General features: G+C 35.9%; 52 protein-coding genes, 1 pseudogene and 2 other annotated features (2 of these 55 only partly in view). Of the genes and pseudogenes, 16 read left to right on the top strand and 37 right to left on the bottom strand.

Annotation, left to right across the window (positions count from 1 at the left end; genetic code table 11):
• From MHI34_RS15730 to MHI34_RS15705, 6 genes are all read right to left on the bottom strand, one after another.
• Positions 1-308, bottom strand: partial view of a TniQ family protein gene (locus tag MHI34_RS15730; protein ID WP_342503632.1) — the beginning only. 1,528 nt of this gene lie to the left of the window's left edge; 308 of the gene's 1,836 nt are visible here — the first part of the coding sequence; the start codon lies at positions 306-308; the stop codon falls past the left edge of the window.
• A 219-nt stretch (positions 309-527) separates the two neighbouring features.
• The gene (locus MHI34_RS15725) at positions 528-3,140 is read right to left on the bottom strand and encodes a glycine-rich protein (protein WP_342503631.1); all 2,613 of its coding nucleotides are present in this window, start codon (positions 3,138-3,140) and stop codon (positions 528-530) included.
• 182 nt (positions 3,141-3,322) lie between these two features.
• Positions 3,323-4,234, bottom strand: coding sequence for a TniB family NTP-binding protein (locus MHI34_RS15720; protein ID WP_342503630.1), 912 nt, complete (start codon positions 4,232-4,234; stop codon positions 3,323-3,325).
• Positions 4,224-6,227: a Mu transposase C-terminal domain-containing protein gene (locus tag MHI34_RS15715; RefSeq protein ID WP_342503629.1), complete on the bottom strand. Its 2,004-nt coding sequence runs from the start codon at positions 6,225-6,227 to the stop codon at positions 4,224-4,226. Before MHI34_RS15715 ends, MHI34_RS15720 begins: the two co-directional genes overlap by 11 nt.
• Before the next feature lie 412 nt (positions 6,228-6,639).
• Positions 6,640-7,119 carry a hypothetical protein gene (locus MHI34_RS15710; protein WP_342503628.1) on the bottom strand — a complete coding sequence of 160 codons (480 nt, stop codon included), beginning with the start codon at positions 7,117-7,119 and terminating at the stop codon, positions 6,640-6,642.
• A 592-nt stretch (positions 7,120-7,711) separates the two neighbouring features.
• Positions 7,712-9,562: a TniQ family protein gene (locus MHI34_RS15705; RefSeq protein WP_342503627.1), complete on the bottom strand. Its 1,851-nt coding sequence runs from the start codon at positions 9,560-9,562 to the stop codon at positions 7,712-7,714.
• Between the two features lie 137 nt (positions 9,563-9,699).
• Between MHI34_RS15705 and recJ the strand changes: the two genes are divergently transcribed.
• Together recJ and MHI34_RS15695 are read left to right on the top strand one after the other, a co-directional pair.
• Entirely contained in the window at positions 9,700-11,370 is a 1,671-nt protein-coding gene (gene recJ / locus MHI34_RS15700) for a single-stranded-DNA-specific exonuclease RecJ (protein WP_342503626.1), read from the top strand.
• Positions 11,371-11,745: 375 nt separating this feature from the next.
• A complete protein-coding gene (locus MHI34_RS15695) occupies positions 11,746-12,099 on the top strand; it encodes a hypothetical protein (protein ID WP_342503625.1) in 354 nt (117 codons plus the stop codon).
• 32 nt (positions 12,100-12,131) lie between these two features.
• On the opposite strand, the gene MHI34_RS15690 is transcribed toward MHI34_RS15695, so the two are convergent.
• Genes MHI34_RS15690 through MHI34_RS15680 form a run of 3 tightly spaced genes read right to left on the bottom strand, consistent with a single transcriptional unit; the run spans position 12,132 to position 16,870 of the window.
• Entirely contained in the window at positions 12,132-14,735 is a 2,604-nt protein-coding gene (locus tag MHI34_RS15690; RefSeq protein ID WP_342503624.1) for a hypothetical protein, read from the bottom strand.
• Complete coding sequence (locus MHI34_RS15685; RefSeq protein ID WP_342503623.1) at positions 14,728-15,339, bottom strand: hypothetical protein; 612 nt, start codon at positions 15,337-15,339, stop codon at positions 14,728-14,730. The genes MHI34_RS15690 and MHI34_RS15685 overlap by 8 nt, the downstream gene beginning before the upstream one ends.
• A 7-nt stretch (positions 15,340-15,346) precedes the next feature.
• Positions 15,347-16,870 carry a hypothetical protein gene (locus tag MHI34_RS15680; RefSeq protein ID WP_342503622.1) on the bottom strand — a complete coding sequence of 508 codons (1,524 nt, stop codon included), beginning with the start codon at positions 16,868-16,870 and terminating at the stop codon, positions 15,347-15,349.
• A gap of 766 nt (positions 16,871-17,636) precedes the next feature.
• Between MHI34_RS15680 and MHI34_RS15675 the strand changes: the two genes are divergently transcribed.
• On the top strand, positions 17,637-18,527 hold the full coding sequence (locus MHI34_RS15675) for an ATP-binding protein (protein ID WP_342503621.1): 891 nt from the start codon (positions 17,637-17,639) through the stop codon (positions 18,525-18,527).
• 392 nt (positions 18,528-18,919) lie between these two features.
• On the opposite strand, the gene MHI34_RS15670 is transcribed toward MHI34_RS15675, so the two are convergent.
• The 6 genes and pseudogenes from MHI34_RS15670 to comGA all read right to left on the bottom strand — a co-directional run.
• Positions 18,920-19,909, bottom strand: a complete 990-nt coding sequence (locus MHI34_RS15670; protein ID WP_342503620.1) for a hypothetical protein — start codon at positions 19,907-19,909, stop codon at positions 18,920-18,922.
• A 563-nt stretch (positions 19,910-20,472) separates the two neighbouring features.
• The gene (locus MHI34_RS15665; RefSeq protein WP_342504474.1) at positions 20,473-21,912 is read right to left on the bottom strand and encodes an alpha/beta fold hydrolase; all 1,440 of its coding nucleotides are present in this window, start codon (positions 21,910-21,912) and stop codon (positions 20,473-20,475) included.
• A 20-nt stretch (positions 21,913-21,932) separates the two neighbouring features.
• The gene (locus MHI34_RS15660; RefSeq protein WP_342503619.1) at positions 21,933-23,138 is read right to left on the bottom strand and encodes an AAA family ATPase; all 1,206 of its coding nucleotides are present in this window, start codon (positions 23,136-23,138) and stop codon (positions 21,933-21,935) included.
• 3 nt (positions 23,139-23,141) lie between these two features.
• Complete coding sequence (locus MHI34_RS15655) at positions 23,142-23,654, bottom strand: hypothetical protein (protein ID WP_342503618.1); 513 nt, start codon at positions 23,652-23,654, stop codon at positions 23,142-23,144.
• Positions 23,655-23,666: 12 nt separating this feature from the next.
• Entirely contained in the window at positions 23,667-24,614 is a 948-nt protein-coding gene (locus tag MHI34_RS15650; RefSeq protein ID WP_342503617.1) for a CBASS oligonucleotide cyclase, read from the bottom strand.
• A 1,059-nt stretch (positions 24,615-25,673) separates the two neighbouring features.
• Positions 25,674-26,444, bottom strand: a pseudogene (gene comGA / locus MHI34_RS15645) (competence type IV pilus ATPase ComGA); the annotation flags it as partial.
• A gap of 328 nt (positions 26,445-26,772) precedes the next feature.
• On the opposite strand from comGA, the gene MHI34_RS15640 reads away from it, so the two are divergent.
• Entirely contained in the window at positions 26,773-27,483 is a 711-nt protein-coding gene (locus tag MHI34_RS15640; RefSeq protein WP_036120229.1) for a helix-turn-helix domain-containing protein, read from the top strand.
• A gap of 118 nt (positions 27,484-27,601) precedes the next feature.
• Complete coding sequence (locus MHI34_RS15635; RefSeq protein ID WP_004231035.1) at positions 27,602-27,844, top strand: DUF2626 family protein; 243 nt, start codon at positions 27,602-27,604, stop codon at positions 27,842-27,844.
• Between the two features lie 67 nt (positions 27,845-27,911).
• Here the strand turns inward: MHI34_RS15635 and MHI34_RS15630 are convergent, their stop codons facing one another.
• Positions 27,912-28,556: an MBL fold metallo-hydrolase gene (locus MHI34_RS15630; RefSeq protein WP_342503616.1), complete on the bottom strand. Its 645-nt coding sequence runs from the start codon at positions 28,554-28,556 to the stop codon at positions 27,912-27,914.
• Between the two features lie 169 nt (positions 28,557-28,725).
• On the opposite strand from MHI34_RS15630, the gene MHI34_RS15625 reads away from it, so the two are divergent.
• The gene (locus tag MHI34_RS15625) at positions 28,726-28,905 is read left to right on the top strand and encodes a DUF2759 domain-containing protein (protein WP_036120238.1); all 180 of its coding nucleotides are present in this window, start codon (positions 28,726-28,728) and stop codon (positions 28,903-28,905) included.
• 53 nt (positions 28,906-28,958) lie between these two features.
• Here MHI34_RS15625 and tyrS read toward each other — a convergent pair whose 3' ends face one another.
• The 5 genes from tyrS to rpmG form a co-directional block, all read right to left on the bottom strand.
• A complete protein-coding gene (gene tyrS, locus MHI34_RS15620; protein ID WP_342503615.1) occupies positions 28,959-30,173 on the bottom strand; it encodes a tyrosine--tRNA ligase in 1,215 nt (404 codons plus the stop codon).
• 145 nt (positions 30,174-30,318) lie between these two features.
• Positions 30,319-30,559, bottom strand: a binding site (T-box leader).
• Positions 30,560-30,684: 125 nt separating this feature from the next.
• Positions 30,685-32,580 (bottom strand): LTA synthase family protein, encoded by a 1,896-nt coding sequence (locus tag MHI34_RS15615; protein ID WP_271910317.1) that lies wholly within the window; start codon positions 32,578-32,580, stop codon positions 30,685-30,687.
• Between the two features lie 280 nt (positions 32,581-32,860).
• Positions 32,861-33,070, bottom strand: a complete 210-nt coding sequence (locus tag MHI34_RS15610) for a YqgQ family protein (RefSeq protein ID WP_036120247.1) — start codon at positions 33,068-33,070, stop codon at positions 32,861-32,863.
• Complete coding sequence (locus MHI34_RS15605; protein ID WP_036120249.1) at positions 33,063-33,656, bottom strand: 5-formyltetrahydrofolate cyclo-ligase; 594 nt, start codon at positions 33,654-33,656, stop codon at positions 33,063-33,065. Before MHI34_RS15605 ends, MHI34_RS15610 begins: the two co-directional genes overlap by 8 nt.
• Positions 33,657-33,759: 103 nt before the next feature.
• The gene (gene rpmG, locus MHI34_RS15600; RefSeq protein WP_008408521.1) at positions 33,760-33,909 is read right to left on the bottom strand and encodes a 50S ribosomal protein L33; all 150 of its coding nucleotides are present in this window, start codon (positions 33,907-33,909) and stop codon (positions 33,760-33,762) included.
• A 150-nt stretch (positions 33,910-34,059) separates the two neighbouring features.
• Between rpmG and MHI34_RS15595 the strand changes: the two genes are divergently transcribed.
• On the top strand, positions 34,060-34,512 hold the full coding sequence (locus MHI34_RS15595) for a hypothetical protein (RefSeq protein WP_342504473.1): 453 nt from the start codon (positions 34,060-34,062) through the stop codon (positions 34,510-34,512).
• Positions 34,513-34,515: 3 nt separating this feature from the next.
• On the top strand, positions 34,516-34,998 hold the full coding sequence (locus MHI34_RS15590) for a hypothetical protein (RefSeq protein ID WP_342504472.1): 483 nt from the start codon (positions 34,516-34,518) through the stop codon (positions 34,996-34,998).
• A gap of 45 nt (positions 34,999-35,043) precedes the next feature.
• Here MHI34_RS15590 and MHI34_RS15585 read toward each other — a convergent pair whose 3' ends face one another.
• The 9 genes from MHI34_RS15585 to MHI34_RS15545 form a co-directional block, all read right to left on the bottom strand.
• Entirely contained in the window at positions 35,044-35,616 is a 573-nt protein-coding gene (locus tag MHI34_RS15585) for an aminodeoxychorismate/anthranilate synthase component II (protein WP_036120254.1), read from the bottom strand.
• Positions 35,613-36,998 carry an anthranilate synthase component I gene (trpE, locus tag MHI34_RS15580; RefSeq protein WP_342503614.1) on the bottom strand — a complete coding sequence of 462 codons (1,386 nt, stop codon included), beginning with the start codon at positions 36,996-36,998 and terminating at the stop codon, positions 35,613-35,615. Before trpE ends, MHI34_RS15585 begins: the two co-directional genes overlap by 4 nt.
• A gap of 286 nt (positions 36,999-37,284) precedes the next feature.
• Positions 37,285-37,496, bottom strand: a binding site (T-box leader).
• Positions 37,497-37,535: 39 nt separating this feature from the next.
• The gene (locus MHI34_RS15575) at positions 37,536-38,606 is read right to left on the bottom strand and encodes a mechanosensitive ion channel family protein (RefSeq protein ID WP_036120260.1); all 1,071 of its coding nucleotides are present in this window, start codon (positions 38,604-38,606) and stop codon (positions 37,536-37,538) included.
• A 76-nt stretch (positions 38,607-38,682) separates the two neighbouring features.
• The gene (locus MHI34_RS15570) at positions 38,683-39,555 is read right to left on the bottom strand and encodes a hypothetical protein (protein WP_058844129.1); all 873 of its coding nucleotides are present in this window, start codon (positions 39,553-39,555) and stop codon (positions 38,683-38,685) included.
• A 176-nt stretch (positions 39,556-39,731) separates the two neighbouring features.
• Positions 39,732-40,391: a phosphate signaling complex protein PhoU gene (gene phoU / locus MHI34_RS15565; protein ID WP_036120292.1), complete on the bottom strand. Its 660-nt coding sequence runs from the start codon at positions 40,389-40,391 to the stop codon at positions 39,732-39,734.
• Between the two features lie 13 nt (positions 40,392-40,404).
• Positions 40,405-41,190: a phosphate ABC transporter ATP-binding protein PstB gene (gene pstB / locus MHI34_RS15560; RefSeq protein ID WP_230593777.1), complete on the bottom strand. Its 786-nt coding sequence runs from the start codon at positions 41,188-41,190 to the stop codon at positions 40,405-40,407.
• A gap of 60 nt (positions 41,191-41,250) precedes the next feature.
• Positions 41,251-42,129: a phosphate ABC transporter permease PstA gene (gene pstA / locus MHI34_RS15555; protein WP_036120300.1), complete on the bottom strand. Its 879-nt coding sequence runs from the start codon at positions 42,127-42,129 to the stop codon at positions 41,251-41,253.
• A gap of 1 nt (position 42,130) precedes the next feature.
• Complete coding sequence (gene pstC, locus MHI34_RS15550) at positions 42,131-43,078, bottom strand: phosphate ABC transporter permease subunit PstC (protein WP_036120302.1); 948 nt, start codon at positions 43,076-43,078, stop codon at positions 42,131-42,133.
• A gap of 64 nt (positions 43,079-43,142) precedes the next feature.
• Positions 43,143-44,117 (bottom strand): PstS family phosphate ABC transporter substrate-binding protein, encoded by a 975-nt coding sequence (locus MHI34_RS15545; protein ID WP_036120305.1) that lies wholly within the window; start codon positions 44,115-44,117, stop codon positions 43,143-43,145.
• A 531-nt stretch (positions 44,118-44,648) separates the two neighbouring features.
• Between MHI34_RS15545 and MHI34_RS15540 the strand changes: the two genes are divergently transcribed.
• A complete protein-coding gene (locus tag MHI34_RS15540) occupies positions 44,649-44,840 on the top strand; it encodes a hypothetical protein (RefSeq protein ID WP_058844127.1) in 192 nt (63 codons plus the stop codon).
• A gap of 210 nt (positions 44,841-45,050) precedes the next feature.
• Here MHI34_RS15540 and MHI34_RS15535 read toward each other — a convergent pair whose 3' ends face one another.
• The 6 genes from MHI34_RS15535 to MHI34_RS15510 form a co-directional block, all read right to left on the bottom strand.
• A complete protein-coding gene (locus tag MHI34_RS15535; protein ID WP_342504471.1) occupies positions 45,051-45,905 on the bottom strand; it encodes an IS3 family transposase in 855 nt (284 codons plus the stop codon).
• Entirely contained in the window at positions 45,890-46,396 is a 507-nt protein-coding gene (locus MHI34_RS15530; protein WP_342503613.1) for a helix-turn-helix domain-containing protein, read from the bottom strand. Before MHI34_RS15530 ends, MHI34_RS15535 begins: the two co-directional genes overlap by 16 nt.
• Before the next feature lie 483 nt (positions 46,397-46,879).
• Positions 46,880-49,084 carry a penicillin-binding protein 2 gene (locus MHI34_RS15525; RefSeq protein WP_342503612.1) on the bottom strand — a complete coding sequence of 735 codons (2,205 nt, stop codon included), beginning with the start codon at positions 49,082-49,084 and terminating at the stop codon, positions 46,880-46,882.
• Positions 49,085-49,321: 237 nt separating this feature from the next.
• On the bottom strand, positions 49,322-49,927 hold the full coding sequence (locus MHI34_RS15520; protein WP_036120319.1) for a superoxide dismutase: 606 nt from the start codon (positions 49,925-49,927) through the stop codon (positions 49,322-49,324).
• 175 nt (positions 49,928-50,102) lie between these two features.
• Complete coding sequence (locus tag MHI34_RS15515; RefSeq protein WP_058844800.1) at positions 50,103-50,582, bottom strand: DUF456 domain-containing protein; 480 nt, start codon at positions 50,580-50,582, stop codon at positions 50,103-50,105.
• A 67-nt stretch (positions 50,583-50,649) separates the two neighbouring features.
• Positions 50,650-52,281, bottom strand: a complete 1,632-nt coding sequence (locus MHI34_RS15510; protein WP_036120325.1) for a Na/Pi cotransporter family protein — start codon at positions 52,279-52,281, stop codon at positions 50,650-50,652.
• Between the two features lie 194 nt (positions 52,282-52,475).
• Here MHI34_RS15510 and MHI34_RS15505 point away from each other — a divergent pair, with 194 nt between their 5' ends.
• The 4 genes from MHI34_RS15505 (at position 52,476) to MHI34_RS15490 (ending at position 55,188) form a co-directional block, all read left to right on the top strand.
• On the top strand, positions 52,476-52,994 hold the full coding sequence (locus MHI34_RS15505; RefSeq protein ID WP_036120327.1) for a DUF1189 family protein: 519 nt from the start codon (positions 52,476-52,478) through the stop codon (positions 52,992-52,994).
• 52 nt (positions 52,995-53,046) lie between these two features.
• Entirely contained in the window at positions 53,047-53,391 is a 345-nt protein-coding gene (locus MHI34_RS15500; protein WP_340811678.1) for a hypothetical protein, read from the top strand.
• 105 nt (positions 53,392-53,496) lie between these two features.
• Entirely contained in the window at positions 53,497-54,603 is a 1,107-nt protein-coding gene (gene ispG / locus MHI34_RS15495) for a flavodoxin-dependent (E)-4-hydroxy-3-methylbut-2-enyl-diphosphate synthase (protein ID WP_170829863.1), read from the top strand.
• 12 nt (positions 54,604-54,615) lie between these two features.
• Positions 54,616-55,188 carry a nucleotidase gene (locus MHI34_RS15490; RefSeq protein WP_036120338.1) on the top strand — a complete coding sequence of 191 codons (573 nt, stop codon included), beginning with the start codon at positions 54,616-54,618 and terminating at the stop codon, positions 55,186-55,188.
• Between the two features lie 135 nt (positions 55,189-55,323).
• Here MHI34_RS15490 and MHI34_RS15485 read toward each other — a convergent pair whose 3' ends face one another.
• Positions 55,324-55,452: a hypothetical protein gene (locus tag MHI34_RS15485; RefSeq protein ID WP_255358828.1), complete on the bottom strand. Its 129-nt coding sequence runs from the start codon at positions 55,450-55,452 to the stop codon at positions 55,324-55,326.
• Between the two features lie 197 nt (positions 55,453-55,649).
• Here MHI34_RS15485 and MHI34_RS15480 point away from each other — a divergent pair, with 197 nt between their 5' ends.
• The 3 genes from MHI34_RS15480 to MHI34_RS15470 form a co-directional block, all read left to right on the top strand.
• A complete protein-coding gene (locus MHI34_RS15480) occupies positions 55,650-56,135 on the top strand; it encodes a hypothetical protein (RefSeq protein ID WP_230593778.1) in 486 nt (161 codons plus the stop codon).
• A gap of 154 nt (positions 56,136-56,289) precedes the next feature.
• Positions 56,290-56,694, top strand: a complete 405-nt coding sequence (locus MHI34_RS15475) for a MerR family transcriptional regulator (protein WP_312019083.1) — start codon at positions 56,290-56,292, stop codon at positions 56,692-56,694.
• Between the two features lie 32 nt (positions 56,695-56,726).
• Positions 56,727-57,671, top strand: partial view of a hemolysin family protein gene (locus MHI34_RS15470; RefSeq protein ID WP_036120348.1) — the 5' portion only. Its footprint extends 393 nt past the window's final position; the window shows 945 of its 1,338 coding nt (coding positions 1-945); the start codon lies at positions 56,727-56,729; its stop codon lies beyond the right edge, outside the window.

Raw genomic sequence — 57,671 nt, 5'->3', positions numbered from 1 at the left:
TAAATCATTCGAAAATAAAAGTTTCGTTTGATGTGTTTTTTATCATCCATTGGATAAAAGCGACTATCATATTGATTACAGACCATTTTGTTAATATCCTGATTTGAATCGTTGACAATACTTTCGGCAAAAGGGAGCCATTTAGAATCGCTATTTATTTCATTTCCATTATAGTTTTCAAATGGAACATATAGAGGAAATACATCCTTCCACCGTTCATAATAATTTTCTTCAATGGTTCTAAAAATAAATGAGTGCAAACTTTCGTGCTCTTTCGGTAAGACCTTATTTAAAAATGGCGGTAACATACATTCACCCCTAAACAAGAATTAATTCCTGTTTAGGGTTCCAAAGAATATGCTAACTATCCAGTTATTTTATTCCCAATTTTACCTATATCCTTGTTTGCATTTTGCACCATTTAGATAAAAGGTATATAAATGGCTGGTAATTAGTTATATTTCTTTTTTAGCACAAAAAAGGAAACCATTAAGAAGTAACTAAATGGTTTCCTTTAACTATTTTCATCAAGGAATGTTTGGAAGATTTGCATCATTGATTGGATTAAATGTGGAGTTATCATCTGCAATTAAGATACGCACATCTTTTTGTGTGACAATGCCTGTTGCAGAAGTCGCTTTAAATTTGAAGACAATCACGTCACCGAGTTTAAAGTCCGTTTGCTCCCCATTCATTAAGGTAATGGGGTCTTTTCCAAAGTCGACACCAATGAACGTTGCTTTCACGTCATTGGTGAATGCTCCGCGAATCCGCATATCTTTTACGGTCCCGCTACGAATTAAATACCCTGCATATTCAAATGTCGCATAGTTGTTCGGGGTAAAATAGATTTTGGCCTTATTATCAGAAGCTACTAGTTGTTTTTGAGCGGATGACATGGTGATGGTTTGTCCGCCTGCCGTTGTGTATTCCGCCATAAAGTCAATCGTTGGGCCCCCACGGTCGACCGTAAATGGAATTTCGACATAATCGCCAATACCTTCTTGTGAATCATAGCCATAAACTAGCAGGGCATAATTGCCACTATCCAAGTCAGGTGTAACCTGATAAGTAAAAGCGAAATCTTTATCCACCTTCGGATCGAATGTTTGCGTGGCTACACCGAATTTTGGGATCATTTTTCCTCCCGAACTTTTTACTTCAATGCTGTAATTAGCAGCTTTGGGCTGAATTTCATAATACATGGTGACTGTATCCGCTGGATCTGAATCATCCACATGACCTGTGACCGAAATACGGTTAAAGCCTTCTGCTTCTGAGAACACACGGTCTGCCACGTCATGTTTGACATTGGTTAGATTCGGCAAGTAGTTTCGGGTATCAGATGTAAAAGGAATACTAATCGGTGTGACATCAGGCACACTTGCTAAAGCGCCTGAAGCGAGTGTATTCGTGTTTTGTCTATCTTCAGGATAAATCCGAAGCGTAAAAATTTCAGGTACTGAATCCGAAGTCGGTTGCATCGTACGTCCTGTAATTAATTTTTGATTTGATTTAATAACATTCGTAACTCCATCAGCTTTTGTTAATGTTAAGTCGAATTTTCCGCTTGTGAAATCAGGCTGTAAGGATAGCTTTAGATTAAACGGAGTTGTATGATTCAAAGGACCTTGTAAGCTACCATCTTTTTCAGTAGCTGTACCGCTGATTAATTGAGCCGAGGAAACGAGGCTCGAATCCAACACAATTTGTTTTTTACTTCCTGCGACAACAATCCCGTTTTTGTCTAAAACATCCGCAAATAATGTGACATAGTTGAAATCATCAGGATCTTTTAGGCTATTAATCGAGAACTGATGATTTCTCTTTTCCAGACTGACGTCAAGATTTGCAGGGATGTTGGTAGTCGACGTGATAGTCGGCACATTATTGGAGTAAATAACGGTTTGTTGTCTCCATGGCCCTGCGTTTCCACCATGGTCATATGCACGTACACTCCAATAAATAGTCGTATTCCCTGGTGTTCCTGCGGGAACTGTAATACGATGACTATTTGTTGTTCCTTTGTTCGTTACAGGAACATAGTTCGTTCCACCTGAAGTCGTACCTGCTTTTATTTCGTATTTGCTAATGGTTACTCCTGTGGGCAAAGTTTCAGGCATCCAACTAACATCTATATAGTTATTTTGAAATTTTGTCCCATTAGTAGGTGATTGCGTAGAAATTTCTGGGAGAAGTTGTGTGATAACCACTTGTCCATGACCTGTTTTTACGCCTGCGGTATTTGATTGATTTGTTCCTGAATTATAGGATCCACCGCCTCCGCCAGAGCCTGATGGCGACCAACCTCCTGTTCCACCACCTGAATAACCACCGCCACCACCTGCGGCTCCACAATCTGCTGCACCTCCACCGAATGCTCCACCATTTGAATTACCACAACTCGCGGCCCCTCCCGCTCCCCCTTGTTTAAAACCACGTCCATCATAACTATTTGCATTATTGCTGCCACCAGAATAAAAACCCCCACCAGTAGCATTTTGACCAAAAACAGCTCCGCCATTTCCTCCAGTTCCTCCAGATCCACCATTTAGACCAGGTTGGCCATTTTCAGAGGTTGCTCCATTCATTGTACCAACATTGTTAGTATTTCCTGCTCCGCCACCACCACCTGCTATAATTAATGGTATTGATGTAGTGTAAGAAGTACCTTTTGTTACAAAAGTGCCACCACCACCACTACCTCCATAGTTGCTTGTAGTTGGGTTTTTATTCCCCTCCTGACCAACTAATATTATGAGTGTTTCTCCTTTTGCCAAATTAAAATTACCAATCATTCCAGCCCCTTTACCACCATCAACCCCAGTATATGATTGTCCTCCTTGTGCTCCATAGGTTTCAATTTTATATAATCCTGTTTCAGGAACTGTCCAACTATACATTCCACTATTCATTGTTATTGTTCCGCCTAATGTTCCTGAAGAATTATTGATATTTGCACCATTTATTCCTGTACTTGTATTATTAAACGTTCGACTATTGCCGATAGATAACGCTTCAACATTGTTTTCAATATTCCACGTTGCATTTGGCACATAAAACAAGGTTGTGGACATTGTAAACGCCAACAGCCCTGTCAAAAAAATATTCGGCTTTTTTCTTCTCTTTTTTTGAGTCATCTGTTATTTCCCTCCTCTCAAAAATCCCAAGCATCTTAAAATTGTTTATAACCTACCTCAAAAATCAGAAAATGTCAGTAAAAAATTAGACATTTTTCGACAGTTTCCAAAATAGATGTGCTAAACAGCGATGCCATCAAAAAAGACAGTTCGTGTGAACTGTCCGATTTGTACCGATTATCTTACGCTTCGACCGTGGAGTGAAACGGATGTTTGTTTTTCCCATCATGCAAATGCGAATGCAAGTGATAAGCTCTCGCTAAATCTGTTAATTCAATTTTTGATTTTTCATCTTCAATGGCAAACCTTGCAGCGTCTTTGATGAGTTTCATGATAGAATCCATCAAGCCACCTGTTGCATCATAAAATCGATCCACCATGTCCTCCCTAGCAAAACCACTCAACTCTTCAAAGGGAAGTTGTTGGTCGATATTATAAAGGAGTTTTGCAAACTCATTTCGTTGCATTTCATTATCACAGCTAAATGGTGAAAGGTTGTACACCATCGAAAATCGCCTTTTCAGTTGCGGATTACAATTCAGCACATCCTTTGATTCACTTAACCCAAATAAAACAACAGGCACTTTCGTCAAGTTAACAATCGATTTAAAGCAATCCGATACATCATAATTAATTTTTTTATTATGGGGATGAACAAAGTGCTGAAATTCATCCAACATAATCAGTTCCACTCCACAGTCCCTAATTAAATTGACCAATCTTCGATGTTTGTTGCCTTTGTTCCCGCTTGTTGGAAAAGGGTCACCGAGTTTTTCTAGTAACGCCTCTAAAAACGAAATGATGGTCGTAGGACTTGGAATTTCAGCATAAAGAATCACTTTTTTTGTTCGTGTTTCTTCATACACGATTTTATCGTGTTTTTTAATGTAGGCATCAAAAATCGTAGACTTCCCTGACCCCGAAAGACCTGTAATCAACAAGCATTGCGGGTCGTTAGAAGAGAGAATGGATTGATGACACCTTTCGATTAACTCCAATCCTTTTTTAAAGCGTGGATAAATAATCCGCATATTTTTAATTTTTTTATATTTTTCTTCCTTGCTCATCGATTGATATATCTCCCTACTCTGCATCCCAAACCTCCCATTCTTCATCCATATCTTCCCCTTCATAAAGATTGATGATTTTTTTATCCTTTTTTGGTTTTGTCATTTTCACTTCTGTGTCGTCAAATACTTTTGCTGATCCCGTTTCTTCAACTGTTTTTGGTTTTTTTTTATCTGATGTCCATTCCTGATTGGAGCTTACTGCTTTTATTCGTAGAATATTTTTGCGTTCTGTCAGGGTTTGTTTTTCTTCGATTTCTAGCATTTGTACGAGTGCATGTCGTGCAGCGGCTAATGCTGCTTTATCAATGCTTTTCTTTTCCTCGTTTAGTTTTTTCACGATTACATTATGGGTATATTCATTTAATCCATCCGCGTATGCTTGATCCGTACACAAAACTTCGATGTACGAATAATCGAATGGATCATAAACAAATATTTTGGATAAATCCGTTGGGTCATACTTAAATTCCACAGAGTTTTTATTGGCTTTACTGTCTATTTTGTGTCGGAGAAAAGCCAATTTGTCTGACTGATAGAAGAGATGTTTAAACCGAATGCCTGTTCTTTGAATACTTCCTTTTTCTAATTTCATCAAGGCAATTTTCCAATCAATACCAGAAGATGGTAAAGCAGGAGCTGGAATAACTTCGAATGATTTTTCCCATAAATGTAATGGCACTCCCTTGACCCCACTGTTAAAGTCAATGGCGTAATAATCCACAACCCATTTGTAAATATATTCTAGTAATTTTTCGAAGCCAATGATGGCATTCTTCTTTGGATTATACTCACCTTTATCTAACACATTTGAAAACGTCGTTCCTTTTGTCTGGTGCAGTAAACTTTGGTTAATGGTCCTGAAATAACGTTCCACTGCCCCTTTATACCAAGCACTTTTTACTGGACAGTGATACAACTCCATTTCTAATTGTAGACAAGCACTTTCTAAATGTTTGCTCAAAAATTCCTTTCCGTTGTCAACCACTAAAAGTTCAGGAAGACCGTGAGCAACCCAATTATTTTCTAATTTATATTTTCCCTTGAGATCTTTTTTAGAAAAAATGGCATGGTTTAATGCATGCATGACGGATGTATACGATGGTGGTTCAAATCCGATATAAAAACCTAAAGGATAACCTGTAAACACATCTAATACACTCGTAAGCCAAGGTCTCCCAATAGGCAGACGTGTTTTAGTGTCCACCACAAATAAGTCGAGAGGTGTATGATCCACTTCGGCACGCTGTAATGGATAAGTAGGCTTATCAAAAAGTTGTACCTGTCCATACTTTTGCCAGGCTGCTTTTTTTCCTTTTCTTGATTTTGTTATCTCGAATTCGTCTCTTTCTTTTATCCTTCTTAGGACAGTTGATTCAGATGGTAGTTGCAATTGATTCGAGGGCAATCGTGATTTGTTCTCTACATTGATTTGATGGCTAATTAATTCAAAAATAGTTTTAACTGTACGACGCTCTTTGGCAAGATAATATTTATCAATAAAGCGTTCAATAACCATTTCGACTTCTTTATTTAATCTTTTTCCTTTACCACGACGGTGATAACTAGACACTAATGAACGAATGTCATAATTCCCTGTTCGATAATCACTTAACCATCGGTAGATACTTGCTCTTGAAACTTTTTCTCCTTTTGCTTCAAATTCATTTACACGCATATCGATATAAGGACTTAAGAAATCCACTTCTAAATAAACGAGAGGTTTTATCACCTCATAACGAAATAATGCCTTTTTTTGTAATTCCTCAGGGAGCATAGAGAAATCATCAAAATCATATTTTTTAACGAAATCCCCTTTCGTGTTTTTTCCATATTCGCTAAACTCTAATTTGCTTTCCTGAAGAAGCTTCGATAACTGTTCGTATGAATAGTTTTTTTTAACTAAAGGAAATTCGATATCAAAGACTGAATAAACATTCTTTTCAATTTCTGCTTCGATTTCATATGCTCGATTATTTAGTAGAAATTTCGTGCCTGCTCCAATAGGAATTTTTCCCACATGAACACCTTCTGTTCTTCCATATTTTTAAAAAATCGGTAAATCCGATTTATTTTCCAACCTTTGGCCCTCGTGGCTAATCCACTAGACGAGAAATCTTGGATGTTTATCCAAGGCTTATAATTCTCACATGTTCCCCTGACCACTGCCTTTCATCTTGGTTTTCTGTTCCTAGTTTAGTCGGTACTATTCTGCTTTGCATGCTGTAAAATTCTCCAGTTTGAGATAGTTTAAAAAACGCAAAAGTCATAAATAAAAATATTTTTCATAACTCTTTTGTAAAAAAATATTTTATCGGTATTTATTTAGGTAATTTATAATTTACATTACAATTATATCTTTAACTAAATATGTAAATCATAAACAACGAAAACTTATTTTTTAAAAATGATTTAAAAAAGGACTTGGATTATTACTCCAAGTCCTTACGAATAGATAAAAAACTATTAACAATATGTAGATTATTTCGGAACGTTTCTTTGTTTTCGTTTGTACAATATTTTAATGCATTGAAAAACAATGCTTTCATTTCATTTATTAATAGATCATCATCAAGATTAATCTTTATATCTTGTGGCAATGGTTGATCTTTAGTTGAAATAATTAATAAATCTCTCCAAGTATTTGCAGCAGTCACTTTGCCCTCAAAAATGGCTTTTAAACCGCCATCTATTGAGAACTCATCCAAGGTTAATAAATATCCTTCTAAATATCGAATGGATATTTTATCTGTTTGTTTATTTATAAATTTTTCAACTTGTATTTTTAATTCTGATGGTTTTATATTCGTACCAAGTTTGTATTTTAGATTGTTTCTCAATTTATTTAAGAATTCCTCGTACTGTTCATCTTTCATTACTTTAATGGCTTGCCTAATGTTTTCAATATACAAATTTCCTCCCCCTTGTAATTTCTTATTCTTCTTGGATTCTACTTGTTGTTGTAAAATCCCTTTAAAATAAAAATAAACAGTTTTATTATGTGGAAATCGGATTGTCCGTTCGGGTAAGTATTGTAAATTAGATGTCGCCCTAACTTTTCTGTCTTTTATTCTAATAACAATTATTTCAAATTGCTATTATTTTTGCAATATGTTGCTTGTTCAAATGGATTGATTATGTAATATTTCTCAAAATTGGATTACAACCATAACATTTTCGTTCATCAAAATGATGTTTTCTATCTTTAATCACTAGAAGGTTTTTAGTGGCAAATAACCTAGCACTCTATGGTGAAATTCTTATAATTCGGGAGTGAAAACCATGTCAAAGGTGGTAAATTTCATTGGTTACAATCAAGTGCTAATCATCTGCATTTCCACTAATAATTAGCACTTTTTCTTTCCAAGTACATTTCAATCCATTCTTATACTTTCCCACCCGTTGCTAAATTCTCCCGCAAATATTTTTTCTTAAGTGTTGTTAATTTACGTTTTGTACAAGGCGAATGAACGGATTAATACTCGCAATGGTCTTTTCTGTTTTTTAAGTTTTCACCTTGCCTGTCAACCTTGCTCTGTACTCTTCAAACTCTTTTCTGTTGATGATTGTTTTTCTACATATTCCTGTTGAATAATTCTTTACCGCACCTCTGTATACAGCGTTATTAATAAGTGTTCCCGATACGTTGAATTCCTTCATAACTTCCTTGGTTGAAAGGTATCTTTCCTTAAACAAATCGATTTCTTTCGGGTCAAAACGGTAAGCAAAAACTTCGCTACTTTGTTTTTCTATGTTTGGATGACCCAATAACCCTGCTTTTACATATTTCATAACGGTACCTTCTGCACATCCTAGTTTCTGGGCTACCTGTTTCAAATTATAGCCTTTTGTATAAATACGTTTTTCATTTAATCGAAGGATTAAATCATTTACATCAAACCACAAATCACTAAATTTATAGGGAATGATTTGTGTATAGGCAATTAATCCGTTTTCTCTAATAAATGAAATTAATTGTGTCACGGACAATCCTGATGTAGCAAATTTAGCAAAGCACCGACTGAAAGGTATCATGTTTTCGGTATTGGTTGTTCTTTGAGGTTTTAGTGAATTTAGCAGTTGGTTAATTTGCTTTTTCGAAAATGATTTATCATTTTTTAAATAGGGGCTGTAATCTAACAAACCATTGTTTTTCAAGTCTGTTACTCGATCAATAGAAATACCCAAAAGTTCAGCTACTTCCCCTGCCCTTACACGGTCTGCTTTATCCTTAAAAAATGTATCAAGGAATTTTTTCGTTTTATCTTTATAAAAATAAATCGTGTTACCATTGTTAATGAAACAGTCTTTAAATGAATCGGATTGGATTAAAAATAGCAATTCTCTATCAAAAAGACCGAATTCTTCCTTTAATTGTTTACTGGTAAAGTAATGTTCCTGAATATAGTCCAATGCATATGAATCATAACTTTTAATGTTTTTCGGGACTTTCATTGGTTGAACAAAATGATCATGGCGATATTTCTGATAAGCATCATAAATAAACTGTAAATTCGAATGGGATTTGATGATGTTTTCAAAATTGCCTCGTTTTCTCCTTACTTTTCTAGTTGCCTCTTGTTCGAATACTTTTGTTAAAAACAACGGGAAACGCGTATCGAAATCTTTAAATAGCCAATATATATCGGTCAAGAAAAAAATCATCCCCTCTTGCGTAATTGGAATTCTGTTTGTGTGTTCTGATTTATAGATGGGGACATTCGTTTGGGTCAAACTCTTCAATCCATCAAACAATTGGGAAAAAGCAGTCAACACCAAAAAAATATCATTGATATCAAAAACATCTAAAAACTTCTCCCTCCAGCCACAAAATAAGTCGGAAAATTCCTTTTGAGATGACAAAATTAATGCATCAGTAACCGATTCTGCTTTTAATTTGGAAAGTGGCTGACCGCAACCATTGCACTTATTTTTATAAAGTGCATATATTCGGAATGTTTTTTTACAACGGTTGCATTCTTTTAATAAATAAATATGATGCTTCAAACAAACATAGATGTGGTTAAATCCCCACGTGAAATCTTGATAAATTTTTTCCTCCAAGCAAAGTGGGCAGCACTTTGATTGGGTTTTTAAAAATAAAAGATGTGCCTTATCAGCGTCGATATTTATGCTTTTATAAGATAATTGGTAAAGAGCCTCCTGTCCTGTGATAAAACTCAATTGTTTACAAGCATCTTCATTTATTTGATTTTGCACAAATGAATATTTAGTGAAGTCAGTGTTAAATATTCCAAACGGGACTTCATGGTAGTTACACTGAAAAAGTCTAAACAGATAACTGCTGAGTGTTTCTGATTCATCGATTGCAATTTTGTTTAAAAATGGTTTCATCCTCATATTCTCCTCCATTCATTGATTCTCGTATTTCCAGAAAAGAAGAAAAATATACCTATTAATTATTTGTATAATACTGAACAAATCTGGATAGAACAGTTAGAAAAGGCAAGTTTTACGGGAGATGTATATCGATGAATTACAAAAGTATGAATACGTGGCAAGAAATAAATCCTTCATTAGAATGCCATCCGAATAAAAACTTCATCCATTACTTAGCGAAGCAAACATGCTTAAATCCTCTGCTAATGTATAAAATCTTCCAGCAGGGAATTAAAACGGAAGAACAAGTGTGGACATTTTTATTTCCATCCGTTAATGATCTGCATGACCCCTTTCTACTAAACGATATGAAAAAATCGGTAGTTCGTATTATCCAAGCATTGAAACGGCAAGAGTGTATTGTAATTTTCGGTGATTACGATTTCGATGGTATCAGTTCATCCACACTTCTCTATACTTGTTTAAAGTATTTTGGTGCGGATGTGTCTATTCGTTTACCCATTAGGCATGAAGGATACGGTATCTCTGTCAAAGCAGTAGAAGAAATTTCGAGTAAAGGTGCAACACTTATCATTACCGTCGATAATGGCTCAAGCGCCCATGATGCGTTAAAAGTAGCAAAAGAAAAAGGCATTGAGGTGATTGTCACCGATCATCACGAGATTTTGGCCAAATCTCCCGATTGTTATGCTTTTATCAACCCCAAAAGAATAGATAATTTATACCCTTATCCGAATCTTTCTGGTGCAGGGGTTGCGTTTAAATTGGTGCAAGCATTATTTCAAGTCACAACTAAGTTATCTTGGGAAAAATATATGTGGGAGTTTATTGAGATGGCGGCATTGGGGACGATTGCAGATTTAATGCCATTGGATGGAGAAAATCGAGTCATCTGCTCTCTTGGCATTCATAAAATGAATAACAATCCTCATCCAACTTTGAAAAAACTAATCGACTTACTTCATATAATGCATATAGACAGTTCGAAAATTGCCTTTCAACTGGCACCTATTTTTAATGCTGTTGGACGAATTGATGATCCAAATCGAGCCGTTCAAGTATTGATAAATTCACATACGAATGAAAAAGAGTTAAAAGGCTTAATCTCTATTAATGGTAAGAGAAGATCTTTGTCATTCAACCAATATCAAGTAGCCGAAGAAAGAATTTTGCTAAATGGTTGGAATCGTGACCAGATTATTGTTGTAGATGGTGACTTTCATCATGGAATCATTGGAATTATTGCAGCAAAGATTGCAGAAAATTTCCAAAAGCCAGCCATCGTTATTTCTCAATCAGGAACAGGTTCCGCAAGAACGGTGCAAGGCACAAACTTCTCCATTATTAAACCAATTGAAAGTTGTTCGGAATTTCTCATAAGGTATGGCGGCCATGAAGGTGCAGCGGGATTAACCATTGAAGTAGACAAAATTGAATCGTTCAGAAGAGCGATCCAACTCATAGTCATGAGTGGACAGCCTTTAAAGCCAATCATCCAATATACCAATCAAATTGATATAAAGAAATTTCCGAAAGCGTTATTTGATGATTTAGACGCCTTAGAACCGTTTGGTATGGGAAATCCGAAACCTATGTTTTACTGCCCAATGACAAGCGACTTAAAATATGAATTATTTGGCAAACAAAAGGAACACGTCAAGTTTACCATTCATGAAAGAGAATTGCTTGCGTTTTCAAAAGGTCGATATATACAAAATCAATGGTCTTCACTTGAATTTTTATATACACCAAACTGTTGGAAGGAAAAGAACTTTCTCATTCATGATCTTCGTACTAAATAAAAGAAAACAAGACCCGCCATTAATTCTAGATTTAGGGTCTTGTTCATTTACTTCGTAGAATAAATTACCATTTTTATATATTTTTCAAAATATAAAGAAAGCACTTATAAATCAGAAAATTTTTAAATTTTTTTAACGTTTTTCATAATCTTATAAACGAATCCGATATTTGCAACAGCACTTCAGCAAAATCCCTAACATTCATCGAGATTTATTCCACCAACTATTAGAAAAACTTTGAGATAATACACCTATTTATATATCACTTACATATATTTGTAGGAAATACCCTCATTCACTATCCCATTTTAAAATGGATATTTTTACCATATTATAGTATTGGAAGTATAATTAAGAAAAAAGGAGTCGGTTTTTATGATTTATCACTGGGGCGAAATGACTAACGCGGAAAAAAATTTATTAATTGCTAGAGATGTACTAAAATTCAATTGCTTTGATACAAAGGAAGGCGTGAATTGGTACCGAAAACACTATGATTTGGGCCAATGGCGTTATTGCACAAGGCTATCAGATGCCATTGATTTATCTGAAAGGATATTAAAAGACTTTAGTATCAATTTTCAAATCCTGATATCTAAAGACAAATATGAATGTACTCTAGTTAGACTCAATAAAGACAACACTCCATTATTTAAAATAGAAGGTTCTACTTTGCCAGAAGTTATTTGCTTAGCAGTTCTTTATTTAAAAGACATTGAAATCAATTAGAAAGACAGACGTGAATAGCCACGTCTGTTTTTTTAAACTTTCATTTCAAAATCACCGTAACCAGTGAAATGAACATGTGAAAAATTAACACCAAAACTTTTCATCTTATGCGAGATGAGTCTTTCCAACTTTTCATCGCAAGTGGTAAAAAATAATTGATCTACGAATTGATTTCCAGATTGATGTTCTGGTGCCAACTCTGCGCGTAACAAATCTATAAAAGATAGGATATTAAGGTCGTCCATGGTTTGAATAGGATCGTCCATAAAGTAACATTTAAAAGGACTCTCCTTTTGACCTAAAGCAACAGAGATAAAAATTGCAAGAGCAACAACAGATAATTGTCCAGCACTTAGTATATTAGTCGCAAATATTTCTTCATCTTCATTCGTATTCGCCCACAACCCAGCAATTTTATTAGTTCTGCCTTCAATTAATAAATTAATATCTTTGATGTTTGTGTGTCTATTAATTCTTCTATAAATTTTTTGCAAAGGTTCCTTTATTTCATCAACCTTTTCCTTATCCCATTGAACTCTTAGGCGTTTTAATTCTCTTGAGATTCTTTTGAATTCATCAAGTTCCTTCTGCCTTCTTGTGTATATTCTTTTACTTTCGTTAAGCAATTCTTTTTGTTCCTTCATTTCAGAAGAAAAATTTTGGATTTCTTTATCACTCTCCACCAACTGGATAAGTTTATTCAAGTTAATAATTTTATCCACTAATAAATCTAGTTTGATATCTTTAATATCAATAGAATTAGTTGTATTTTCTAGTATTTTTTGATAATAATCAATAAATTGTGTTAACCCATTGATTTTATCTTCAGCATTAAATGCTTTAAATTCTAGTATGTTTACTTGCTGTTCCTGGTTATGATGACTACTGATTGCCAAAAGAACACCTTGTTCAGTTACTAGTTGCTCCAAAATACTTGTTTCTAGTGTTGCAAGAACTATCTCTTCTTCCAATTGATTCTTGAATTCTTCTTGCTTTTTTTCTAGAAAAGATTGATCGAGTTGATTAATATCCATTGAGAAAGAAGCACAGCCTAAGATATATGGTTGAAGACTGGTGAAATTATTGATCGCTTTTGTCAATTCAAGCAAAGTGTTTCCAATTTTGCCGAATAAATAATCATAAAATGTCTTATACATCTCTTTTATATCCAAATCACAATCATCAAATTTTTTCTGAAGCTCTGCTCTTTTTTCATCAACTACACCCAAAACGTCCCGCGCTACCATTGCAAGTTCCAATTCTTTGTTAGAGAAGTTTTCTTCACTACCGCATAACGGACATGCTTTGTGTTCATTTTCTCGATGTATTTGAAATCCTTCAGTATGGTCAATTAACATTCGCAATGCATTAAGTGCCTTATCTGGTGTCTTGAATCCTTCTAATTGATTTGATAATGACTCATGGGACAGAAGCAGCGATTCAACCTTTTCAAAGGATGCTAAATGAACATCGTCTTTATCAATAATTTCTTGACTAAACTCCTTTAACTTTAAGGCTCCTTCTTTAGTTGGCTTCTGAAATTTCATTATATTTATTTTAATTGACTCCAATATTTCTTTTTCACTTTTTATGGCTTCAAGATTTTTTCCCTGGATGCTTTGTATATCTTCTTCTTTAAGTTTATACGGTTGATAAACTCGTTGCATAAAACTGTTGTATTTTTTTTCCTTTTCTAATATTTCTTTATAGGATTTGGACTCGTGATAAACTGAACTATATTCTTTAAGAAAGCTTAAGTTCTTCAGTTTATTATTTTGGTCTTTAAATTGGACTAACTTTTTATCAATATCTTCTCCAATTTCGTGTAATGACATGGATGGTATTATTTCATCATCAAAAACCTTATCCTTTGGATAATCATTGATTATTTCAGCAATATCATCTCTTGTCTCTTTTTCTTTGAGTAATTCACCTAACTTAGTTTCTAACTTTTCATAAGAATCCGTTAATCTAATATAGCTTGGTTTATAGTCTGAATTAATTTTGTTCTCTAATTTAGTTATAATACCTTCATTTGCTTCAACACCATCCAAATTCCCAATAGCAACTTGTATATCTTTCGTTCCTCCTAAAAAAGAAGAAAACATTGCGTATATATCTGTCCTGTTCTTTTCGTAGATTGTAATATTCTTCTCATAAGAACATGTAAATCGCTCATAAAAATCATTTGCAATAGGTTTTCCGATTATAGAATCAATTGTATTTTTTTGTTTAATTAAACGGCCATTAACTTTAAAATTGCTATTTTCGGGATAGAAAGCTTTACTTTCATCTGTCTGGTCAAATAAACGCTCTAATTCTAACTGCTCATTATTAAATGATACGTTTATCTTCACCCATACTTCCATATCACTGGGATTATTTCTTATTAACGACTTTAGCAATTTGTTATTACTATCTCTTCTCGTACCAAAGTCTTCTTTCAATCTATGAACTGTTCCTGTAAAGCACCACTCAATTGCATCCATCAGAGACGTTTTACCGTACCCATTGGGTCCACCTAACAATATTAACCCTCGATAATCCTGTTTATCTTTAAAAAAATCAAACTTCTGATTCGAATAACCTCTAAAGTTTTTTATTTCTACATCTTTAATTAAAAAATTACTATTCACTTTGATTATCATCCTCTATTACTAAATTATTAAGTATTTCTTCTAAATTTATTTCATCTGCTTCTCTCAATAATTCTTGAAATATGGCCTCATCAACAACTTTTTTTATCCTGTCATTTAATAAATCTACTTTTTCTTTAGAAAGGTTGTGGTTTAAATTTATAGGGAAAGATGGAAGAATCGCTAACTCTTGTTCAAAGTCTGCATTAGCAGTATTTAATATTATTTTTCTACATGTGTATTTACTTCTTTCGAAGCTTAATAAATTTGTTATCTCTTTTGTTTTATCTGCTGCATTAAGTGGGCAAAGAAGCAATAAGTTGATGTTATACTTTATTGAATCTTTGTTTGATAAAAATTGAATAAAAGCAAGGATATCATTTTCCATTTTGTTGATATCTTCAACAGTAAAGTAATTGAGCTTCTCTTCGATGATATAAATTTCTTTTTCGTTGTTATCAACAAAAACTCTATCAAAAGGGAGAATATTTCTACTAATTTCTTCTTTCTCTCCTTGTGCATTTCTAATTGACCATGTGCGTAGATACTCTTTTTCTTTAAAATTATGATCTTTTAGAAATTGACTTACTATGTCTATTTTCAAGTCTATCTCATTCCTCTCTGTGGCAACCATGAATAAATATCTCGGTGATCTTAGAATTAGAGTAGTTTCCGAGCGATAAACATCTTAGGCATTGCATGTGAAAGTGATCCTCCGCAGGATCACAAAAGTAAGGAAGAAGTTCTTCCTCTCCTTCTATTGGAACATCTGAATAATCATGATCATATTTCATACTTTGAGAAGCATTAAAAAAGCCATCATCATGTTTAACGTACCAAACGTCAGGCCTTAACTTTTCGTTCTTCAATCGTGGAAGAATATGCCTTAATGAAGAGAACACATCGTATGAAAAATCGCCAGTAATAACACCTATCCCTCTTTGCTCACCTGGATAATCAAATAACCAACCATGCTCATTAATTTTAAACCAGTCATTTAAATCAAATGCCTCTCCTCCAGAATCCAAATAGTGAAATATGATTTTGGAAAGTTTAGATAATAGTTGCGAAATCGCATCACTCGCTTCAGTAAAAGCGATATATTCTTCTAAAGTATTGGCTTCAAACTTCCTCATTTCCTTTGGACTTGTAGAAAGTAAAAAAGATTTTCGGTACTCGTTGATTTTAAATTTTTCTTCAATAAAGCGAGCAATTTCTATATATATATCTTTATATTGCTCGTAAACATCCCTACCAGATCGATTCAATTCAACACTAAGAATATTTGAATCAATTATTCCCTTTACATAGTCTGATATTTTTAGAGCATAGAAGTTTTCTAACTGCTCCACCTCACCGTTAAAATAAACATCTAAATCTCTCAAAGATAATTCGTTTCCTATTTTTCCTTCTTTTATTAACTTACTTACTGATGCTGCATATAAGAATTCTTCACTATTATGTTTATATAGGCTTTGATATCGTTCTTTAAGTTTGCTTTTTAGACTTTCGGTAACATCCTCATGACTCTCAGTTTTAACAAATTTTGCAATAGTTGCAAAGGCTTCTCTATTATCTTTACTGTCTAACCCAGTTTCATAAATTTTATCTAAAACGTCATCGTTACGTTGAACTGGTATCCCTGTCTTTCGTTCACTCTCCTCATCGGCTTCTTTTTGCTTCTTTTTTTTATTCTCAGATGTTATGAATGCAGAGTCTAAGATAGGTTTCATGTTCCCTTTTTCTTTGGAGCGATCATAATGAAAAATTCTCGCCACATATTCTGTGTCAACAATGTTTCGTTCTAGAAAATTCAAGTAATTGTAATAAAGAAACATCACCGCATCATAATATGTTGCTGGGCCTGCATAGTTTGCATGGTGTTTAATTTGTGCAACCCTAATAAAATTATTTCCGTCTTTTTCATAGTATTTAACATAATCCTCGATTTTCTCAATCATGTAACTTGATTGGCAATCAACATCTTCAAACGCATCGTTCCCAGATCCATCATCAAGAATATGGAGTAAAGTTAACTCGAATTGATAAAAATATCCGTTTATTGAAGGAAATGCATCTCTATTTTTATTATCGTTATGAATTTGTTCTACTGTTTGTCTTACAGTGGTGGTCATCCCATTACCCTCACAGTTCTTTTTTCCTAATTTTACCCCATTAAGTAAAATGATACAATTTTTACTTCTCTGAAATCTTGATTATCCAACGAAAATAAAGAACAATCTGCAAATTTTACTTACGTTATTAGTGGTATGTATCAAAAATTATCCAACGAAACAGGAAAAATCGAACTTTTCGGAAAGTAAAAAGAGCATAGAAAACTGACTATTCACTCCGAACTGTTTGAAAGAAAAAATTTCTTAATCCATGACCTTCGTACCGTATAAATGAAAACAAGACCCCGAGTTGCATATTAGAATCGGGGTCTTGTTTATTAATATAAAAAATCTTCCATGTTATTTACTAATTGCTCTGTAAATAGAGAAAGCATATTCCAGTCTGTTGAATAAACTCCTTTTTTTGGGGCTTGGCTGTTTTAATTTCTCAATTTTTCATCCAACCAAAAGCCCCATAGAATGAGAAGATGCCTACATCGGTAGTTCAAAGTCTTTTAAATAACCAAGCACTTTATATAGACCATCAGCTAAATAGCCCTTATTATGTGAACTTTTTACCTCAACGATTGTGTATTTCTTTCGATGGTCTTTATTAATTCATTCAAGCATAATATCAGGTCTACGATGATGAATGCTTAAATGAGAATCTTTCATCAATTCTTTGTATTTACTATGAATCACAAAAAGTTTTTGGAACTTTTGATATATTTGTAACTTTAATAAAAAAATAAATAATGGTAAAATTTGTAGCAGAGGGGGCATGAACATGACAGAAGTATTTTTAGAAACTTTACTCAATCAGACTGAACATGAAGGGTTGGACTTCAAAAAAGGTTTATATGTAAAACAATACTATGAAGAATTACTTAAAGATGTATTAGCAATGGCTAATGCAAAAATTAAAGGTTCAAGATATATTGTATTTGGTGTGAAAGAAAATGCACTGCAAATTAAAGAAATTTTTGAGCTTAGCGATCCAGTTGATGCAGCTACTTACCAGGAGATTGTATTAGAAAATATTGAACCACAATTAATCTGCAATCTAACGTATATAACCTATCAAGAAAAACGACTGGCTATACTTGAAATCACTGAGCCTAAAGAGCAACCTTATTTAATGAAGAAAAAATATGGCTCTCTTCATAAAGGCTTTTGTTATGTAAGAAAAGGTAGTAAAAATGAACATGCGACAAGAACGGATTTCGATTATTATTATAAACAAGGGCAATTTGAAATACATATTCTTGATAAATATTTGGCCGCTGTTGATTCAGAAAGTGGGCATGCTAGTTTGGAATGCTCGTTTAGAAACTGTACAGAATTTCCGATTTCTATTCGTTCTGCCTTTTTAGAAGTTTGGGACAATAAACAAATAAAAACTAATCATCGTTTATATGGTTTCGACAAAAATCATATAGGTGCAGATTTCCGCCTCTCTATTCCTGCAAAGACCGAGATTACGGATTACTTTGCCTTTGGTTTTACTTCAAACGATTGTTTAATTCTTGAGATGAACGAATATGGTTATACTAATATCCCTTTAAATTTTAAACTATATGTTTATGATACTCTTGATAACGAGTATTATGTTGAAGTTGAAAATTGTAAAGTGATGGCAAAAGGAAAATTCCTTTGGAAAATAAATTCGAAAAAATAACTACTGTTAAGAAGAAAGTCCAAAAAATTATTAAAGATGAGACGATTCTAATTTAGAATATCTAGAGCATTTTGTTGAGCTTAACGGGGCGGAGCTGAATCAGCTCCTTTTAAAGCCTATCCCACCATTCCAAGTAAAATCACCTTTAAACATTCCAATCACAATTACTCCACTTCACATACATTTAACCCTATTATAAAACAACAAATAATTTTTAACATAAATCCCTTATATTTTATTGATTTTTATCCTAGCATACGGTCCTTAAAATAGGCTCTTCAACTTATTCAAGGAAAGCGCCCGATTGTTGAAGAAGCAAAGATTCAAAAAAAGATCACTCTTATATTCGTTTATCGCTATTAGCACATTCTGATGTGGCAGTACTCGCTTATTCACTCTGCCTGACCAACACCTAGGTAATACAAAACTAAAGGCAAGATAATTAGTAAAACAACTGTTACAACAAAAGGAAGAATTGCAATTTTTTTAATATATTTAAGTTTAATTTCAGATATTTTTTCTCTTTTCTCTCTCTCTGCTCTTATTTCTTGCATCTGACTTTCGAACTGTTTTTGATTTTCCTTTTGTTTCTGTTCGTTTCTGATGCAAGCATCATTAAACACATGATCTTCCCTTAGTTCATTAAGGGGGATTTCTCTTATCACTTTCACTTCACTAGCGAAATATGTATATTCATCATCACCTTTCCAAGGCTCTGACAATATTTCAATTTCTAAATATTTCATTGCATATGGGTATTCATAGTATTTAAGAGTCTCTGAAGCCTCGACACAATAACTACATCCATGCTCTGATTTGAATACCTCTCCTATTTTCAATATGCTTTCTCTGTTATACTTGAGGCAATAGTCTTCTCCAAGTTTTGATACAGCTTTAACGCCCAAGTCGCCCTTACTTATTTTCCTGTCTAAAGTATTAAAAGCAGCTATCTCTCTTTGAATACCTGTTTCTGCATAACGCTCGCTTGGGGTATTATTTTCGTAGTACTGACTGTTGTTTTCATATATAGAAAAATCTATACGAGTTCTATTCTTAAACTGATCAATAGTAGCATCTATTGGTTCGCCACATACTAAATTATATGTATGAGCGTATCGATATCCATTAGCTGAAAAAGTGCAATCAATAATTTGGTTTTCACTGTCAGATAATCCAAACTTAACATTTATAATGTGATGAATAAGACTGGATACAGTTACACACGCTTCAAAATATATGTTTTCGCCACAGGTGTTCTCATTATAATAGATTTGCCTTGTCCAAATATCACCTTCCTCTAGTTTCTTTTTAAATACAATTTTATATGCCTTTCTTGCTGTATCTATAATGTACTTTTTTTGTTCTAGAGTTAACTTTTCCATGTTATATCCTCCCAGGTTCTTACAACCCTCATTTTGACCACATTTAAACCCTTCCTTTGCTTTTAGCAAGCAATTTTTTTCGAGCGAAATAATACATCAAGTACAATCTATCTCTTAATACCTATTAGCTTTAAATCTGCGTTTCAAGTAATATCTGTGTAGTAAATCATCTAAAAATAACTTACAATTTCGATACTGCCTTTAAAGATTGTCATTGCATTCTCCAATCAAATTAATTTATTTATAGATAATAATGATATTGCTTCAGTTAGAGGATATAGATTTATTACTCCCCTATTTTCCTGTACATCTATTTACCTTCGTTGAGAAGATATAATTGTCATGTTTTTTTTAAATAATATTCCTTTATATCGATAGAAATAACCTAAAGAAAATGGGAAATGCAGGCTAGTATAGCCCTAATAGGTTAGTTGAATTATGGATTTTGAATGATACAATTATTCTTTTATTGTTGAGAATACAAACACCGAGAAAACAAAAAACATATTGAAAGAATTACCGATGAACATTCATCATCTTCCAATATGTCATTTTCAAAAGTTTTATATCAAGCATGACTCTATATATCCTGGCATGGTGTAATCATACGTTTGAATTGCTGGCATGGCAGTAAGATAATGTCCAACAAATAAAGCCAAGCTAAAAGGGGTATTTAGAAATAAATATATCTCTTTTACTCCTTTGCTTTTTAGATCCTCTGCAACCTCTTTGACCTTTGATGCATATGCAACTGCCTGTGCCGCAGTTTCTATGGAGGTCTGACTTGGTCCATTCTCAGGTAAGACGTTAACTAACATGCAGTAATCTTTATTTTCTACATTTAATGATACTTTTACTTCTGCATGAATATCCTTGCAAACACTTAAAATTAATATTGCTCTATTATTTTGTTGTGCATTCCCAGGATGATATTCAGCATATGGTTCATAGGTCTTATCCAATTTTTCAGTAGACCATAGTTCTCCATAATGATCGAATTCTAAAATAATTCCTTTTGTTTTAGAAAAGTGTGAACCAATAGCAATACCTGCTGTAAGAGGCAATCTACCATGCACTCTTATCCTGTTGGTTTTTTTCGACCAATTTTCTTCCCAAGTGTTCATAGCGTATGTTAATTCATGGTTTAACTGTGTTTCCCATATTTCTTTTGTGGGGATGAGACGCGGTTTATACTTAAAGAGTGGCGTCCAATCTAAGGTAACCCCTTCTCCATCACCTTTTTGTTTGTCATAACCCTGTATGCTAAGCATCATCGAATGCTTGCTTTCTTTCACTTGGTTTAATAAAAAGTCTTTAATATGTTTATAGATTGTATCCCCTTCATCTATTTTGCAAACCCCTTTATGATCTACATCAACAGTATATTTAATAGCATCATCCAGATGAAGTGGGGAGGAGGACTGCTCTTTGACAACACCATCCTGGGCACCGTACATCAACAGTTGAGGGATGGAATGCACCATGTTTTTAGGGACAATTTTGGAACCACCTCGAAACGTATACGTTGTCCAATCTTCTTCTAGTTCTTTAAGATGGTCACTGTTTTTTCGTAGTGATCTAATTTGTTTATTAAAACTACTAAAAAAACCAGCCAATGGTGCTCCCTTAAAAGGGACGCATAAAAAAACAGCGCCTTTAATTTGTTTTAGATTTATTTCTTCATTCGCTTTAAAACGATCAATGATGTATTGTTGAATAACCAATCCACCCATGCTATGTCCTACAAACACAATCTCTCTACCAGAAAATTCCGCCTTTATATCTGAATAAAGAATTTTTGCTATTTGTTTAAAATCATATTGTCCAGGTGTGAACCCTGTTTTATATCCAAAGGTATACACATCAAAACCGTCTATATCTTGGTCTGAACCAATTAGTTCAGGAAGGCTTTTTGTAAACCTATCCCGTTTCCACGTATCCATCGGGTCACCATTAAGTCCATGAATGAAAATAATAACGGTATTTTTCTTCGAATCGGATATTTTATAAAGTTTAGCTGACTTTACCCCAAGTCATTACCCCCTTTTTGACTCTGTTCGACAAATGGAGCAGATGGCTTAATAGATTGAATAACTTGTTCAATAATATCGAATGTTACTGGTTTATCAGGGTAGGCATATAATATAGATAGGGGTATGACTCTAGTCAATAAATCCGAATAAGTAAATCCATAGCGATATATCTCATTCTCACCTGTAATCTGAGCAAGTATAGCTAATTCCCTTGATGTTAATGCAATATCATCAAAATATTTTTTAAAAACTTCGTATCTTTGTTCTAGATTAGGGCGAGAAAAAGTATGAACAAGTGCCGCTCTCCTCTTAATAGCAGGATCAATTGCTCCAAGTCTATTTGTACAAAAAACTACTAAAATAGGAATATCTGAGCTACGAATATGATCAATTCCCTGTATTAATGCATTGACACCAGCTCTATCTTCGTGATGCATTTGGTTTTCTTCTCTTGATTGAGCAAGACTATCCGCTTCATCTAATAACACAATTACTGGTTTTTTGGTAGTTGCAGCTATTTTACTTGCATCCTGAAATGATTTTGTTATTAGCTTACTCATTTCCCCCACTACGCCATTTCCTCGGGATTTCATGCTCATGCGCGCTAAGACGATTTCTTGATTTGTAAAGCGTGCAAGTTCGCTACCAAATGTCATTGCAAATTCAGTTTTCCCCGTACCTACATCTCCTTCAAATATAAAAAAAGGATACCGATCACTAAATGCTTCTAAAGCTTTTATCATTTTGTTGTGGTGCTTATTACTCCATTTTTGAAGCATTTCAGGTGCCATGATAGTGGCACCCTCTTTTTGAATAAGGCTTTTCAAATCATCTAAGCCAACTAATCTATTGTATCTATCTTGAAATTCTTCATTAGGGAAATGTATAATTTCTTCAAAAGTTGTAGACGAAAAATCCTTCATAGTAGCGTTTCCCTCGTTTCTTTTTTTCACACTTATTGCTAAAGGCTCGTTTGCATATCCGAATGCTGCATATGTCTTCAAATATTTAACGATATTTGAAGAAGAGGGACTTATTTCGTAATCCCCTAATTCTATAATGGCTTGTTCAATTAACTGTTCTGCGTTAGAAAAAGCATCGCCGCTTTGTGTTTCAGCATTTTCCATTATTGAATCGAAGTCATAGTCAAGCTTTTGGACCAAACGTTTTTTTTCATCAAATAAATTGATTTGCATATTTTACCCACCTAAAATTGATCGTTGAACACCTAGAGAACCACTCGAATATTGTTTATCATTAGTTCGCATTAGACCGCTCGCGTATGTAGTCTGCTCAGCATCTCCCCAACTTAAAATGAGTGTCCCCTTGTATTTTATTTGTTCTTCTTTCGATAACTCGTACCATTTGGGAGTCATTTCAATCACTATATAAGTAGATGAATCGGATAAATCAATTCCTCTAAATCGTCCTACATTATCATCAGATGTTATCGTACCATCATCTTTCATCTCATATTCAATTTGGTAAAAACAGATGTTATTTCTTTTGAATTGAATTTTTATCACTTTGGCATATCCGTCATTTAACCATTGGTAAAAGTCACTTTTCCAACTATTTAAACGTTCAGCTGTAAATATTCCAGGAAACCTAGCTGCAAGGTATGTTAAATCAGCTATAATTTTATCGTTAACATATCTTGTGTTGGCATATGTATACGATTTTGTACTAGATTGCGTATATGAACTTGACATGGACAAAACCCCTTATAATGAAAATGACGTTCCAAAAATCTGTTTCAAAGAGGCTTCAGCAACATTTTTTGTAGAAGCTTGCATAGCAAGAGAAAGATAACCCAACGCTTCATCTGCCTCATCTAAGATCCGCTCGAGTTTTATATAATCCAAACTATTTCCAAGGTTATTTTCAGGGTTTACTGGATCAAAAATATTAACTCCCCCTTCTACTAGGATTACCTCAGACTTTTTGTAATTATCTTCAAAAATAATTGGATCTTTCAATTCCGTATTAACGATGTACCGAAAAAACTGTTGCAAGGCTGTAACAATATCGTCTGAAATTCCTTCTGTATCGGCAATATGTGCCCATATCATTTCAATTAAAAATGATTTCATTTTAAAATCATTTTTATTTCTCCACCACTTTGTAACTCGCACCATTGTTGCATAGTTTGGGTTACTTGCTTTTCTTGACTGAATAAATGACAAATGCAGAGGAATAGAAGTTAGGACTCTTTCGCCTGTATCTTGAGCAATTAAATGACCCATATCATTTGGCTCTCCAGTAGGAATTACTGGAACTACATCTACATCTAGTCCAGAACCTTTAAAGGAAACCTTCAGACAATGTTTTCCTGGACTGAATTGATCTTCTGTCATGTTATGACGTTTGTATACTTTCACCAAGCCATCTTTCATATAAGATAGCACTTGCTCTTCTGTATAATTTGCAACCTTATCAGGCTTCACATAAACAGCAACATCCATATCATTAAGGGTACTGATGGCAGTTCCCTTCCTAACAGAACCTGAATGGAGCATTTTTACTAATCCGAAATCAGGATTTTCTTTGATGTAGTCAGTTAAATTATCTCTTAAGTTATTCACTTGTTTTCTGTATTTTTTTACTTTTTCTGAGTCAACGTTTACTTTTTTCTCAATAAAATTTTTTAAATCCTGATTGGTAAATAACACGTGCTATCTCTTCCTTTCCAGTCTAAAAAACAAGAACATTAGTTTCAGTAATAGTATTATATATAAATGGTCGAAAAAGGTCAAACTTTTAGAAAATAAAGTCAAGTGTTCATAGATTCTTCCTTTCTACTTGAGTTTTTCAACAATCAAAAAGGGGAAAACACGTTCTTACGATTATTATATTACACTATATATAGATAAGTCAAAAAAACCAAACACAAAATATAGTATTTCTTTGATAATAACAAAAACATCAAATAACTACTATATTGTTATTTCATTCTATATTGATGCTTAAATTTATTTTTTAATACGTATGAGAAAATTAAATTTTATATAGGGAGTTGGGTATTCTTTCAAATAATAAATGATTAGTGAAAAAATCGGCGATTTTAACAAGATAAACATATTCAGTCTCCGTTAAGGGAAAACAATGTGCAACCTTATTTCTGAGGGGATATAAGGATTCTAGATAGGAGAAAAATTCTTCAGGAAGTTCCTGAAATACATCGTAAGTGCGCAGGTAAATTCTACTGTACTCATGAAATGAAAGACTGTTGAATGGTTTACTAGGTGGACGTTTAAGCACTTTTCTCGGGGCTATGTGAAACCAATGAACACCATACTCCTTTTCCATTTTATGTTCAATATAAGCACGTATGGCATTCTCAATTTTATACAGACAGCCGTATGCTTCTTTCATTTTAGAACACCCCATATCCATATAAAAAATCACTCCTCGACCAAATAAAATTTAAATAATCTTATATAATTAGGAAGGTACTGTAAAATGGCCTATTTCAAGCCTAGTAACGGGGTATCCTATCACAAGGAATTTGACGAAAAGTACATGCTATCTCAACAACTTTGAATATGGTCGTTTCCCTATCTCAACTTCTGTGACATCAATTTTACTCATTTTTCATCAAAATCTTGGTGTCTCACTTATATGAAATTCGGGTCTATCGTATCAAGGGTTGAAAGACACATCTGTCCCAAATTCAATGAAGTTGTCTCAACAATTTTGACGGAATCTCAAACATCGTGACGGATTACATCCATTAAACGATACAGGCAACGAATGGTATCTTTTGCATGAATGGTTGAGACAACTAAGTGTCCTGTTAAGGCAGCTTGGATAGCAATTTTTGCTGTCTCTTTATCTCGAATTTCACCAATCATGATAACATCAGGAGAGTGACGTAAAATGGCTTTTAGTCCCATAGCATATGTAACGCCCGCTCGCTCGTTCACTTGAATTTGAAGTAAATTTGCTTGGCTATTTTCTACAGGATCTTCTAAAGAAATCACATGCCGATTTAACTCTGTGGAACAATAGTGGATTAAGGAATAGAGTGATGTAGATTTGCCAGAGCCTGTTGCGCCTGTAAAAAACAGAAGACCTTGACGATGTTGCACAAGCTCCATTAAATTGTGTGCTGCACTTTTGGAATAGCTTAATGACGTTAGTGGGAATGTATGATTTTGGAGAAGTAAACGGATAATCAGGCTTTCTTTTAAAAAGACGGAAGGCAGTGTGGATACTCGAAAGGCGTATGGATTGTGTTCCATTGCTTTTTGAAAGGAGCCGCTTTGAGGTTTTCGTCGTTCACTAATATCTAATGCCGCAAGAAATTTATAGTAGGAAATCATTCTTTCTGCAAGTTCATTTGGGAGCTCACCAGCTTGGAGTAGCTTATCATATTTTCGAAAATAAACCTGATATCTTTTATTACCTGGAACCAGTAATAAATCGGATGCACCAAAATGATAGGCCTTTAGTAAAAGTTGCTCACATTTTTGTTCGACAACTGTTTCAAAATTCTGCATATATGCACCTCACTTCTAGTTCATTCGAATATGACCGCTCTATTCGTTATTTCCTAGTATAAAGAGGAAAATGCCACGAGAAAAGCCCTTTTCTGAAAATAAAAATTTGTTGTACATTTTCCTGTCAATCATGTTTTTTGCTATAAAAATGTGGATAAAGTGCAGTTTCCCACTAAAAAAGAAGATAAATGCATGAAAAAATTAATATTTATGCCGAAATGAACTGTACCTTTTTCAATAATACAATATAATAGAATGAACATGATTATTTTCCTAACACTTGGTAGGCGAACATAATTTTTTAAAAAAATTTAAAGAGGTGAAGCGCATGATCCATCCATTGAAAATTACTAGTACATTAGCCGATGAAACAAGGTACTCTATTTATGAGTACATATTGCAAGAGAAAAAAACAGTCACAGTACAACATATTGCTGATCAATTCGGCATCCATCCAAACGTTGCTCGGCTTCATTTAACAAAGCTTTCAGAAATCAATATTATTTCTGCGGACTATGTCAAAACAGGCAAAGGTGGTAGACCTGGACGTGTTTATAAAGCTTCAGAGAAAGGCGTATCTCTAACATTTCCAAGACGCGATGAAGATCGTTTATTAAAATGGACGATCCAATTAATTGAAGACATTGGACCATCTGCCTTAACGAAGTGCCAAGAAATTAGCTACCAAGACGGATACCAGCAAATGAAAAATTATATCAGCGCTGAATTAACATTAAATAATTCTCTATCCTTCGATGAAAAGCTTCAGCTGTTAACGGACAATGCCGCTTTAATTGGCTATATTCCACAAATTCAACAAACCGAACATGGCAAAAAAGTGACCTTCTCCATCTTCAATTGTCCTTTCCAGGAGCAACTTACTTCGCATTCTGATATTGTTTGTTCATTACATGAATCCTATTTAAAAGGTCAATTAGATGCATTGTTTACGAACAATGAATTTGTGCAAATTGAAAGTATGATACATAATTGCGATTTATGTAAATATGAAATAAACGTGACAGAAATCGAAAGCTAGATTAAAAATCCATTTGTTTGTCACAAAGACGGAGAAGTTCCAGTTTACAGACACCTTTCATATCATTTATAATGAGTAAGAGATTATTGTGTCGTGGGCAAAAGGAGGGGAAATCTTCATGGATAATATGTATAAAGTTATGGCATTCTGGACAGGTATTTTTGCCGTTATGTTCTACCTTGGTGGTATGAACGAGGTATCGCTATTATTCTTAGGTAATACAGGTTTATTCTTATTATTAGGCTTCTTAAACCTTTCAGAACGTATGTACATGTACATTTTCGGAGCATATTTAACTGTATTCTTCGCTGGCTTCACGTACTATACAACATTCATTCACGTACCTGGTGGCGGTCATTAATACAAAAAAAATCGCGTATCTCACAACTGCTGAGATACGCTTTTTTATGCGCTTTGGTTATTCCTTTTTAAAATCCATTTAAGAAAGGATTTGTCTCCATTTCTGCGCCTACTGTTGTATAATTTCCGTGTCCAGGATAAATAATAGTATCCTCGGGTAGTGTCAACAATTTGTGATGAATGGATGCTAATAATACTTTTGTTGAGCCACCTACTAAATCTGTACGTCCCACACCTTGTTCAAATAACGTATCTCCAACAATGGCAAAACCATCTTTTTCAAAAACATAAGAAATACTACCAGGTGAGTGTCCTGGGGTAAAAACAGCTTGGAAAGCAAAATTACTGATCTCAAATAGCTGTTCTTCTTTAATAATTGTGTCTTGCGCTGGTGCTACTACCCTATAATCTGGTAATGCAGCATATTTACTAGAGCCATTCTTCGTTGGATCTCCTAGCCAGCTAACTTCCTTTTCATGAATCCATACAGGAATATCAAACACTTCGCGTACAGCATCTACAGCCCCTATATGATCAAAATGGGCATGTGTTAAAAAGATAGCAAGTGGTTTTAAGCCATTGCTACGAATTGTTTTAATAAGACGCTCTGCTTCCTCACCTGGATCAAATATAATACATTCTTTTTCTTTATTCGATACGATATAGCAATTCGTTTGAACAGGTCCAAGAGAATAACTTCGTACGTTCATCATAGTGATCACCTCAACTTTCTATTATACAGGCTTTGCCACAATTTGACGATAAATGTTCATAGTTTACGCTATTTTAGTTCTCGACAAAAACAAACAGAACGTTTACAATTAAGGAGGAATATTGTTTGCGACATTCATTTTCTGATGTCGAAAGGAGTGTCTATTTTTAATGAACTTATTAATGGTTATTTTTGGTCTAGTAGCGATTTTAGCTGTAGTTGGTACATTCCAAGCAATAAAAGAAAAGAACCTATTAAGCGTTGTTTTCAACTTATTAAGTGCCGCTGTATTCGGATGGTTCGTCATCATGACGATTGTTCACAGTGGGTATCCACCACAATTACACTAAAATTCAGACAAAAAGGAGCAGTCTCCCTGGAGATTGCTCTTTTTTTGTATTTATTATTTATTTAATTTAAGAAATCGTTTCTTACCAATTTGAATGACATCATCATTCATTAGTACAAGTGATAAATCATCCATTACTATTTTTTCTCCATTCAAGGATACTCCATTTTGCTTGATTAACCGCAGAAATTCACTCTTACTATGAATATAATCCATTGCCACTAGTTGTGGGATAATATCCACTATTCTTTCCTTATCAATTTCTAGGAGCAGTATAGGAATATTTTTTGGTATTTCCTTTCTTTGAAATGCAGCTTGGAAATAGGATTTAGCTTCCTCCATTGCTGTAGTCCCATGGTATAAGGCCGTTATAATTTCTGCTAACTGTAATTTTACATCACAGGGATTCTCTCCCATTTGCAGTCTATCTTGAATGGTTTGCACTTGTAGTGGATGCTCATCTGTTGCTAGTTCAAAATATTTGATGAGTAAGGCATCTGGTACTTCCATTACCTTTTTAAACATGACCTCTGGCGCTTCACTGACACCAATATAATTGCCAAGGCTCTTACTCATTTTTTCAATGCCATCTAAACCTTCGAGTAATGGCATAAAAATGGCAATTTGTTTTTCTAACCGCCGTTGCTTTTGTAAGGTGCGGCCCATTAAAATATTGAATGTTTGATCTGTTCCCCCTAATTCAATATCGGCCTGTAGCTCTACCGAATCATATGCTTGCATAAGCGGGTAGAAAAATTCGTGGATGCCAATTGGTATTTGCTGACGGTACCGTTTTTGAAAGTCCTCACGTTCTAACAGTCGAGCAACGGATGTCGTGGCTGCCAGCTGAATGACTTCTTCAAATGACAGCTTTGCTAACCATTCACTATTGAAACGAATAGTTGTCTTGTTCATATCTATCACTTTAAAAATTTGCTCACAGTATGTTTTAGTGTTTTGCTTGACCATGTCATCACTTAACGCGACACGGCCTTTTGCTTTACCCGTTGGATCACCAATACGCCCTGTAAAATCACCGATAACAATGACCGCCTGATGCCCTAAATCCTGCATTTGCTTTATTTTCCGTAGAACGACTGCATGCCCTAAATGAATATCCGGGGCGGACGGATCAAGCCCTAACTTAATGATTAAAGGCTTCTGCTCCTTATAGGATCGCTCTAATTTTTCGAGTAATTCCTGCTCATCAACGATTTGATGAGCCCCCTTCTTAATTATCGCTAATTGCTCTTTTGGTGTTAAAAACATATGAAACATCTCCTTGTAATATTAAATATTAATATTGCAAGCTCTATAAGAGTTCACTAATCAACTACGCCTCAGCGTAAGAGGACGGCCAAATCAAGATAAACACTTGGGCTGTAAAGGCATAAAAAAAGCCCTTAGGACTAATCCTAAGGACGTTCATGAACGTGTTACCACCTTTTTTCGAGAGCTATTCACACAGCCCTCCTCAATAAGTACAGCCATAGCGATACTTTTGCAATGATTACGGATGCAACTCCGTCGTAGCCTACTAAAATTTCGGTACGCAGCTCCAAGATGTATTCACTTTAATATCCCTTGCGCCTCTCAGCAACCGGCTACTCTCTGTCAGTTCGATTAAAGCTACTCGTTCTTTTCCATGCCTTTCACTCTTATACTCCGAAATGCAAAAACAAATCTTCGTTATGCAGATATTTAAATTTATTATAATTGCTTATAGTAATTTGTCAATCAAAAAAGAAAAGAGAGACCTCAACTTGAGATCTCTCTTTTGTTATTTGACGGAATCCTGTTTTAAATTACCTGTCTTTTCATCATAGAAACGTAGCAGGTCTCCATTTATGATAGCATCGGAATTTTCCAGCTCCATTGTCGCACGATCAGCATATGACTGGCATGGCTCACCATCTATTTCTTCACCAGTTGCTTTGTCATAGCAAGCTTCTCCAGCATAAACATATTTATCTGTTATAAAGCGTCCATCACGGAAGACAACAAAATCCTCATGCTCTGGAGAGAATAAATCTGCACCCATTTGCATGTCTTTTGACGTTTCAACGCCAAGAAGATGTAAGATTGTTGGACGTAAATCCATTTGTCCTGAAATCTCTGTCATTTCTTTACCATCGTCAGATCCTGGGATATGGATGAATAAAGGCACTTCTTGAAGCAATGCATTGTCCATTGGTGTAATTTGTTCTTTTCCTAAATATTGTGCCATCGCTTTATTATGGTTTTCAGAAATACCATAATGGTCTCCATACATTACGATAATAGAGTTATCATAAACACCTTGATCTTTTAACTCTTGGAAGAAGTCTTTTAAAGCTTCATCCATATAACGTACTGTCTGGAAGTAACGATTTAATGTACCTGAATTTGAATCATATTCAGGAATCATAATATCTTCAGGATCCAAAGTGAATGGATAGTGGTTCGTTAACGTAATTAATCTTGAATAGAATGGCTGTGGCATGTCTTTCATTAAAGCAGCAGATTGCTCTAAGAATGGTGTATCTTTCATACCCCAGTTGACAGCTTGCCCTTCTTCAACCGTATATGAATCTATATCGTAGAATTTATTAATTTTTAACGATTGATACATGATATCACGGTTCCAGAATGATTTATTATTCGGGTGCATGACATTTGTAAAGTAGCCATTTTCTCCAAGGCGTTCAGCCATTGAATTATACGTATTTCCACCATGCGTGAAGAATACAGCACCACGACCTAATCCAAACAATGAGTTTTCAACAATAAACTCTGAGTCAGATGTTTTTCCTAAGCCTGTTTGGTGATAGAAGTTACTGAAATAATACGTATCTTTATCTTTTGTTAAAGAGTTCAAGAATGGCGTAATTTCATGACCATTCATATCATTATTGATGACAAAGTTTTGTAAAGACTCCATCGACACAACAATTAAGTTGCGACCTTTATATTTCCCAAACATCTCTGGATTAACGGCAGCCTGATTAGAACGCACATAGTTGTTTACTTCAACTAATTCACTGCCATCCGCTAATGCACGCTGAGCAGATGATTTAGTTTGAATATAAATATCATACAAATGGTAATTGTACGTACCAATATTTTTTACTAATAATTCGCGGTCAAAACTACGTGTTAATAATTGTGGACGCTCTGTTTCAGCTAATCCTAAGTTTAAAAATGAAATTGCGACTGCTAATACAAAAAATGCACGTCGGAATTCAATATTCACTTTAAATGCTTCTTTCATTTTCGGTAAAAATTTATTCGCTAAGATTAAAATAACGACATCAACGAAATATAATACATCCCATGGCTCAACAATGGCTGCTACTGATGTTCCTAAGTCACTGAAATTACTTGTTTGGAATAATACTGGTAGCGTAATAAAGTCATTGTAGAATCGATAGAACGCTACATTTCCGTATAAAACAATGGATAAAATAACGCTGACCGTAATCAGATAACGATTTCTAGCTTTTGCTGATTTAAAGAATAGTGATAAACCATACGTAAATAGCAAGAAGCTTAATGGATTAATAAACAAAATAAATTGTTGCATTGCATTTTCAATTTTCATCTCAAAGCTTGTGTGGTAAACAATGACCGTTTTGATCCATGTTGCTATAATTGCTAGTATCATAAATGAATGTTTAGGCCACTTTATTGATTTCATTCCTAACATCCTCCCTACTTCCTTACAAAAAAATAATAATTTTTTACATTTTGTTACGGAAACAAAATATATCTTAATCCTTTTTTAACAGATAATCAACACATATCTTTTGGAAATTTTTTTCTCCGCGCTCTTTTTATGCACCAGACATCTATATATACGTTTTGGAATGTAAAAAGTTTCTTAAAAACATAAAAACAGCGGAAATCCACTGTTTTTAAGAATATTACATACTTGTTACATTATTTTCACAATACTCCATTACATTATATTTTAAACATTACTTTTTATTTTCTTCCATACGAAGTTTTGTTGTTTCTTGTCGAATGAGTAACAATGCCATTTGATAGTCTTTTATGTCTAGTACATTTGCTTTATAGAGCTCACGTATTTCATCCTCCATTAACATCAAATCGCCAATGGGATCACGTGTATAAATAAAAGTACCATATGTTTTCAAAAGTTCATAAATATCTAACATTTTATCCATTTTCGCTCGCTCCTCGTTGTGCTAGACAATCAATACGTTCTGTCGGTGTCATAATGATGTCTACTGGGCAATCATGCTCCTCGGCTGGGACACAATCAATGATTTGCTCATCAAAGAGCAGCGACATCAGCTTCCCTTTTTTATAGTTTAATACATAGCGGTCATAATAACCACCGCCATAGCCGATTCGATAGCCATTACGGTCAAAAACAACGCCAGGCACAAGGATGACATCCATGTCATTTGCGTCAACTAACTCACATCTTGCTGGAATAGGCTCACGCAAATGCATATATACAGTTTCAAGCTGGGCAAATGAATCAATAATGTAAAATGACATTGCTCTTGTTTTTGGATGACATTTCGGAACAGCGACCTTTTTACCAAGTCGCCATAATTCTTCAATTAAAAGAATGGTGTCGACTTCTGGCTTATTTGAAATGGTCATGCCAATTATATTTGCTTCTATTATATATGATTCCTGTAGCACCTTTTTTACGATAGCTAATGATTGATATTGATAAGCTTCATCAGTCATTGTCGCAAGAGCTTGTCGCATCTTATTTCGTAATGTTGTTTTATCCATCCAGGCTACCTCCTATATCATCATACTTCGTATCCTTATACCCGAAATGATTTCATAAAATGTAGAAAGCCAAAACCACTTGTGGTTTTGGCTTAATGAGCGATTACTTAGTTTCACGGTGAAGAGTGTATTTCTTCTCGCGAGAGCAATATTTTTTAAGTTCAAGACGCTCTGGATTGTTACGCTTGTTCTTTTTAGAAATGTAGTTACGTTCGCCGCAATCTGTGCAAGCTAAAGTAATGTTTACGCGCATCATTAACCCTCCCACTCTATATCAAGAATTAAAATTTGAGCATGATTTATACGACTAACCTATTATAACATAAACTGAAAAAAAATCTACCTTCATTTCATATTAAGTTTGCATATGGTAAAATATCTTATAATTACATACTACATTGAGGTGAAACTATTGGATTTATCCATCTTACTAATGAGTATCGGCATAATTTTAGTCATCCTATCGTTCTTTTTCAAAAATAGCTCGAAAAAAATCGAAAAAGATGTCGAAGAATTATCCATCTCGATCTTCCAAGAAACAAATAATTTAAAGCGTCGCCTAAAAATTGTCGAGGAAGAACTTTTATTAGAGCCTGAATTCCAAGTGAAATCAACATCAGCTCCGAGTCAAAAAGGACAAAACCCTAAAGTTCAACAAGTCATGCAAGCTGTTCAACAGGCTGCACAAGCGTCAAAAATTGCACAAACGACAACCCAAGTCAAACCGATTCATCAAATTATTGTTAGTCAGGTGCTCGAATTAAATAAACAAGGTCTTTCTGTAGCTGATATCAGTATTCGTTCTAATTTAACAGAAGAGCAAGTTCGTCAAGTCATTGCAAATGGAGGTCGATAAGTGATGAACAAGTCCGCCATCCGCGCATTTGGCATTGCCATTTTTCTTGTCGGAGCTTTGCTAGCACTCTCCAGTCGCTTTGATGTAAATATTGGTCTCCCTACTAAAGAAGCTGGCAATCTGCAACAGGTAGAACAACTGCAAGATAAGCTAAACAAGGCCAACCAAGAAATTGCCTCGTTAAAGGGACAATTAAAGCCAGTACATACAACAGAAGAAACGTCTACGACAGATTCTGATGAACAAGCCGTTGAAGAAACAAACGGTGATGTGACAAAGTTGACATTGCAATTATACAGTGGAATCACACCCTATATTGTGGCACAAAAGCTTGAAGACGGCGGCATTATTACCAATAGTGTTGAAATGGAGTTACTACTCGCTAACGCAAAATATGCCCGCAGCTTACAAATCGGCTCCTATGAAGTCAATTCTTCCATGTCTTTAGAAGAAATTGCTAAGTTAATTACAGGCAAAAAGCAGTAACCTAAAAAGCTGTCGTCACATTAGACGACAGCTTTTTTGCGGCCATTAAGCTATACTATCGAGGAAGGCTTGCATCATGATATTGCCTTCTTTTGTGCCGATTGATTCTGGGTGAAACTGCAGACCATAAAGAGGATAATTCTTATGTTGAATGGCCATAATCTCCCCATCATCACCGGCTGTTGCAATTATGTTAAAATCCTTATGCAATGTCCTTGCTTCAATAATTAAAGAATGATAACGCATTACTTCAATATCACCCTTTATTCGCTTAAATAAACCTGTTTGCTCGTATTGTAATGGTGACAGCTTTCCATGCATAATATTTTGGGCCTGCACAATATTGGAGCCAAAAGCCTGCCCAATCGATTGATGGCCAAGGCATATACCTAAAATGGGGAAATTTTGATACAGTTCCTTGATGACAGCTACCGTGATACCTGCTTCAGCAGGTGTTCCTGGTCCAGGAGATAAAATGATGGCTTCAGGCGACATTTCTTGAATTTCTTCTATTGTAATAGCATCATTTCGCACGACTTTAACGTTTTTTCCCAGCACGCTGATTTGTTGAAATAGGTTATAAGTAAAGGAATCATAATTATCGATTAATAAAATCATTTTTTGACCTCCAATAGCGCACGGGCTTTATTGAGCGTTTCCTCGTATTCCGACAATGGGATGGAGTCATAAACAATTCCCGCCCCTGCCTGTACATGGGCTTTTTGATCCTTAATGAGCATTGTCCGAATAGCGAGTGCTAAGTCCATATCACCTGTTGTTGAAATATAGCCCACCGCTCCCGCGTACACGCCCCGCTTCACTGGTTCCAATTCATTAATCAGTTGCATGGCTCGAATTTTAGGTGCTCCTGACACAGTCCCAGCTGGTAGACAAGCACGCAGTACATCCAGAACATGGAGGTCGTCTCGTAATTCTGCCATTACCTCTGACACCATATGCATCACATATTTATACCGTTCAATATTCATGTAGTTCATTAGCTTTACAGAACCGACTTTGGCAATGCGTCCAAGATCATTGCGACCTAAATCTACTAACATACGATGCTCCGCTATTTCCTTTTCATCTGCTAATAGAGCATTTGCAATTGCTTCATCCTGTTCTGTTGTCGCGCCACGCGGCTTTGTACCAGCTATTGGATTGGTTGTCACCTGACGATTTTTTACCTTTACCAGACTTTCCGGAGATGTTCCTAAAATAACATAGGATCCAAAATCCATATAGAACATATAGGGTGACGGATTCGACGTGCGTAATTGACGATAAAGTGAGAATGGTGAACCTGTGAACGGTGCTGAAAAGCGTTGTGATAATACGATTTGAAAAATATCTCCTCTTAAAATATGCTGCTTAGCACGTTCCACCAAAGAAACAAATCGCTCCTTTGACATCATTGGTGTAAAATGTAGTTCATCTACCTTCAATGCCTCAAAGGTCGTACCTGCACAAAGCTGTTGCTCTATTGTCGCAATAGCAGCCTCCATCTCCTCTATTGAACGCCCCTCCTGAAATAGATCAATCGAGGCTAGTGTGATTTCCTGCGTTACATGATCAAAAACAATAAAGGTATCATAGAAAAAAACATGCACATCAGGCATGGCTAAATCATCCTGTAAATAGTTTCCGATTTTTTCTGTATAAAAAGCTGTTTCATAGCCAAAGAAACCTATGATCCCACCAAAAAAGGCGAATGGATAGTTCTCCTCATGAAATGGCATAACTTGCTTTAATTGATCGAGCACATTCCCACTAATTGTGTCCTTTTCCATTCCTCTTGAAAAGATGAATTCTTCCTTGTTCCCTTTCAATTCAGCCACTGGATTGATGGCGATAAAGGAATATCGCCCACTTTCCTCATGCTTGGCTGATGATTCGAACAACATTTTATGCTGCCCGCTCAGTGATTGATACACAGAGATAGGGGTCATCATATCCCCCTGTAATACTTTCATGGCATACTTTCTAAGCTCAACTGTCATACTCTTCTCTCCTTCTCTAAGCTCTTCTCTGCTCTTCTACACCTATCTATCGCCTCCTCCTCAGCGTATGTGTGTTCAGATTTTTTCAAGTTACTAACATAGCAGCTCTTCAAAATCTGTGACATCCGATGGAGGGGCTTTCTCTTGCTTCAGCGGGTGTTTGAATCTGCTAAAAAAGTAAAACAAGCATCTATCTCCCCTACACAAGAGGAAAATTTCTGCACCTCACGCTTCACTTTCAGACAAAAACATGACTGAATCAAGATAAAAAAAGGCCTTTCCATCACAAAAGGACGGAAAAGCCGTGGTGCCACCTTCATTGGTCTCCAATCTAGAAGACCCTCTTGAAGCCTTATAACGTAGGCATACGCTAATCCCTACTGTCGTTCAGGATTAGAGCTCCGAAGTCCATTCACCATTCATTTGTACTAGTTTCCACCAACCACTAGCTCTCTATGACAAATTTAAATAGCTACTACTCTTCATCAACGCTGATTTGTAAGTTATATTGTAATGCAAACTATCTCACAATTCAATTTATTTTTTATTTCGTAGACTGTCATCCTCGTAAGGGGTAGCTAACGTAATGGATAACTCCTCCATTATTTGACGAATAGCAAATAAAATATCCTGACGCACTTCTAGCATAACAGCTGTATCATTTGTAGCAATAAAGAAACGAACAAGTACACGATATGAATCATGATGAAATTCATCAATAAAAACATGGATCATCTCTTTCTCCGTTTTGGCATGCAAATAAATTTCCTTATGAATGGCTGTTAAAGCACTACGTAAATGGTCCTCCTCATTTTCGGCTGCTACATAGATAAATTGCTCACATTTCCGTTTTTCTCGTTTTGATAAATTATAAATAGGGCGGTTGACTAAATAGGAATTCGGCACATAGACAAGCCCCTTATCCCCTGTTTGAATTAAGGTACTTCGCAGATTGATATCTTCAATTGTGCCTTCAATTTTTTGATCTTCCGTTGCGATCCAATCTCCTATTTGGAATGGATTATCCAACGCGACAGACATACCACCAAATACATGTGCTAAAGTATCACGAATCCCAAAGGCAATCGCCACACCAGTTAAACCGATCCCTGTTAAAAAGCCATTGAGGTTAAAATCCCAAAACGAAGCAATCGTGAACATAGCAAAAATCATAATGATTACTTTACCGATTCGTAGAAAAAACGGTAATAAGACATTCTGATCCTCTTCACTCGTTAATTCGAATGGTTGTTTCGTATAAAAATTTAATACATCATAAATCCCTTTAAACGCAAAAAACACCAGAATTGACAATACAAAATTTTTCGTTGATTTATGTGTAAATAAAGGAACTTCTATTAAATAAGATAAACTCAGGACAATGACTGTCGTCATAAATGCATAGCCAATTGCTTTACTGAATTGGGCAAGTACATTCGCCTGGAATTTCCGCTGGCGATTTCTTAAAAAAGTCACTACACAATGAATGATTTTTTTTATGATGAAACGTTGAATAAGCCAACCAACTAAACAAATAATGGCGGCAATCAAGACATCCATCCAAGTTGGGACTGTAAATTTAGGTAATAACCAAAGTAATGAATCCATGTATTTCTCCTTTAAAAAACCTATGTATCTCCACCAAAAAGGAGCAAACCTTCAGAAACGGTTAGCCCCTATTTTTTTATTGTATAGCATCATCCGCAAAAAAAGCCTTATTGGCAAACCAAAACTGCTGTTTATTAAAATTATGTTCGTGCATGGCGATCACTGAAAATTCAGCATGGTATTTCCGCTTCATTTCCTCTAGCATCGTTCTTGCTTGTTTAGTTACGAGATGCTGTCCATCAATAGGCGCTCCTTCTGTAAAAATAATGACATCCGCTTCAGCATCGAGTTGATTTTCCTGTAGTAATGCTTTAACAAACTGTAAAACAGGCAATATTGCGGCTTCTCCTTGTGCCTTATATTCGATAAAACTCTTAAAATCAGCTAAATTTAAATGACCATTTTCAAAGCGATAGTGAACATGAATTTGACGATCATATGGAACAATATATAAATCGCGACCTTCACGATGAGCATTCATAAATAACGGTAAAATCATACTTTTACAAAGATCAGAGTAAGCAGCCATCCCCGTCGTTTGTTCTAAACAAATAATCATAGGCCCAGGTTCCTGTTGATATTCATGAAATGGCACATAAAAAATATTACCACTTTTTGTTGTCTGTTGCTTGAGCTTTTGACGTCTCAGCTCTGACCATTTTCGTTCATAATATAGGTATTGCTCATGGCCGTTTGCTAAGCGTTCAGCTTTTTCAATAGCAGGGATATTTTCTCGAATTTCATGCATAATATCTGCCAATTCTAGTGCAAATGCTGCCATATTTCGTAATGGCTCGCTCTTGAAAAAATAGTCGATAAAATAATGTTGTTCTCCTTCACTTAACTCCTCTAAATGTAAGTTTTTATAGAGAAAACGTAAATAGTCTAGTTGTTCGTTTGACATCTGCTGGTCAAATTGCTCAATGAATGTTTCGATTGCATCTTTCACGTAGCAGCACCTCCTAAGCATCACATTTTTCGGATAATGTCTATAGTATAGCCAAAAAAAATTTTTGACAATACAATAGTGCTCGTTATAAAGACGCTAGGGAAAAAGACAATGTTGCTGCTACATAAAATTTTTTTATCCAAATGAAAAGAAGAGCTAAAAGTAGCTCTTCCTCATTAATTATTTAATTCATAATGCTTGCCTTTGACTAAGTAAAATAGATGTTCTGCAATATTTGTCGCATGATCGGCAGAGCGTTCTAGATATCGGCAAATAAATGTGAGATGGGTTATCTGCGAAATATGTGCAGGATTTTCTACACCCGCGCGAAGTAAAAGTGTAATTGTTGCCCCGTATAAATCGTCTACATAATCATCTAATTCTGCGATTTCTTTGGCACGTACCGTATCTTCCTCTGTAAAGGCCTTCATGATACTCTCTAGCATTTCGACTGTTTTATTACACATCGTTTGTAGATTGGTTATCGGAAACACTATTGGTTCTTTGCCAATTCGAATCGCTTCCTTAGCAATATTAACCGCATAGTCGCCCACTCTTTCCATATCTGCTGCTGCTTTTACAAGGACCATAAGGCGACGCAAATCTGTTGCCACTGGTTGTTGCTTAGCAATCATTAAAATCACATGGTCATTAATTTCCTCTTCAAGACGATTAATGACTAAATCATCTTCTAAAATTTTCAAGGCTTTTTCTAAGTCCTGCTCTACTAATGCTTCAAAAGCCGTTTGTAGTGCTAGAATACTGCTGTTGGCAAGGGCAATAAATTGACCCTGTACCTCTTGTAACTCTTGTTCAAAACGCTCACGAACTACCATCTATTGCTCCTCCTTAGCCGAAACGTCCTGAAATATAATCTTCTGTGCGTTGATCCGCTGGTGTTTGGAAAATAATATCTGTTTTATCGTATTCAACAACCTCTCCACTTAGGAAGAATGCTGTGCGATCAGAAATACGAGCCGCTTGCTGCATATTATGTGTCACGATGATGATGGAATAATCTTTTTTCAGCTCTTGCACAAGCTCTTCCACCTTTAACGTAGAAATTGGGTCCAAAGCAGATGTTGGCTCATCCATTAAGATGACATCTGGTTCAATCGCTAAGCAACGTGCAATACAAATACGCTGTTGCTGACCACCCGATAACCCATAGGCATTTTGATTTAAACGATCTTTTACCTCATCCCAAATCGCTGCCCCTCTTAGTGACTTCTCCACAATCTCATCCAAAATCTTTTTATTTTTAATCCCATGGATTCTTGGTCCATAGGCAATATTATCATAAATAGATTTTGGGAATGGGTTCGGCTTTTGGAACACCATCCCTACACGTGTCCTTAATTCCTCTACTGTATAGCTTTTATCTAAAATATTTCGCTCACGATAGACGATTTCACCTGATGTTCGAACGCTTGGTACAAGTTCTACCATTCTATTTAATGTTTTTAGATACGTAGATTTACCACAGCCAGATGGCCCAATAATAGCCGTTACTTCATTTTCATAAATACTTAAATTAATATCTTTTAAACCATGGTGATCACCATACCATAAATTTAAGTTTCGTGTATCGTAGACAATCTTCTTCGCTCTATCATCTGAAGACTTAGTTGCCATTTGATTCAACTTGACAATCGTTTTTTCCTCTTTTAAATCTAGCACCATAAGGTCACCTCATTAATAACGTTTTTGGAATTTATTTCGTATAAAGATAGCAATAGAGTTCATTAATAGCAGAACCGTCATAAGCACTAAAATACCTGCGGCCGCCACATACTGAAAGGCTTCTTGTGGTCGCTTTGCCCAATCATAAATTTGCATCGGTAATGCAGTGAATTGACTTAATAAACTATTCGGTAAAAACTGTAGAATAACTGGAATCCCGATGACAACAAGTGGAGCTGTTTCTCCAATGGCACGAGACATGGCTAAAATACTTCCTGTTAAAATACCCGGAATGGCAGCTGGTAGCACCACGCGTAAAATGGTTTGCCATTTCGTTGCACCCATACCATATGATGCTTCTCTTTGTTCATTTGGTACGGCACGAATAGCCTCCTGTGCAGCTACAATGATAACAGGCAATATTAATAAACTCATCGTAAACCCTGCGGCTAAAATACTTTTGCCTAGCCCCATCATACGGACAAAAATTGTTAATCCAAGTAATCCAAAAACGATGGAAGGTACACCTGCTAGATTCGATATGTTCATTCGAATAAAGTCGTTAATTCTATTTTTCTTAGCATACTCCTCTAAATAAATCGCAGTACCTACACCTAAAATAATAGATACTGGCGCAACAACTGCCATTAACCACAGTGACCCAATTAAGGCAGCTTTAATCCCTGCCTTATCTGCAAATCGTGATGCAAAATTAGTTAAGAAATCGATATTTAAATAACCAATTCCCTGTGACACTATGCGATATAACAAAATAGCTAAAGTCACAAGCGCAAACATAGTTGCTAAGAAAAATAAGGTTTTCCAAACTTTATTAAATGTAATACGCTTGGTCAATCGTTTCATGACGACCGTGTCATCCATATAGCGCATGCTAGTAAACCTCCCTGAAGCGTTTCGAAATATAGTGAGCAAGTAAATTCATGATTAGTGTAAAGATAAATAATGTAAATCCTACTGAATAGATAGAGTAGTAGATTGTTGTACCATAACCTGCATCACCTGTTGAAACTTGTACAATGTACGCCGTCATTGTTTGAATGGAATCCGTTACATTTAAATCAAATTTCGGTGTAGATCCTCCAGCAAGTGAAACAATCATTGTTTCTCCAATTGCCCGGGAAATAGCTAACACGATTGAAGCAATAATTCCCGATAGTGCAGCTGGTAATACTACTTTAATAGCTACCTCAAATTTCGTCGCACCTAGAGCTAAAGCTCCTTCACGCATACTATTTGGTACGGATGACATCGCATCCTCTGATAGAGATGTAATCATAGGTAAAATCATGATACCTACAACAATCCCAGGACTTAATGCATTAAATAATTTGAGTCCAGGTACAATTTCTTGTAAAACAGGTGTGACAAACGTTAATGCAAAGAAACCATAGACGATTGTTGGTACACCTGCTAATACCTCTAAAATCGGTTTCACTGTACGTCGTGTTTTCTCACTTGCATATTCACTTAAATAGATAGCTGAAGCAATTCCAAATGGTACGGCTACTACAACTGCAATAAGTGTCACTTTTAATGTACCTGCGATTAATGGCAAAATTCCAAATAACGGTTCATTTCCTGAAAACGGTAACCACTTTGTCCCAAATAGGAAATCCGTAATCGACACACGTTTAAAGAACTCAAACGTTTCAAAAATAAGGGTGAAAACAATGCCAAACGTTGTTAAAATCGAAATAATAGCGGCAGAAAATAATAGAGCTGGCATTGCTTTTTCCACTATTTTCTTTGTTTTTTGATTGCGAGAATTTGCAATTAATTGCTGCACAGATGATGTCTTATTTTCCTTTTGAGAAACCATTGGGAGCTCCTTTCAAATAAGTGAGGGAAAGAGCATACATCTCTTTCCCTCTATGCATGTCTACTTATTTTAAGCCTTCTAAAGTTTTTAAGCCTTCAGTATATTTTTCTTCTGGTAAACGAACATAGCCAACTGCCTCAGCCATATCGCCTGCATTTTCAAGTGTAAATTGAATGAAGTCATATGCTGCTTCATTATCTTTCATAGCACTATTTTTCACGTAAGTGAATAGTGGGCGTGAAAGTGGTGTATATTCGCCACCCTCTATTGTTTCATTTGTTGGTTCAACACCATTTACTTTGACAATGTTTAATTTATCTTTATTTTCAAGATAGTAAGCATAGCCGAAGAAACCGATTGCGTTTTTGTCACCAGCTACACCTTGCACTAGCATATTATCATCCTCTGATAATGTTGCTGAGCTTACTAGATCCGCACCATCTAAAATGACTTCATCGAAGTAATCGTATGTGCCTGAATCAGTACCTGGTGAATAGTAAACGATTTTTTCATCTGGCCATGATGGATCAATATCAGACCATTTTTTCTCTTTTCCATCTTCAACCCAAATTTTTTGTAATTGTTCTACTGTTAAATCCTTTGCCCAATCATTTTCTGGGTTCACCACTACAGATAAACCGTCATATGCTAAAGCTAGCTCTGTAAAATCAATACCCGCTTCTTCTAATTTCGATTTCTCTTCATCTTTTATATTACGAGATGCATTTGAAAAGTCTGTTTCACCTGCGATGAATTTTTCAAAACCACCACCAGTACCAGAAACCCCCACTGATACTTTGACATCTGGTTGTGCGCCTGCATACTCTTCAACAACTGCCTCAATGATTGGTGCTACTGTTGATGAGCCATCTCCAGCTACAGATCCTTGTAGCTTTTCATCAGCAGCTTCTTGTCCTGAACTAGCTGGTGCGTTCGTTTCTGCATTGTTTCCATTTTGTGCAGAATCGCTACCACATGCACCTAGCATTAATGCAGAACCCATTACTGCTGTCATCGTTAAGTACTTCCACTTTTTCATCTCATTTGCCTCCGTCGTGAACTGTTTTATAGTTATTTGTCTTACAATCTTTACTATAATGACTGATTGTTGAAGTCGTATAAACGGTTCGTAAAAGAGATGTAAATGAATGTAATGCTTTGTAAACGATTGTAAAGACGCATTTACAATCGTCACGGTAACATGGCGTCCTGAGAGTAGATGATTCGACACCTAACGAAAAGAGACCCCCCCTCATTCATTTCACTATCTTAAGGCGCGAGGGTCTTCTTCTACTTGCTTCCTATAGGAAAGATGCTATAATAAGCACTTGTGTCAGGAAATATTTTATGTTGATGCAGTGTTGAAGGCCCCCTCCTTAATCGCGGGAGATCAATACTTGTTTTGCTTTTTAGCAGGTGTTCAAACGTCCACTGCACCGAAATAAAGTTTCCAGTGATTGTTACAAATGGCAGGCACGAAAAAATCTAGACGTATTGTTTTCTGAGCAAAAACGAAGCATCAGCGACAATCACGTTGAGGCTAATGGATGAGGAGAGTTTGACCTTTGTCATGAAACATGCAAAAGTACAAAATGCCGATTATTTTAAAACCTATCTATTACTAGTAATGGAACATCGGGAATATTCACTTCAGGAGGCGATCGATTTTATGATAGCTTCTTATTTCTATCACAATATAGAGCTTTATGGGGTAAAGCCAAGAGAGCAGTTTGAATTGGCTATTCAGCAATTATCTGTGTAAAGCTTGCTTTAATAGAAAAAACCGCTAGGCATTCTCATGCTTAGCGGTTTCATAGTGTTGAAAAACAAAACCATCCATAGAATTTATGTGAAAGGTGAAAAAGGGTTTCCGTTGCAGGCTACTTGCTTTCCTGTGGGCGAGCGCCGAGCCGCTTCCTCCGTGCAGGGGCTCGCCTGTCTCGCTATGAACTGACCCCAAAAATTTGAACTTTTAAGAAACTCTTCGAAACTCAACTGGACTTTTTCCGTTGAGTTTTATTTTTATCCGTTCATGATTGTAGTAGTGGATATAGTCTACTAACGCTTTTTTGAATGCTTCGTAGTTCTTAAACGTTGTTGCGTATAGAAATTCTGATTTCATAATGCCAAAAAAGCTTTCTATCACGGCATTATCTAAACAATTCCCTTTCCGTGACATACTTTGCTTGATTTCATAAGTGGCCAATAACGCTTTAAAACGTGGTATTTGATATAACCATCCTTGATCAGAATGGATGATTAAGCCACTCTTTTCTGATAGCTGTGTATACGTAAACGCCATTTTCAAAGACTGTTGGACTAACTCAAAATTAGGTGATTTTGATACCTCATATCCAACGATTTCTCGATTGAATAAATCTAATATAGCCGATACATAGATTTTTTGACCGTTTATTTTAAACTCCGTTACATCGGTTACCCATTTCTGATTGGGTGCAGTGGCTTCAAAATCACGTTGGATGACATTCTCTGCGACATAGCCGACTGTCCCTTTATACGAACGGTATTTTTTAGGGCGTACCGTCCCTTTTAAGCCCAATTCTTGCATCAATCGTTGGACCGTTTTATGGTTGATGAAAAACCCTTCATTTCGGAGGGCTAAACAAATACGACGATAGCCATAACGCCCCTTATGGTAATGAAAAAGCGTCTGAATTCGTTCTTTGATCGCCTGATATTTATCTGGTTTTACCCATTTTTGGAGATGATAATAATACGTACTTTTCTTAAGTTTCGCGACTTTTAATAGAGCTTGAAGAGGAAAATCCAACCTTAGCTCATAGACAGCTCTTACTTTTTCTTGGATTTGAAGGCATCCTTTTCTTGAACTAAGGCTTTCAACTTTTTTAAATAGGCATTTTCCATCCGTAAATACTCAATTTCCGCTTTTAACTCTTCCGTTGTTTTTTCATTTAAATCGGACGAAGCTGGTTGTTTTTTTGGCATTGATTGGCGCTCCTTTTCTACTTGATAGAGCACCTCACCAGCTGTTGACATCCACTGTACTTTCCATCTTCGAATGGTTTCACGAGAAGGAATGTTAAACTTCGCTGCGGTCTGTAAAAGCGAATCGCCTGTCTCTATCAGGTGTTGAATTACTTTTATTTTAAAAGAATCTTCATAATTCGTGAACCCTTGAGGACGAATAATTCCTTCGATGCCATGATATCGATATAATTCAATCCATAATCGAATGTACTGTCGATCCCTCTGTAATCGATTGGCAATCTGATACGTACTTTCTTTTTCTTCAAAGTAAGCTAGAACTGCGGCTAATTTTTGTTCATCAGAAATCACTACCTGCACCCCCTATAGTAGATTTTTAAGTCCAATATTTTGGGTGCAGCTCACTATTCCCACGGGAGTCAAGTAGCCTTCCACTCCAATCCATAAAATAAAAATGTTCACTTTTTAGCAAAAAAGTGAAGGTATTCACTACTCTTTTATGGTGGGGTGTTGTCACACATCACTTCTCCACATTGAAAATAAGAGGCTATCCTCTCTTATAATATAAATAATGGGCTATTTTGTTCAGGAAAAGACACTTTTGCAGAATGGTTGATTGGAGTGGAGCCAGCGTCACTCTTAGGGGATTTAGCGTCACAGAGGAGACCCTGGAGCGAACGCAGTGAGTGAAGCGGCTCATCAGACGCCCCCTGGAAAGGACGCTGGCGGAACGGAAATCAACCCCTCGCCTTACAAAATTGCTTATTATGCCGTTGACATTACCTTTTTTCAACAACATGAAACCGCTAGGCATTCTCATGCCTAGCGGTTTTCTTATTGTTGCTCATCCTCACCAATTTTCTCTTGTGTAACGGCAGGTAAAATTGGTTGTTTTACATTGCTATCTGTCACTTTTTCAGCTTGATATTTTGCTTTTAATTCAAAATACTTGTCTAAAGCACGTCTAGCAATGACATTATTTTGATAGTAGTGTGGAGCTAAGTTTGTATTAACCCATGGGATAACAACTGCATAGGCAATTTCAGGGTTTTCATATGGTGCAAAACCGACATGTGTTAAGTTAATCGTGTTTGTACCATAGTACTCTCGTAATGGACCATAATAAACTACCTCTGCTGTCCCTGTTTTCCCAGCAGCTGTATATGGAATATCCGCAAATTGAGCTCGTGCTGTACCGTGTTTACCAGTGTATACACGACGCAATCCTTGCTTTACATAATCGATCTCTTCTTTGGAATTATCAATTTGATTCAAAATAGTTGGTCCTACTTCTGTTACTAACTGGCCTAATTGTTTACCATCTTGAGATGGATCACGAACCTCTTTCACGACATGTGGCTGAATACGATAGCCACCATTGGCAACTGTTGAAATATATTGTGCTAATTGCAGAGGTGTATAAGTGTCATACTGACCAATGGCCAAGTCAAGCGTTTTCCCTCCCATCGTTGCACCTGATGGACCACGCACCCCACTAAATTCATTTGGTAAATCAATGCCTGTTTTCACACCTAAACCAAATTGCGCATAATTATTACGCATTCTTGGGAACGTATCGTCCTTTAAGCGTAATGGCATACCATAGCTATAAGGTGTTCCATTAAGCAGCAACGCAATCTTAAACATATAGGAGTTGGAAGAACGTTCTAAAGCCATTAAATCATCCATTGGAATATATCCACTACGGTTAAAAATAGACGTTTTAGGGTCTGTACCAGCTAATACAATAGGCTCATCTCCCATAGAAGTACCCATCGATATAACACCTTGATTGTATCCAGTAAGAACAGTTGCTGCCTTTACAGATGAACCTGCCTCATAAGCTGTTGTAAATGATCCATATGCATAGTCAATGACTTCATTTTTCCCTGTCTCAGGATTTTTTTCTATTTTCTTACCAGTCATGGATAGGACATCCCCTGTATTCGGGTCCATCATGATTAAGAAGGCGCGATCTAATAAATACGAGCCTGGGAGTGCTTTTAGGTTAAGCAGCTCTTCTTCCAAAATTTTCTCTGTTTCCGCCTGTAGCTCACTATCCATTGACAGGATTAAGTCTTTACCTGGTTCACCTTCATAGGTTGTCACCGTATCGACGACCTGCCCTTTTTTATTGGTAATATTTTTGACAACTGTTTTTTGACCTTGTAGTAGCTCTTCATATTGAGCTTCGATATAACTTTCCCCTACTCGATCATTTCGTGAATAATCACGGGCTAAATAATAATTCAGCTTCTCTTTTGGTATCCCTTTTGTTGGGACCGTTGTACGACCAAGAATCGATAGAGAAGATAATTTTACGCGTTTCCAATCTGTCGTTGTGTTAACTCCTGGCAGTTCCGTTAAACGCTCGGAGACACGTGCAAATTCTTCTGCCGAGACATCTTCACTTTTTATAATTTGAGGTGATAAATTATAACCAGATGTCATCTCTCTAAAGATTGCTAATACTTCTAAATCTTTCTCTGACAATTGCAAAAGTTCTTCATTCGTAATGCGTTCACGTACTAGTTTATCAATCTCTGCATTGATTTGACTTGTCGTAATATTTTCTTTCGCTCGAATTTTAGCTTCTTCTGCCTTTGTCACTTTTTCATAAGCCGCATCATGATTTTTGATAATCCAAAAATCTTGTTTATCACGCAATGTGACGCGTTTTGTTGGTTGTTCAATTAATTGCGCCAGCTTTTCAGCTATATTTAGCATTTCATCTGTTGTAGTCGTTTGCATTTTCGTATAGGTAATGGCATTTTCAGGGTGATTATCGACTAAAATACGCCCGTAACGATCATACATGCGGCCCCTTGGCACACTTGTATTAACAGGAACTTCCTCTTTACTCTCTAAAAGTCGTACATACTCTTCCCCTTTGACGATTTGCATATAACCCAGTCTAAAAATTAACATTGAAAATACGATAAATATTGCAAAGAAAAGGATATTCATACGAAATGTTAAATTAGAATGATGTTTTGCTTTAACACTCGCCGCGCGATTTTTTCCGGGTGCTTTGCGCATATGTATTCCCCTCCTCATCTTCTGATCATTTCAATACACGATACTTAGTATACCATTCGAAGGTATGACAGAAAAGCACGCACTTACGAAATCTTATGTAAAACATCATTTATTTGACGGCACTTTCTGAGGAAAGGTTGCTTTTTTTTATACTTTCCCTCACGCTTACTTTTCTATCCAATAAAAAAGGCTATGCCTTGGTGATTACTCACCTTTGGCATAGCCGAAGATTCATCATTATTTTGCAGCTTGGAATTTAGCTTCTACTACGTCCCAGTTTACTACATTCCAGAAAGAACCGATGTAATCTGGACGACGGTTTTGGTAGTTTAAGTAATATGCATGTTCCCAAACATCTAAGCCTAGAATTGGAGTTTTACCTTCCATTACTGGAGAGTCTTGGTTAGGAGTAGACGTAACAGCCACTGAGTCACCATCAACGATTAACCAAGCCCAACCAGAACCGAAGCGAGTTGTAGCAGCTTTAGCAAATTCTTCTTTGAAAGCATCGAAAGAACCGAATTTAGCATCGATTGCTTTTGCTACTTCGCCAACTGGTGTATTTGAACCGCCTGGAGCGATAACTTCCCAGAATAATGTATGGTTAGCATGTCCGCCACCGTTGTTGCGTACAGCAGTTTGTTTGTCAGCTGGAAGAGCGTCAAGGTTTGCGATTAAGTCGTTAATGTTCTTTTCTGCAAATTCAGTACCTTCTACTGCTGCGTTTAAGTTTGTTACATAAGTATTGTGGTGTTTAGAATGGTGAATTTCCATTGTTTTTGCATCGATATGTGGTTCTAATGCATCATAAGCGTAAGTTAATTGTGGTAATTCGTAAGCCATTGTTAAGTTCCTCCCTAAAATAAGAAATAAATAGTACATCCTTAGATTATCAAAATTGGTCAAACCATTCAATGAAAAATACTTCAAATTGAAGATTTCAGCCTTTTGACTGAAATATCAATACGTTTACTATCTTACCCTTTCATCATAAACACTAAACCTTAAAAGTGAAGCATTAAATCGCGATAAAAAATACAATAATCATCACGATTTGAATGACAGCCTTTGCAATGGTAGATGTTAAAAAGCCTATTAGAGAGCCCACACCACTTTTCACAGCCTCATTAAAGGTACGTTTCTCAACAATAAGTTCTGCAATCACAGCGCCTAAAAATGGACCAATTAATATCCCTGCAACGGGAATAACAAATGGACCAATTAATAAACCGATAGTACTTCCCCACATTCCTGCGTTAGAACCACCAAACTTTTTAATACCGAACGCATTTGCCACTGTATCGGCACCAAATAATAGCACTACAAATAGGATTTCAATCACCCAGAACCACCAGCTCAGCTCTGCGAATGAGAAAAATACACCATAAAGCAAAAATCCGCCAACTAAAAATAGTACACCCGGAATAATCGGATACACTAAACCAATAAACGAAATAATAAAGCAGGCAATCACTAAGATCCAGCCAATAACTTCCATAAAGTTTCTCTCCTTTTACCGTGCATTGCCTTTCATACGGAATAACAAAGTGAAAAGTTTCATCTCGCTAATGACGAATGCCTAAAATCGAGTCGGCAATGTTTACTGCATGGTCTCCTATACGTTCTAGATTGCTTACAATATCCATATAAACAATTCCCGCTGCTCCACTGCATTCATTAGTGTTCAAGCGAGCGATATGTTTTTGACGGAGTTTATCTTCCATATCATCTATTAAGCTTTCTAGCTCCGTTACCTCCTGAGCTAAACTTAAGCTCGCCGTATCTAAAGCTTCAATGCTTTTCCGTACTGCTTCAATGGCTAAACTAAACATACCAATTAAATCTTGTCGTGCTGATTTACTTAAACTCACTTCATGATGATCTTTGTATTGTAGAAGCTCTAATATATTTTCAAAATGGTCTCCAATCCGTTCAAAATCTCGCACATTTGTTAATAAGGTATGGTGTCTTACTGAGTCTGCTCGAGATAGCGGCTGCTTAGACACCATGACTAAATAATCCGTAATTTCATTGTCGAGATGATTGAGGCCGACCTCTAATTGCAAAACCGTTGGAATATGTTCTGCTTCCCCCGTTTTCATATATAAAAACGTTTCTTCCAGCCCTCGCAATGCATGTTCACCCATTCGTAACACTTCCTCTTTCGCTTGACCAAGGGCAATGGCAGGAGAGGAATCAATAAAGGATGGGTCCAGATGCTTAGTTGTCACATTGATATGACCGTCATTTCCTGGCAGCAACTTCGTAACTAATGTTGCAAGTCCAGCGATAAATGGAAGTTGAATCATCATATTAAATACGTTGAATGAACCATGTGCAAGAGCAATTTGCATGCGAGGCTCTAAATGAAATAACTCACTTACCCACTGGACAAACTGTATAAATGGTGTAAAGAATAGCATGAAAATGATCGTACCGATGACATTAAAAAGGACATGTGCGGCAGCTGCACGCTTTGCATAAATAGAAGCACCAAGGGAAGCTAATACCGCTGTAATGGTCGTGCCAATATTTTCACCAAACAAAATAGGTAATGCACTATTTAAACCAATTAAATGTTCAGCATATAACCCTTGCAGCACACCAACCGTCGCAGTAGAACTTTGCACCAATAATGTGAATACGGTTCCTAAAAATATGCCTAAAATCGGTTGATTACTTAAATGAAGCGTTAATGATGCAAAGTCTGCCAATTGATGTAGTGCCTGCATACTTGCACTCATTAGCTCTAGCCCTAAAAATAAACCACCAAAGCCAAAAAGAATCTGGCCAATATGTTGATACGTTGCTTTTTTCAAGAAAAACAAACAACCTGCACCGATTGCCAACAAAGGGTAAAAATAGATACCAATATTAATGCCAATAATAAATGCTGTAATGGTTGTACCGATATTTGCCCCCATGATGACGCCAATGGCTTGACGCAATGTTAAAAAACCAGCACTCACTAAACCTACAGTTATGACTGTTGTTGCAGAACTTGACTGAATACAAATCGTTACAAATATACCCACTAAGACACCCATAATCGGGTTTGTAGTAAAGCGGTTTAACCATTCACGTAATCGATCATCCGCTGATTTCTGAAGTCCATCACCCATAAATTTAATGGAAAATAAAAATACCCCTAACCCACCTAAAAATTGAAAGAGTATGCTTTGCCAATCTATTGTCAATTGTTTTCGCTCCAATTCCTACATCTCTACTACTCTATTTGTAATCATTAAATGATTACCAACAAAAAGTAAAGAAATCCTTTAACTTCTTTACATAATGTTAACATTTTATCATCTAGTTCCTCTTCATTTATACTTCTTTCATATCCTGTCCTCTTTGAACATGTTAAAATATCGATTGGAGGAGATATAGTATGAAACACTCACAGCTTTTTATCGATAGTCTCATTCATCCTAAAAAACTAGCAGCCTATCGTTTATTACCTATTGGAAAGGTTATTCAATATACTTTTCTACTCATTACCATTGTGTCCGTATTTTCTTTAGGTCGCTTTGCAGCAGGTATGTCTGTTGATACATTTGATATGGATAGTTTAACTGGTTTAACGGAATATATAGAAGGCATTAAATGGCTCTTATATCCATTCACCTTCCTCATGCTTTTTGTTGTGACAACCATGCTCATATTTGCACAAATTGCTCTCTATGCTTTAGCTGGTTTATTTATCTTAAAGGCAATGAAGCGTCGAGGTGAATATCGTCACATCTGGCGAACAGCTACCTTTGCCATCACTTGGGCAACTTTGCTGTCAATGCTAGCAGACTATTTACCAATTAACAGTACCATTATCACTGTATTCTCTTTATTGTTAACCATTACTCTATTAATTGTGGCCTTTACAAAATATCCAAAACAACCAATTACAAAATAATGTGCATGAATCCCCTCTCTTCTCAATATAGTGTAGAAAAGGAGGGGATTTTTTGCGCGCATTCATCTTAACAGCCATCATCATTGTGATCGCCTTTGTCGTCAAAGTAGATTTAACCGAAGGATCTATCCCACTGGCAGCTTTATCTACCAAAAATACAGAAAATACTCTTTGTGAAAAACAGCGTGAGCCAAATTATATTACAGTACAAACGATTGAAGGTGACACTATCCATAGTTTATTTGCCCTACATCCTGCAAAAGTTCCTATGACCTTTCCAGAGCGCTTACAACTTTTTTACAACTTAAACCCACACTTACAATTACAAGCTCTCATTCCAGGTGAAAATATCAAGCTTCCACTGTCGTTTGAGCTTGAAAACAAATGTGGAAAATGAAAAGTTAGCGTTTCTTCCTTGTCCTTATTTTCCTACACTGCTAAAATAAATGACAGTGACGGCTGAAAATAGTGGCCCGAAAAGGAGAGAAAGTTAATGAGTGAAATTTGTCACCGTTCAAATACGCGTCCCGTACGTGTCGGTAACTTAACAATTGGTGGTAGTAATGAATTATTCATTCAAAGTATGTGTACAACCAAAACACATGATGTAGAAGCAACAGTTGCGGAAATTCTTCGTCTTGAGGAAGCGGGCTGTCAGGTTGTTCGTGTTGCTGTACCAGATGAGCGTGCAGCGGATGCGATTGCCGAAATTAAAAAACGTATTCATATTCCATTAGTAGCTGATATTCATTTTGACTATAGATTAGCATTAAAAGCCATTGAAAATGGTATTGATAAAGTACGTATTAACCCAGGTAATATTGGCCGTAAAGAAAAAGTGGAAGCTGTTGTTAATGCTGCCAAAGCGAAAGGTATCCCCATTCGTATTGGTGTTAATGCCGGCTCATTAGAGCGTCATATTTTAGAAAAATACGGCTATCCTACAGCTGATGGTATGGTTGAATCAGCTCTACACCATATTAAAATTTTGGAAGACTTGGACTTCCACGATATTATCGTGTCAATGAAGGCATCTGATGTTAATCTTGCTATTGAAGCTTATGAAAAGGCGGCGAAAGCCTTTAATTACCCGCTTCATTTAGGGATTACAGAATCAGGGACACTGTTTGCTGGTACAGTAAAATCAGCAGCTGGTCTTGGAGCCATCCTTTCAAAAGGCATTGGGAACACATTGCGTATCTCCCTTTCAGCTGACCCTGTAGAAGAAATAAAAGTAGCAAGAGAATTATTAAAATCATTTGGTCTAGCCTCTAATATGGCCACACTTATTTCTTGTCCTACATGTGGGCGCATTGAAATTGATTTAATTTCGATCGCAAATGAAGTGGAAGAATATATTTCAAAATTAAAGGTTCCTTTAAAAGTAGCTGTGTTGGGCTGTGCCGTAAACGGTCCAGGTGAAGCACGAGAAGCGGATATCGGAATTGCTGGTGCTCGTGGTGAAGGCTTACTTTTCATGAAGGGAAAAACAGTTCGTAAAGTACCTGAAGAAACGATGGTGGAAGAACTGAAAAAAGAAATTGATAAATTAGCAGCAGAAATGGAAGAAAAGCAAGCAGCAGAAGCAGCACAAAAAGCGAATGCTTAAGGAGGTGCTAGCATGAAAAAGCCTCGTTTTGGTATTGATATCGATGGGACTGTGACATGTCCAAGTACACTCATTCCACATATTAATAAGCAATACAATGTAAATATTACACTTGATGATGTTTGTGAATATGATTTTTTATCCGCCTTTCCACACCCTGTTGACCGCAGTGCATTTAATACATGGTTTAAGGAAAATGAGCCTTATATGTATGAAGTCTCTGAAGTGGCAAAAGATGCAAAAAATATTCTAACCGCTTGGAAAAATAATTTCGAGCTGTATTATATTTCTGCACGAGGTGAAAATGTAGCAAACATCACTGTCAATTGGTTTAAAACGCAAGCTATACCATACGATCATATCGAACTTCTAGGTAGCCACGATAAACTAGCTGCCGCGAAAAAGCATCATGTAGAAGCTTTCTTTGAGGATAAGCACGATAATGCGGTAATGCTGGCGGAGGAACTAAAAATCCCTGTTGTGTTATTTGACACACCATATAACCGCCTCACTGTTCCTGATAATGTTATACGAGTATATAATTGGCAGGAAGCAAATCAGTTTATTACAGATTATTTCAAATAAAGCAGAGTCGTGTTCAAACTTGGACACGACTCTTTTGTTTAACTTGTCTACTAAATCGAGTGTTACCGTTTTTTCAATTTTTCAGAGCATGCTCAAAAAATTCGGACATCATTATCAAGGCGGCATTGATGATTGCTATACCTCAAGAATTCCTCGTAGCCAACGATCCACAAAGTTTTCAAAGGTAATACCATAATTATCATAAACAGCATGATAGACAAAATAAGTTCCTAATCGATCAAGCATTTCATCATTAATTTTCATCCAAACCGCTCCCTTTCTCTCATCATTTTACTAAATCTTCAGACTTATATACTTTCCAAATGCCGAACAATCAAGTGGAGATCGCATCGTTGCAAAACCGTCACAAACTGCCGCCTTCATGCCCTTTCTTCGTATTTTTCTTTTCGTTAAGATAGTAATAACAACTTACTAGACTGGAGGGACTACTTGTGAAATGGATGACGAAGGTAGCTTGTATAACATGCATCTGTGCTTTACTAACAGGCTGTGGTGATCGATTAGCAGAAATTAGAGATGCTGCTTCAGGCATCAATTCAGCGGCCAATTCCGCAGCTAGTGCAGTTAGTCGAGATGTCCATGCCATGCGCGCTATAGACATTAACTATCAAGATACATCTTTTACAGTTAATGACCTATTTAAAACTATTTTACGTGACATCCGCTGGGATTATGACCTTGAAAAAAATGAGCTACATGTGAGAGGCACTTGGCAGCCCCCACTATTTTCTGACCAGCCCTGGGATGGAGATATGAAAGAAAAGCTAGCGGAAGCGGGCTTTGTCACGGTAACGTGTAAATTCATTGATGATAAAATCGATAGTAAGCACACAAACGTCATACTTACATATAATGAGGAAATTCTCTTACAAGAAAATGGTGAAGAAGCACTCCATCACCTATACGATACCTATTTACTTCCCTAATCTTAGTAACGTTTCTACCAGTTAACAATGGCAGAAACGTTATTTTTTTATTAAAAAAATCTTACAATTTTGAAATATTGACGCCTATCATTTGAATATATTTAGACCATCACGTTATAATCAAAGTATCACGTGATGGTTTGGAGGTGTTTGCATTGGGACAGAGAAATTAAAAATTGGCGAACTTGCAGAAAAAACAGGCATTACTAAACGAACAATCGATTATTATACCAATATTGGTTTGTTGGATGCAGAACGTTCTGCAACAAATTATCGCTTCTATGATCCAATAATGATTGAACGACTTCAATTTATTGAACAACGCAAACAACAGGGGCTCTCACTCGTAGCAATCCAACATGAATTGAACATCACACCCTATGAAGAAATCGATGTACAAATGCTTCGTTTAAAAATGCAAGATTTAGAGCATGATGTAGCTTCATTGCTAGAGCAAATGAACAAACAAGATGATAAAAAAATTGAAACCATTAAGAAAAACGTTTCACCCGAAAGTATTGCATTAATGCAATCCTTACTATTACTTATTCATAATTAGGAGGTGACGTTCTGTTTTTACAGAACGACTATTTGGAGACCATTATAAACCTATCGATTTTTACCATTTTATTAGCTTTAACAGGCTTTTTCGTAGCAACAGAATTTGCCATTGTCAAGGTGCGCTCCTCAAGACTCGATCAGCTGGTTGCAGAGGGCAATAAAAAAGCAATTGCTGCTAAGCATGTTGTCCATCATTTAGATGAATACTTATCTGCCTGCCAATTAGGTATTACAGTAACCGCACTTGGTATCGGGATGGTTGGTGAAAAAACCTTTGAATTTATGCTTCACCCACTTTTTGAAATGGTCGGCATTTCTGATAAATATATGACGATCTTTACAATTGGTACAGCCTTCGCTATCGCAACGTTTTTACATGTAGTAGTTGGCGAACTAGCTCCAAAAACGGCAGCTATTCAAAAGGCTGAAGCTATTACACTTCTTTTCGCAAAGCCAATTATGTTTTTCTACAAAATCATGTACCCATTTATTTGGTTTTTGAACGGTTCTGCACGTGTTTTAATTGGACTATTCGGCATGAAGCCCGCTAGTGAACATGAGCTTTCTCATACAGAGGAAGAATTGCGATTATTAATGTCTGAAAGCTTTAAAAGTGGTGAAATCAATAAATCTGAGCTTAAATATGTGAACAATGTCTTTGAATTTGATGAACGTATTGCTCGTGAAATCATGGTTCCCCGAACAGAAATAGTTGGTATTGAACAAAATGAATCGTTTACCCATATCATTCATACCATTGCCGAGGAAAAATATACGCGCTACCCTGTATACGATGGTGACCGCGATAATATTCTAGGCTTTATCAATGCCAAGGAACTATTTACGCATGGGTTACTTGAACAACTTACAGACGACACATTAGTTTTAGAGGATTTCATTAATCCTGTCATTCGTGTTATTGAAACAATTCCTATTCAGGAATTACTTGTACGCATGCAAAAAGAACGAATCCAT

It is taken from the genome of Lysinibacillus sp. FSL L8-0126 (genome assembly GCF_038630385.1).
Classification (GTDB): domain Bacteria; phylum Bacillota; class Bacilli; order Bacillales_A; family Planococcaceae; genus Lysinibacillus; species Lysinibacillus fusiformis_D.
This window is presented reverse-complemented; position numbering and strand designations above follow the sequence as displayed.

Bases quoted from the DNA above. Each gene is read 5' to 3' on its own strand.
- MHI34_RS15725 (WP_342503631.1), bottom strand. From the start codon at position 3,140: ATGACTCAAAAAAAGAGAAGAAAAAAGCCGAATATTTTTTTGACAGGG.
- MHI34_RS15720 (WP_342503630.1), bottom strand. From the start codon at position 4,234: ATGCAGAGTAGGGAGATATATCAATCGATGAGCAAGGAAGAAAAATAT.
- MHI34_RS15705 (WP_342503627.1), bottom strand. From the start codon at position 9,562: ATGAAACCATTTTTAAACAAAATTGCAATCGATGAATCAGAAACACTC.
- recJ (WP_342503626.1), top strand. From the start codon at position 9,700: ATGAATTACAAAAGTATGAATACGTGGCAAGAAATAAATCCTTCATTA.
- MHI34_RS15695 (WP_342503625.1), top strand. From the start codon at position 11,746: ATGATTTATCACTGGGGCGAAATGACTAACGCGGAAAAAAATTTATTA.
- MHI34_RS15680 (WP_342503622.1), bottom strand. From the start codon at position 16,870: ATGACCACCACTGTAAGACAAACAGTAGAACAAATTCATAACGATAAT.
- MHI34_RS15675 (WP_342503621.1), top strand. From the start codon at position 17,637: ATGACAGAAGTATTTTTAGAAACTTTACTCAATCAGACTGAACATGAA.
- MHI34_RS15670 (WP_342503620.1), bottom strand. From the start codon at position 19,909: ATGGAAAAGTTAACTCTAGAACAAAAAAAGTACATTATAGATACAGCA.
- MHI34_RS15660 (WP_342503619.1), bottom strand. From the start codon at position 23,138: ATGCAAATCAATTTATTTGATGAAAAAAAACGTTTGGTCCAAAAGCTT.
- MHI34_RS15655 (WP_342503618.1), bottom strand. From the start codon at position 23,654: ATGTCAAGTTCATATACGCAATCTAGTACAAAATCGTATACATATGCC.
- MHI34_RS15640 (WP_036120229.1), top strand. From the start codon at position 26,773: ATGATCCATCCATTGAAAATTACTAGTACATTAGCCGATGAAACAAGG.
- MHI34_RS15635 (WP_004231035.1), top strand. From the start codon at position 27,602: ATGGATAATATGTATAAAGTTATGGCATTCTGGACAGGTATTTTTGCC.
- MHI34_RS15630 (WP_342503616.1), bottom strand. From the start codon at position 28,556: ATGATGAACGTACGAAGTTATTCTCTTGGACCTGTTCAAACGAATTGC.
- MHI34_RS15625 (WP_036120238.1), top strand. From the start codon at position 28,726: ATGAACTTATTAATGGTTATTTTTGGTCTAGTAGCGATTTTAGCTGTA.
- tyrS (WP_342503615.1), bottom strand. From the start codon at position 30,173: ATGTTTTTAACACCAAAAGAGCAATTAGCGATAATTAAGAAGGGGGCT.
- MHI34_RS15615 (WP_271910317.1), bottom strand. From the start codon at position 32,580: ATGAAATCAATAAAGTGGCCTAAACATTCATTTATGATACTAGCAATT.
- MHI34_RS15610 (WP_036120247.1), bottom strand. From the start codon at position 33,070: ATGGATAAAATGTTAGATATTTATGAACTTTTGAAAACATATGGTACT.
- MHI34_RS15605 (WP_036120249.1), bottom strand. From the start codon at position 33,656: ATGGATAAAACAACATTACGAAATAAGATGCGACAAGCTCTTGCGACA.
- rpmG (WP_008408521.1), bottom strand. From the start codon at position 33,909: ATGCGCGTAAACATTACTTTAGCTTGCACAGATTGCGGCGAACGTAAC.
- MHI34_RS15590 (WP_342504472.1), top strand. From the start codon at position 34,516: ATGAACAAGTCCGCCATCCGCGCATTTGGCATTGCCATTTTTCTTGTC.
- MHI34_RS15585 (WP_036120254.1), bottom strand. From the start codon at position 35,616: ATGATTTTATTAATCGATAATTATGATTCCTTTACTTATAACCTATTT.
- trpE (WP_342503614.1), bottom strand. From the start codon at position 36,998: ATGACAGTTGAGCTTAGAAAGTATGCCATGAAAGTATTACAGGGGGAT.
- MHI34_RS15575 (WP_036120260.1), bottom strand. From the start codon at position 38,606: ATGGATTCATTACTTTGGTTATTACCTAAATTTACAGTCCCAACTTGG.
- phoU (WP_036120292.1), bottom strand. From the start codon at position 40,391: ATGGTAGTTCGTGAGCGTTTTGAACAAGAGTTACAAGAGGTACAGGGT.
- pstB (WP_230593777.1), bottom strand. From the start codon at position 41,190: ATGGCAACTAAGTCTTCAGATGATAGAGCGAAGAAGATTGTCTACGAT.
- pstA (WP_036120300.1), bottom strand. From the start codon at position 42,129: ATGCGCTATATGGATGACACGGTCGTCATGAAACGATTGACCAAGCGT.
- pstC (WP_036120302.1), bottom strand. From the start codon at position 43,078: ATGGTTTCTCAAAAGGAAAATAAGACATCATCTGTGCAGCAATTAATT.
- MHI34_RS15545 (WP_036120305.1), bottom strand. From the start codon at position 44,117: ATGAAAAAGTGGAAGTACTTAACGATGACAGCAGTAATGGGTTCTGCA.
- MHI34_RS15540 (WP_058844127.1), top strand. From the start codon at position 44,649: ATGAAACATGCAAAAGTACAAAATGCCGATTATTTTAAAACCTATCTA.
- MHI34_RS15525 (WP_342503612.1), bottom strand. From the start codon at position 49,084: ATGCGCAAAGCACCCGGAAAAAATCGCGCGGCGAGTGTTAAAGCAAAA.
- MHI34_RS15520 (WP_036120319.1), bottom strand. From the start codon at position 49,927: ATGGCTTACGAATTACCACAATTAACTTACGCTTATGATGCATTAGAA.
- MHI34_RS15515 (WP_058844800.1), bottom strand. From the start codon at position 50,582: ATGGAAGTTATTGGCTGGATCTTAGTGATTGCCTGCTTTATTATTTCG.
- MHI34_RS15505 (WP_036120327.1), top strand. From the start codon at position 52,476: ATGAAACACTCACAGCTTTTTATCGATAGTCTCATTCATCCTAAAAAA.
- MHI34_RS15490 (WP_036120338.1), top strand. From the start codon at position 54,616: ATGAAAAAGCCTCGTTTTGGTATTGATATCGATGGGACTGTGACATGT.
- MHI34_RS15485 (WP_255358828.1), bottom strand. From the start codon at position 55,452: ATGAAAATTAATGATGAAATGCTTGATCGATTAGGAACTTATTTTGTC.
- MHI34_RS15480 (WP_230593778.1), top strand. From the start codon at position 55,650: ATGACGAAGGTAGCTTGTATAACATGCATCTGTGCTTTACTAACAGGC.